This window comes from Amycolatopsis sp. EV170708-02-1, assembly GCF_022479115.1.
Lineage (GTDB): Bacteria > Actinomycetota > Actinomycetes > Mycobacteriales > Pseudonocardiaceae > Amycolatopsis.
On record NZ_CP092497.1, the window covers coordinates 6781060 to 6837585 of the forward strand.

The following is a 56526-nucleotide window of genomic DNA, read 5'->3' on the forward strand; positions in this document are numbered from 1 at the left end:
ATGACCGAGGTGCTGGACGTGCTCGCGACGTCGACGGTGTTCGGCGTGCTGGCGCTGGCCGGGCGGACCGTCGACAGTGGACCGTTCTACGTCGCCTTGCTGGCCAGTAGCGCGTTCTGTTCGCTGCTGTTCTATCAGCTCCGCGTGCACCAGCCGTCGATCTCGGCGCGGCTGCGCGGCGGCGGGGCGGCGGCGGGCCGGGCCCGTGCGGTCGAACTGCTGAAACTGGTCGAACGGGGCGCGCTCGCGTTCCTCGTCCTGGTGGGGATCGCGCTCGCCATCCCGGCGGCCCGCGCGGTGCTGACCGCCGAAGACACCGTCGGCGCGTACGTGGTCCTCGGCGTCTTCGTCCTGGTCGAAACGGTGCTGTTCGCCGTCCGGCTCTACGCGGGCTTCCTGATCGAAAACACCAACAGCAAGGTCCTCACGCTCACGGCGTCGGCCTCGATCGCCGGGCTGGTCGCCACCCCGCTGGCCGCCGCCGCGCTCGTCCCGGCGATGGGACCGGTCGGCGGATTCGCCGCCCTCGTCTTCGCCATCGGCACCCGGGCGATCGTCCTCCGGCGGCTGCTGCGCCGCCACCACCCCGAACTCTGAACGTCGCACTGGAGAAGGAAATGTACGTACTGGGAATCAGCAGGGTCCACGACTCGGCCGCCGCGCTCGTGCGCGACGGCGAGATCATCGCTTTCGCCGAAGAAGAACGCTTCACCCGGAAGAAGCACGACGGGGACTTCCCCGCGGAGGCGATCAAGTTCTGCCTGGAGCGCGGCGGGATCACCCTCGCCGACGTCGACCACGTCGCCTACTACTGGCAGCGCTGGCGCGAAGGCATCCACGCGGCGAAGGTGTTCGCGAAGTACTTCCCGGGAACGCTGGAGGTGTTCCGCAACCAGAACGGCGACGAGGGCGGCTCGTCGGCCGGCATGGTGGAGACGTTCAAGACCGGTGGTGGCAAAGGCGTCGACGACTACCATGTCGGCGGCGCGGTGCTCGCGCACATCAAGCGGTCCTTCACGCTCGAACGCGACGTGAAGGAGGCCGTGGGCTGGACCGGCCCGACGAAGTTCAAGACGCATCTGGTCGACCACCACAAGGCGCACGCCGCCAGCGGGTACTTCATCTCGCCGTGGGAAGAGTCGGCGGTGCTCACCTTCGACGGTATCGGCAGCGACGGCACCGCGACCTATCTGGGGCACGGCAAGGGAAACCGGATCATCGACATCCGGCGGATCAAGTTCCCGCACTCGCTCGGCGCGATGTACGCCGGCGTCACCGGCTATCTGGGCTTCTACCCCACCCGTGACGAAGGCAAGATCATGGGGCTGGCGCCGCTCGGCAACGACACCTACGTCGACGCGTTCAAGCAGCTGATCCACCTCGACGACGACGGCGGGTACGAGCTCGAACTGAGCTTCTTCGGCCACCACCGCACCGGCAAGCACGTGATGTCGGAGAAGTTCACCGACCTCTTCGGCCCGGCACGGCCCAAGACCCGGGTCACCGCGGAGAACCCGGTGCCGCAGCACTACTGCGACATCGCCTACGCGCTGCAGGTCACCTTGGAGGAGGCCGGGCTGCACATCGCGCGGTGGCTGCAGCGGGAGACGGGATCGCGGCGGCTGTCCGTCGCGGGCGGTGTCGCGCTGAACAGCGTGATGAACGGCCGGATCCTGCTGGAAACCCCGTTCGAGGACTTCTTCGCCCAGCCCGCGGCGGCCGACGACGGCTGCGCGCTCGGTTCGGCGCTGGAGGTGTCGGTCGGCAAGTACGGCAAGCCCCGTCCTCGCGACGGCTACACCTACACCGGCCCGGACTACACCGAGGCGGAGATGGAGCTGGCGCTGCAGGACGCCGGGGTCCGCTACACCAAGGTCGACGACATCGCCGCGCACACGGCGAAGAAGATCTCCGAGGGCAAGATCATCGGCTGGGTGCAGGGCCGGATGGAATGCGGGCCGCGCGCGCTCGGCAACCGTTCGCTGGTGGCCGACCCGCGCGACCCCGACTCGAAGACGCGGATGAACGAGAAGGTCAAGCACCGCGAGGCCTTCCGGCCGTTCGCGCCGTCGTGCCTGGCGGAACGCGCGGGCGACTGGTTCGTCAGCGACTACCCGTCGCCGGTCATGCTGCTGGTGTTCGACGTCCTGCCGGACAAACGCGACGAGGTGCCGGCCATCACCCACGTCGACGGGACCGCCCGCGTGCAGACGGTGACCGAAGCCGACAACCCGCTGTACTACCGGATGATCAGCGAGTTCGAGAAGCTCACCGGCGTGCCGATGGTGGTCAACACCTCGTTCAACGACAACAACGAACCGATCGTCGCCAGCCCGGCCGACGCGGTGGCCTGCTACCTCAAGACCGACGTCGACGCCCTCGCCCTCGGGCCGTTCTGGGCAGAGAAGGACGACCTGTGACCGCCACACTGCCCGACACGGACGGCTGGATCCCCGCGCTCTACCGGCGGCGCAAATGGCTGTGGCTGGTGGCCGCCGTCCCGGCCGTGGTGACGACGCTGCTGATCATGGTGATCCTGCCGCCGGACCAGACGCTGGACAACGTCGCGGACTGGGCGTTCAAACTGTGCCCGTTCGTCTTCGCGGTCGCCACGGTGGCGCTGTTCCCCCGCACCAAATGGGGTCCGGCGCTGATCGTGCTCGCGGTGTTCGTCTACATGTCCTATTTGGACACCGAGCTGATCATGCGGATCCAGGCGTTCGCCAGGAACGCCGCCACCGACGACGACGCGTTCCAGCCGGTGTACCAGTTCGAGCTGTTCATCGTGACGTTCATCGTCCTGTTCGGACTGATGGCGTACCGGCTGGGCGGCGGCCGGACGGCGAACGTGCTCAAGGCCGGTGTCGCGTCGATCCTCGTGGTGATCTCGGGCGCGAACGACCTGACGTTCTGGGCGCTCAACGACGTCTGGGCGGCCGGGACGAAACCGACCGAGCTCAAATGGGCGTCGCATATGATCGTGTTCCTCGGCGGGCCGCCGAGTGTCCCGGTCGCGGTGCTGTTCATGCTGGTGCACCTGGCGCTGGCGGCGGTCGTGGTGGCACTGCCGGTGGGCCGATGGGTCGACCGGGCGCTGGGGCTCAGGTGAGCCGTCGCACCAGGCCGTCGGCCAGCAACCGGCCCCGGTCGGTCAGCACCGCACGACCCTGACCGTCCAAAGCGGACTGTTCGAGCAACCCTTCGGCGGCGGCGGCACGGGCTTCGGCCCGGCCGTCGTCGTCGAGCGCGTCGAGCGGAAGCCCTTCGGACAGCCGGAGTTCCAGCATCACACGTTCGAGATTCCGGTCTTCGCCGGTCAGCAGTTCGCGGCCCGCGGCGGGCGACTCCCCGGCCGCGAGGGAAGCGGCGTAGCGCGCCGGATGTTTGACGTTCCACCACCGCACGCCGCCGACATGGCTGTGCGCGCCCGGCCCGGCGCCCCACCAGTCGCCGCCGCGCCAGTAGCCGATGTTGTGCCGGCAGCGGGCTTCCTCCGAGGCCGCCCAGTTGGACACCTCGTACCACCGCAGTCCCGCCGAGGCGAGGACGCGGTCGATCATCTCGTAGTCGGCGGCGAGCACGTCGTCGTCCGGCGCGGGCAGTTCGCCGCGGCGGATGCGGCGGGCGAGCGCGGTGCCCTCTTCGACGATCAGCGCGTACGCCGAGACGTGGTCGACACCGGCGGCCAGCACCGCGTCCAGCGAGGCCTGGAGATCTTCGGGCCGCTCCCCCGGCGTGCCGTAGATGACGTCGAGGTTGACGTGGTCGAACCCCGCGGCGCGGGCCTCCCCGGCGGCCGCGACCGGGCGGCCTGCGGTGTGCACACGGTCGAGGATCTTCAGCACGTGCTGTGCGGCCGACTGCATCCCGAGCGAGATCCGGTTGTACCCGGCGTCACGGATGCCCGCAAAGAACTCGGGCGAGGTGGACTCGGGATTGGACTCGGTCGTCACCTCCGCGCCCGGCGCGAGTCCGAAGGTGTCGCGAACGGCGTCGAGGACGCTTCGCAGCCCGTCGGCGCCGAGCAGGGACGGGGTCCCGCCGCCGACGAAGACGGTGTCGACCGCGGGCGGCTCCTTCAGCACGCGCGCGGCCAGGTCGAACTCGCGTTTGAGGCCTTCGAGCCACGACTGCGGCGACGAACCGCTGTCCAGCTCTCCGGCGGTGTAGGTGTTGAAATCGCAGTAGCCGCAGCGGGTCGCGCAGAAGGGGACGTGCACGTAGACGCCGAACGGTCGCGTGCCGAGCCCTTCCAGCGCGCTCTCGGGGAGCGCGGATTCGACGGGCGTGGTGGTTTCGGGCAGCAACGCGGGCACACCCCAGTGTCCCTCACGCGGTGAAGGCCTCCTTCCCGGGGGAAAGAGGCCTTCACCGGACGCGTCATCTGTCGGCGATGCGCACCTTGACCGAGGTCGAGCGGGTGCCGTCGTCGAACCGCACCCAGACGAGGGTCTCCATGTTCAGCGAGTAGTCGTTGACCACGTGGTCGACCGACCAGTCGCCCTGCTCGTCCGCGACGGCGTCGCGGCTCATGGCGACCTCGACCAGCACCATATGCGACAGATGTCCCCGGGCGCCCGGCGAGCAGCCGACCGCCTCGAACCGGTACGAGTCGCCCTTGTGCAGCACCGCCCCTTCCTCGGGCGAGACCAGCCTGCAGCCCTGCTGAGCCCCGGAAGCGGTACCCGGGATCAGCAGGGACGCCAGCACCATCGCGGCGACCACCCATCGGCGCATGCGCAACTCCTCCGTCCTCTGTGGATCGGAGACCGAAGCTAGCGGCGACGGCGGCTCCGCGCGGCCTCACTCACCCGAAGCGGTACTTAGGCCAACCCGTTAGCGGCCAGCCACTCCGCGGACGGCGGGATGGCCTCGATGATGTCGACCAGGAAGCCGTTCAGGTCCTCGATGTAGAAGTGCCGCTGGCCGAATTCCTCGTCCACGAGCTCCGTCACGATCTTGACCCCCTCCCCGCGCAGGCGCTCGTACTCGCCCGCGGCGTCGGCGACCATCAGCCCGACCATCGACCCGGCGGCTTCCTGCGCTCGCCAAGGCTCCGGCGTGGACTTGTGGCCGCGTTTCACGAAGCTCATCTCGTAACCCGGCACTCCGACGTTGAGGCTGGAGAACCAGTCCAGCTCGATCGTGACCTCCAACTGCAGGTGCCGCTTCCACCAGGCGGTGGTCTCGGCGATGTCCTCGACGACCACGCAGGCGCCGAAACCGTTGAGTTGCATCCGGTGTTCCTCCCAGTTCGAACCACTTGATGCGTAGTACTATAGCCATAGTGGTTTGACCGAGGCAAGGAGAATGTCCCGATGCGACAGAACCCGGAGCGCCGGACCGCGCTCACCGACGCCGCCATCACCGTCCTCGCCCGCGAGGGCGCGCGTGGCCTCACCTACCGCGCCGTGGACGTCGAAGCGGACGTGCCGCCGGGTACGACGTCCAACTACTTCCGCAACCGCGACCAGTTGCTCGGCGAGGTCGGCGTCCGTGTGCAGGAGCGGCTGTCGGCGCCGGCCGAGGTGATGGCGAACCCGGGGGCCGAGTCGCCGTCCCACGACCGGGTCGGCGTCCTGCTCGGCGAGCTGATGGGACGGCTGACCGGGCATCGGGAGCCTTATCTGGCCTTGCTCGAACTCCGCCTCGAAGCCACCCGGCGCCCGGATCTCTCGGCCGCGCTGACGAAGACCGTCCGCGAAGGCATCGACATGAGCGTCGACTGGCACATCGCGGCGGGCATGCCGGGCGGGCGCGCCGAAGTGCTGCTGATGTACCTCGCGCTGACCGGGCTCACCGTCGAACGGCTCACCCTGCCGGAGGTGCTCGCGGACGTCACCGACGAGGAGGTCATCCGGATCATCGTGGACCGCGTCCTGCCCTCTTGAGTCGTGCGCGTTCTGCGTCACAATGCCGGGCCGCGAACCCGGACTTGACCCGCGAAGCATGCCCTTGACCAGGGAAAACAGTCTTCTCCGGACACCGTTCCCAGTATTCGGACCGGCCTGGACCACATAGTGGGCGCGTGGCACGCTGAATCAATGACCCGCGCCGGAATCAGCCTCGTGGCACGCCGCCACGTGGACCTCCGTCGTGTGGCGAGCGCGCTCTGTGCGACGAACCGCTGACTCCCCGCCACCACCACGATCAGCCGGAGGATTCCCATGTCGTCGCCCACGCGCGAGACCCCTGCCCGTACGCCCCGGGTCAAACAGAAACGGGGCGAGGGACAGTGGGCACTGGGGTATCGCGAGCCGTTGAACCCCAACGAGCGGTCCAAGAAGGACGACAACCCGCTCAACGTCCGGGCGCGGATCGAGAACATCTACGCCCGCGGCGGCTTCGATTCGATCGACCCGGGCGACCTCCGCGGCCGGTTCCGCTGGTTCGGTCTCTACACCCAGCGCAAGCCGGGGATCGACGGCGGCCGCACCGCGACGCTGGAGCCCGAAGAGCTCGACGACCGCTACTTCATGCTGCGGGTGCGGCTCGACGGCGGCGCGCTGACCACCGAGCAGCTGGCCGTGCTCGCCGAGATCTCGCAGACCCACGCCCGCGACACCGCCGACATCACCGACCGGCAGAACATCCAGTACCACTGGATCCAGATCGAGGACGTCCCGACGATCTGGGCGAAGCTCGAAAAGGCCGGGATGACCACGCTGGAGGCGTGCGGCGACAGCCCGCGCGTCATCCTCGGCTCCCCCGTCGCCGGTATCGCCGCCGACGAGATCATCGACGGCACTCCCGCGATCGACGAGATCAAACGCCGCTACATCGGCGACCCGCGCTACTCGAACCTGCCGCGCAAGTTCAAGACCGCGGTCTCCGGGCAGCAGGACGTGGCACACGAGATCAACGACGTCGCCTTCGTCGGCGTGAACCACCCGGAACACGGCCCCGGATTCGACGTCTGGGTCGGCGGCGGCCTGTCCACCAACCCGATGATCGGGCAGCGCCTCGGCGCCTGGGTCTCGCTCGACGAGGTCCCGGACGTCTGGGAAGGCGTGATCAGTGTCTTCCGCGACTACGGCTACCGGCGGCTCCGTGCCCGCGCCCGGATCAAGTTCCTGGTGAAGGACTGGGGCGCCGCGAAGTTCCGCCAGGTGCTGGAAGACGAGTACCTCAAGCGCAAGCTGACCGACGGCCCGGCTCCCGAGGTGCCCGCCACCCAGATCGACCACGTCGGCGTGCACCCCCAGATCGACGGGAAGTTCTACGTGGGCGCCGCGCCGGTCGCGGGCCGCGTCTCCGGGGCCACCCTGCTGGCGGTCGCCAAGGCCGCCGAGCGGGCCGGGTCGAACCGCGTCCGCCTCACCCCGCACCAGAAGCTCGTGGTCCTCGACGTCCCCGAGGCCGAGGTGAACGGGCTGAAGACCGAACTGGCCGATCTCGGCCTGCAGACCGAGCCCTCGCCGTGGCGGCGCGGGATCATGGCCTGCACCGGCCTGGAGTTCTGCAAACTCGCGATCGTCGAGACGAAGGCCCGCGCGATCGAACTGGTCACCGACCTGGAGAAGCGCCTCGCCGACATCCAGGCCGAGATCGAGAACCCGGTGACCGTGCACCTCAACGGCTGCCCCAACTCCTGCGCCCGCGTGCAGACCGCCGACATCGGGCTCAAGGGCCAGATCGTCACCGACGAGGACGGCAAGCAGGTCGAAGGCTTCCAGGTGCACCTCGGCGGCGGGCTCGGCCTGGACGCCGGATTCGGCCGGAAACTGCGCGGGCACAAGGTGACCGCGGCGGAGCTGACCGCGTACGTCGAGCGGGTCGTGCGGGCGTACATCGCCGGCCGCGAACCCGGCGAGCGGTTCGCCCAATGGGTCCTGCGGGCCGACGAAAGCGTCTTGCAATGACCGAACGCGCGACCCCGTACCACTGCCCTTTCTGTGGCGATGAAGACCTGCGGCCGGAAGAGGGCGGCTCCTGGCTGTGCTCGGGCTGCCGCCGGGTCTTCACCGTGAAGTTCCTCGGACTGTCCTTTCCGGAGGTGTCGCAAGGATGACCGCCACTGCCGACTACAAGACGCTCGCCGAACGGGCCTCGAAGGAGCTCGCGGAGGCGACCGCGACCGAGGCCCTGCGCTGGACCGCGGAGACCTTCGGCGACGACTTCATCGTCGCGTCGAACATGCAGGACGCCGTTCTCATCGATCTGGCCACCCAGGTCAAACCCGACGTCGACGTGCTGTTCCTGCAGACCGGCTACCACTTCCCGGAGACCATCGGCACCCGTGACGCGGTGCAGGCGGTGTACCCCGGCGTGCGGATCGTCAACGCCGAAGCCGAGCAGAGCGTCGCCGAACAGGACGCGGAGTACGGCCCGAAACTGCACGAACGCGACCCGAACCAGTGCTGCCACCTGCGCAAGGTGGTGCCGCTGCGGAACACGCTCGCGAAGTACTCGGCGTGGGTGACCGGCGTCCGCCGCGTCGACGCGCCGACCCGCGCGAACACCCCGATCGTCACCTGGGACGACCGCAACGGCCTGGTGAAGATCAACCCGATCGCGCCGTGGTCCGACGACGAGTTCAGGGACTACATCGACGAGCACGGGATCCTCGAGAACCCGTTGGTGTCCATCGGTTATCTGTCGATCGGCTGCGCGCCGTGCACCGCCAAGGTCGCTCCGGGCCAGGACCCGCGCAGCGGCCGGTGGGCCGGACAGGGCAAGACCGAGTGCGGCCTGCACGGGTGAGAAGGGACGACATGACCACGCTCGAACCGGCCACAGACGCCGCACAGGACAACCTGGCGGCGCTGGAATCCGAGGCCATCCACATCTTCCGCGAGGTGGCGGGTGAGTTCGACCGGCCGGTGATCCTCTTCTCCGGCGGCAAGGACTCGACGCTCCTGCTGCACCTGGCGATCAAGGCCTTCTGGCCTGCCCCGGTGCCGTTCCCGTTGCTGCACGTGGACACCGGGCACAACTTCGACGAGGTCATCGACTTCCGCGACCGCGTGGTCGAGCAGCACGGGCTCCGGCTGGTGGTGGCGAAGGTCCAGGACTGGATCGACGACGGCAGGCTCGAAGAGCGCGCCGACGGGATGCGCAACCCGCTGCAGACCACGCCGCTGCTCGACACGATCGCCGAGAACAAGTTCGACGCGGTCTTCGGCGGCGGGCGCCGCGACGAGGAACGCGCCCGCGCCAAGGAGCGGATCTTCAGCCTGCGCAACGCTTTCGGCCAGTGGGAGCCGCGACGGCAGCGCCCGGAACTGTGGAACCTCTACAACGGCCGGCACCGTCCTGGCGAGCAGGTCCGCGTCTTCCCGCTGTCCAACTGGACCGAGGCGGACGTCTGGAACTACATCGCGCGGGAGAAGGTCGAGCTGCCGTCGATCTACTACGCGCACCGGCGCGAGGTCTACCAGCGCGACGGCATGTGGCTGGCCGAAGGCCCGTGGGGCGGGCCGCGGCCGGACGAGGTCGTCCGGGAACTGACCGTGCGCTACCGGACCGTCGGTGACGGTTCGTGCACGGGCGCCATCGAATCGACCGCCGCCACGGTGGACGAGGTCATCGCCGAGGTCTCGGCCTCCCGGCTCACCGAACGCGGCGCCACCCGCGCCGACGACCGGATGTCGGAGGCGGCGATGGAAGACCGCAAGCGGGAAGGGTACTTCTGATGTCCAGCCTCCTCAGGCTCGCGACCGCGGGCAGTGTGGACGACGGGAAGTCGACCCTGGTCGGGCGGCTCCTGTACGACACCAAATCCGTCCTCGCCGACCAGCTGGACGCGGTCACCCGCGCCAGTGTCGACAAAGGACTGTCCACTCCGGACCTCTCGCTGCTCGTGGACGGCCTGCGCTCGGAACGCGAGCAGGGCATCACGATCGACGTGGCGTACCGGTATTTCGCGACGCCACGGCGCAGTTTCGTGCTCGCGGACACGCCCGGCCACGTGCAGTACACGCGGAACACGGTGACCGGGGCGTCCACCGCGCAGCTGGCCGTGCTGCTGGTCGACGCGCGCAAGGGCGTCATCGAGCAGACCCGCCGCCACGCAGCGGTGCTCGCGCTGCTGGGCGTGCCGAACCTGGTGCTGGCGGTGAACAAGATCGACCTCGTCGGCTACGACGAAGCGACGTTCACCGTGATCGCCGAGGAGTTCGCCGAACACGCCGCGTCGCTGGGCTACGAACGGGGTTCCGTGCTCGCGGTGCCGGTTTCGGCGCTGGTGGGCGACAACGTGGCGGAGAAGTCGGACAAGACCCCGTGGTACTCCGGCCCGACCCTGCTGGAGCACCTGGAAACCGTGCCGGTGGCGCCGGATCCGCACGATTCGGCGTTCCGATTCCCGGTGCAGTACGTGATCCGGCCACGCACGGCCGACCATCCCGACTACCGCGGGTACGCCGGGCAGATCGCGGCGGGCACCGTCCGGCCGGGTGACGAGATCGTCGTGCTCCCGCAAGGAATCCGCAGCCGGGTGGAGGCCATCGACACCGCCGACGGCCCGCTCGCCGAAGCCGGCGCGGGCACCTCGGTGACCCTCTTGCTCGCCGACGACGTCGACATCTCGCGCGGCGACCTGATCGCCGCGGCCGACCGGCAGCCGACGGTGACCGACGAGATCACCGCGACCCTGTGCTGGCTCTCGGCGAAGGCGCTGAAGCCGGGCGCGCGGGTGCTGGTGAAGCATGGGACGCGGACGGTGCAGGCACTGGTCGGCGAGCTCCACGCCCGCTTCGACGAGCAGACACTGTCCAGTGTGGACGATCCGGCCACCTTGGAGCTCAACGACATCGGCCGGGTGACGCTGAGGCTGGCCGAAGAGATCGGCGTGGACGACTACGGAGTCAGCCCCCGGACGGGCGCGTTCCTGGTCATCGACCCGAAGGACGGCGACACGCTCGCCGCCGGACTCGTCGGCGAAAGGTTCGCATGACCCCACCGCTCCTCGCCGTCGCCCACGGCAGCCGCGATCCGCGGTCCGCCGCGACCATCCGCGCCCTGCTCGACGTCTCCCGCGGGCTGGCACCGGGCCTCGACATCCGCGAGTCCTTTCTGGACCTTTCGGAGCCGCTGCTCACCGACGCCCTGCGCGGCCTGTACGCCGAGGGGCACCGCGAGGTCGTCGTGGTGCCCCTGCTGCTCGGCGTCGCCTACCACGCCCGGGTGGACCTGCCCGCGCTCGTCGCCGAGGCGACCGCGGACTGCCCTGGCCTCGACGTGCGGGTTTCCGGCGTGCTGGGCATCGACCCGCTCATCGAGACGGTGGCGCTGGACCGGCTCACCGAGGCGGGCGCCGATCTGGACGACCCGGGGCTGGGTGTCCTGCTGGCCGGAGTCGGTTCGTCGAACGTCGCGGCGAACGACGCGGTCGCCGGGATCACCACCCGCTGGCAGCTGCGTCGCGGATTGCTCGCGACGCCCGCCTTCGCCAGCGCCGCGCAGCCGGACGTGCCGGCCGCCATCGCCCGGTTGCGGCTCAACGGCGCTCAGCGGCTCGCGGTCGCGGGCTGGTTCCTCGCGCCGGGGCTGCTGCCGGACCGGATCGCGCGTCTCGCCCGCGAAGCGGACCCGTCGGTGATCGTCGCCGGGCCGCTGGGGCCGGATCCGCGGATCGCCGGGCTCGTCCTGGACCGCTACGACGTCGCCGCCGCCCGGCTCGCCGCCTGATCGTTGATCGGCCCTGGTCGTTCATAGGCCCTGGTCGTTCATAGGCCCTGGTCGTTCATCGGCACAGTAGAGCGTTTCGTCCCGTTCGGACCCTTGATACCGATCTTCGGTGGGTCTCATTCCCATTTCCGTGACGCCCCGCGTATGGGAACGGAGATTTCTTGACGAGTTACTTAACTTGCCGGTAACTCTCTAAACGCTGCGCAGCTCCCTCTCTCCCCATCGAACCCCCAGGTAGGTGGAACATGAAGGCTGCCATCCGTGCCCTCGTCTGCGCTTCGGCCGTACTCGTCCCGATCGCCGGTCTGGCCGCGCCGGCTTCGGCGGCGACCACCGTCGTCTTCGACTGCGAAGCGAAGCCGCCGCTCGTCGGCAACAAGTACCTCAAGCTGAACCAGGACGCGGACGTCACCGCTCCGGCCACGGTCGCTCCCGGCGCCGCGCTCGACGTCGTCATCGACCCGGCGCCGAACACCGTCCCGGCCGAGGTCAGCGGCTACCAGGTCAAGAACATCAAGGACTTCTCCCTGAAGATCCCGATCCCGGCCAACTCGACCTGGGTGGGCGCCGACCTCGCCGGCGGCTCCGGCATCGGCTCGACCCCGCCGAAGATCACCGTCTCCGGCAGCGTCGCGACGCTGAGCTTCCCCGGTCCGATCGCGGGCGGCTCGACGTTCGAACTGCCGACCGTGACCGCGCACCTCACCGCGGGCTCGTCCGGCACCATCGAGACGAAACTGGGCGGCACCAGCTACAGCGACCCGGGCCTGACGTTCACCGCCGTGGTCAGCGCCGGTTTCGACGTCTCCGCCCCGACGGCGTGCTTCCCGAACCCGAGCCCGACGTTCACCACGACGACGATCGGCTGACCCGTGCCTGCGCCACCGTCGGAGGAGATGGTGGCGCAGGCCACTGCCCGGCCCGACTTCGCCCGTGCGAAGGTGGGGCATGGCTGACGAACTGGTGCACTACGACGTGGTGGGCGGCACCGCCACGATCACCCTGGACTCCCCGCACAACCGCAACGCGCTCTCCGCCCAGCTGCGGCGCGAGCTGAGCGAATCGCTGGACAAGGCACAGGCGGACGACACGGTGCGGGTCATCGTGCTCACCCACACCGGTCCGGTGTTCTGCGCGGGTATGGATCTCAAGGAGGCTCGCGGTGCCGGCGCGGGCGCCCAGGGCGTGAACGAGTTCCCGAAGATCCTCGAGCAGCTGTGGACCAGCCCCAAGCCCGTCGTGGCCAGGCTCGCGGGCCCCGCACGGGCCGGCGGGATCGGCATGGTGGCCGCGACCGACATCGCCGTCGCCGTGCCCGAAGCGACGTTCGCCTTCTCCGAGGTGCGGATCGGGGTCGTACCCGCCGTCATCTCGCTCACCGTGCTGCCGCGGCTCAACGCCCGCGCCGCGCACGAGCTCTTCCTGACCGGTGACACCTTCGACGCGAAGCGCGCCGTCGAGATCGGCCTGCTGAACTCGGCCGTCCCCGCCGACGAACTCGACGCCGAGGTCGCCCGCTACGTCAAGGCGCTCGCGCTCGGTGGCCCGAAGGCGCTCGCGGCGACGAAGGAACTGCTCAGCAAGCCCCGTCCCGCGACCCCCGCCGAAGGCTTCGAGGCCATGAACAAGCTGTCCGCCGGGTTCTTCGCGAGCGAAGAAGGCCAGGAGGGCATCACGGCCTTCGCACAGAAGCGCAAGCCGAACTGGGTCCCGGAGGCCTAATCCGGCAAGACGACGGTGAGGCGCCGGGAGTCCTTCCGGTCACCGGAGGGCCCCAGCGCCCGCTGCGCGTCGGAAAGCACGCTGCGGACGGCCAGGTACGCCTTGGGATCACGCTCGCGCAGTCCCGAGGATCCGGCCCAGATCAGTACGTGCTCGCCGGGCGGGAGCCAGGACAGGTCGGTCAGGCAGTCGTAGAGCGCGTCGAGGTTCTTCCCGAAGTAGTCCGGGAACGACAGCGCCTCGGCGATCACGTCGAGCGTCGAGTCCTTGTCGACCGTCCGCGCGCCGTCGATGAGATGCGGGTACGCGCCACGGGCGAACGCCTTGTCCGCCGCTTCCTTGCCCGCGCTCATCGGCTGGGATCCACTACGACGAAGGACTTGTAGTGGTCCTCGGTGTAGTACAGCTCCTTGCCGGTACCGGTCACCAGCCGCCTCGCCCCGCGATCCGGGCTGCCCGGCGTCTTCACCGTGTACTCCCGGTAGTAGCCGGACCCCTTGGCGGGCAGGACCTTCTCCCGGTTCTGGAAGGTGACGTCGTCGTTGCGCGGATACGGGTACGGGCCGCCCGCCTGGATGAGCTTCCAGGTGTCGGACGCCTGCGCGGGAAGCTTCGTCAGGGGCTTGACCGGGAGACCGGATTCCTCGCCCGCGACCTTGCCCTTCGCCCCGCTCGCCGCGGCGTCGCCCGACGGCGCGGCCGAACTCGCCGGAGCGCTCTTCGTGTCGTCACCGCTGATGCCGTCCTTGACGAACCAGCCTGCGAGCACCAGCACGATCAGGCCGATCAGGGCGGCGGTGATCCGCCTACGGTTGAACATGGTGTGCCAGCTTAGGAGGGCCGGTCGGAGTCGTTCGCATCGCGGGCCGTGCCGAAGCGCCGGGCGACCTTCCCGAAGACCGTGTCGAGCACCCAGGCCGCGACCAGGCACAGCGGCACCACGACCGCCATGACCAGCACGAACTGCACGGGGAACGGGGCCTGCGCGAGCCACAGCTCCACGCCGTCCCACCAGTCCGCAAGCCCATTGAACACAGTGTGAGCCTACGCTCGCAGGCACTGCCGCCGCCGGTCAGGCCCGGTAAGTTGCTGGCATGTTCGCCGTTTACGCTTCCGAACCCAACGCCGAAAAGCCGCTGGACTCGCTCGTGATCGGCGAGCGACCCGAACCCGAGGTACCTGAAGGCTGGGTGCGGGTCGACGTCAAGGCCGCCAGCCTCAACATGCACGACCTGTGGACCTTGCGCGGCGTCGGCATCAAACCCGAGCAGTTCCCGATGATCCTGGGCTGCGACGGCGCGGGCACCCTCGACGACGGCACCGAGGTCGTCGTCCACTCGGTGATCAACGCCCCGGGCTGGCAGGGCGACGACACCCTAGACCCGAAGCGCACGCTGCTCACCGAGAAGCACCAGGGCACCTTCGCCGAGCAGGTCGTGGTTCCGGCGCGCAACGTCGTGCCGAAGCCGTCGAGCCTGACCTTCGCGGAAGCCGCGACCATGGGCACGGCATGGCTGACGGCGTACCGCATGCTGTTCGTGAAGTCCGGGCTGCGACCGGGGCAGACGATGCTCGTGCAGGGCGCCTCCGGCGGCGTCTCGACCGCCCTCGTCCAGCTCGGGCGTGCGGCCGGGTTCCGGGTCTGGGTGACCGGGCGTAGCGAAGAGAAGCGTGCGCTCGCCGAGACCCTGGGCGCACATCAGACCTTTGAGTCCGGCGCGCGGCTGCCGGAGCGGGTCGACGCGGTCTTCGAAACCGTCGGCAAGGCGACCTGGTCCCACTCGGTGAAGTCGTTGAAGCCGGGCGGGATCATCGTCGTCTCGGGTTCGACCAGCGGCCCGGACGCTCACGCGGAGTTGCAGCGCGTGTTCTTCCTGCAACTGCGCATCGCCGGTTCGACCATGGGACCAGGGACGAACTGAACGATCTCCTCGCCTACCTGGAACTCACCGGGGTCCGTCCGCGGATCGGCGCCGAGCTGCCGTTCACCGAAGCCGAAACCGGGTTTAAGAACATGCTCGACGGGGAAACTTCCGGCAAGGTGGTCTTCACGCATTGATCGGAGGGGTGAGTTCGCCCCCTCGCCGTGATCAACGGCGCACACAAGCGCACGTCCGCGCGTTCCACGCAGGTCAAACAGCCATTTCGCGGTCTTGTCAAGTGTCAAGAACGTTATGACTTGGCGAGGTTCTTACGACCAAAGTTCGACCAAAATCCGACCTCTCGCGGTTAGCCTGGAACCATGACCGCATCGCAGCGGCCCGAACCGGCGGACCCGGGGGCCGGCCCACCACCGACACCGACCCGATCCGCGTCTCCTTCCGGCGCTACGCCGGTGTCCGCACCAGAGTGCTCGAAGTCGGGCCGCAGCCGGTGGAATCCACCGACCGGACCCCACGGCGAATGCTCGGCAAACGGGCCACTGGACGCGGACAGGTCAAGCCGACCGCGCCGAGGCTGGTGCTGCTGCATGGCTACTGCGACAGCGCCGACACCTGGCGCCCGGTTCTGGAGCTGCTCGCGGCCGCCGGTGTTCCGGCGGTCGCGGTCGATCTGCCCGGATTCGGTGACGCTCAGCCACTGCGGCCGGGCCCGATGCTGCCGCAGCTGGACGCGTTCACCGCGGCCGTGGTCAAGGAACAGGCCGTACTCGGCACGGTGGTACTCGCCGGCAACTCGCTCGGCGGCACGATGAGCCTGCGTGCCGCCGAGAACCACCGGCTGCCGGTCGCGGGCGTGGTGTCGATCGCCGCGCCCGGGTTCGTGGACAGCTGGCTCATCCGCACCGTGGCCAGGTACCCGCTGCCGCTGCGGATGTACTCGTCCCTGCCGCTGCCGATCCCCGGCTTCCTCGTGCGCGCCGTCGCCGAGCAGGTCGTCCCCCGGCTCCTGTACGCCGACTCCGCCGCCGCGGACGCCGCCCAGGTGCGCCGGTTCACCTCGCTGTTCCCGGACTACCGCTCCACCACGACCAGGCTCGAACAGGCGAGGCAGCTCGTCGAAGAGCTGGCGAACGCGTACCGGCTCGAAGAGATCCGTGTCCCGCTCCTGGTGGTCGTCTGCGGCAAGGACAAGCTGGTCAGCGCCGCCTCCGGACGGCAGCTGCACGCACTGGTCCCGCACAGCAGGCTGATGGTGCGCGAGGACTGGGGACACTGCCCGCAGCTGGACGACCCCGTCGAGATCTCGGAGCTGCTCACCTACTTCTCCGCCGGCGCGTCCAGGCCGTCGAAGATCGCCGCTCGCGTGGCCGCCGAAGTGAGCGAGGACACCGTCGCCGGATAGGTGCGATCGCCCGTCTGCCAGTACGGTGCCCTTCGGACTGTGACCCAGTCCGAAGGGCACAACCTGTTGGGAGACGACGATGTCCGCACCGCGCAGCCTGGGCTCGGGATCCGGGATATTCCGCCGCAAACCGATCGATCAGATCCAAGAACTCAGTGGAGGCGGAGGACTCCAACGCACGCTGGGCCTGCGGCAGCTGACCGCGATCGGCGTCGGCGGCATCATCGGCGCGGGGATCTTCTCCCTGGCGGGCGCGGTCGCGAACAAGACCGCCGGCCCCGCCGTGCTGATCTCGTTCCTCATCGCGGGTATCGCCAGCGCCGCCGCCGCGTTCTCCTACGCCGAGTTCGCCGGGCTGATCCCCCGCGCCGGGTCGGCCTACACCTACGGCTACACCGTGCTCGGCGAGATCGTCGGCTGGTTCATCGGCTGGGACCTGCTGCTGGAGTACACCGCGATCGTGGCGGTGGTCGCGATCGGCATCTCCGGCTACTTCAACGAGCTGCTGGGCTATCTCGACATCGAGCTGCCAACGTGGATGCTGGGCGCTCCGGGCACCGAAGCGGCCGGTGTCGCGCCGGGGTCCTACAAGATCAACCTGTTCGCCGTGCTCCTGTGCCTGCTGATCGCCTTCATCCTCAACCAGGGCATGAAGAACGCCGCCCGGTTCGAAACGCTGCTGGTCTACCTGAAGGTCGGCCTGGTCCTGCTGGTGATCGTCGTCGGTGTCTTCCACATCAACACCGACAACTACTCGAACTTCTTCCCGTTCGGCCTCAGCGGCGCGTTCACCGGAGCGGCGACGGTGTTCTTCGCGGTCTTCGGGTACGACGCCATGTCCACCGCGGCCGAGGAATCGACCGACTCCCAGAAGCACATGCCGAAGGCGATCATCTACTCGCTCGCGATCTCGATGGTGCTCTACGTGCTGGCCTGCCTGGTCCTGACCGGGATGGTCAACTACAAGGACATCGACAGCGAGGCCGCCTTCTCCAGCGCTTTCGCGGGCCTCGGCATGAAGTGGCTCGGCCTGATCATCGCGGTCGGCGCGATCATCGGGATCACCACGGTGCTGTTCACGTTCCTCATGGGCGCGAGCCGCGTCGGCTACTCGATGAGCCGCGACGGCCTGCTGCCCAAGTGGTTCAGCAAGACCCACCCGGTGCGCAAGGTGCCGAGCCGGATGACCTGGGTGCTCGGTATCGCGTCGGCGGTCATCGCCGGGCTGCTGCCCATCGGCGAGGCCGCGGAACTGACGAACATCGGCATCCTGCTCGCGTTCGTCGTGGTCTGCGTCGCGGTGATCGTGCTGCGGTACAAGCAGCCGGATCTGCCCCGGTCCTTCAAGACCCCCGGCATGCCGATCGTGCCGATCATCGGGATCGTCTTCTCGATCTGGCTGATCACGTTCCTGAACCCCGAGACCTGGCTGCGGTTCGCTGCCTGGTTCGGCGTCGGCCTGATCATCTACTTCGCCTACAGCCGCCGTCACTCCGCGATGAACGCGAACAACGGTGACGCGAAGCAGGTCAGCGAAGACGACTCAACCGCGTAGCGGCTTCGCGGGCTTCGGTCTGGAGGCGTTCGACGATCGACGCCGCCGGGCCGGAGCCCGCGAGTTCGTAGGTCTGTCCCGCGTAGAGGGACATGATCTCGGGGTCGCCCGCCTTGCCCGCCGCCGCGCGGATCGGCTTGGTCAGGTTGTTGACCTCCGGATACGCCGACGGAGCGGTGGCCGAGAAGTCCGCGACCGCGCGGTTGACCAGAGACCGGGCCGGACGTCCGCTGAAGGCCCGGGTGAACGCCGTCGGCCTTCCTCCGTCCGCCAGCGCCTGCCGGTGCGCGGGCTGCGTCCCGGCCTCGTCCGCCCGCAGGAACGCGGTGCCGAGCTGCGCCGCGACAGCCCCCGCCGCCAGCACCGCCGCGATGTCGGCGCCGTGCACGAGCCCGCCGGTCGCGACGAGCGGCAAGTCCGTCCGCGCCGAGACCAGCCGGAGCAGGCTCAGGACGCCGTACTGCGCACCTCCGCCTTCGGCTCCGGGCTCGTCGGCGAAAAGCCCTCGATGCGCTCCGGCCTCGAATCCCTGCACCACGAGCGCGTCCGCGCCGACGGCCACGGCCCGATCGGCTTCCGCCGGGCTGGTGACCGTGACGGCCACCTTGCTCCCGCCGGCGTGCAAGCGTTCGACGTCCTCGGCCGAAGGCGTGCCGAAGGTGAAGGAAACGACCGGCACCTTCCGGCCCAAGACGACCTCGAGCTTCGCGGCATAGGCATCGTCGTCCCAGCGCGGTTCCCCGGGCTCGACGCCGAGGCGCTCGGCCTCCGCGCGCCAGCGCTCGATGTGCGCACCGAGATCCGCTTCGGCGGCGGAGCCACCCGATACGAAGAGGTTCACACCGAACGGCTCACCGGTCAGCTCGGCCGTCTTGGCGATCCGGTCCGAGAGGGCGTCGGCGCTCAGATATCCCCGGCCAGGAAGCCGAATCCACCCGCCGCGGTCACCGCGGCGACGAGCTCGGGAGTGGTCGGCCCGCCCGCCATCGGGGCCGCGATCAGGGGGAAACGCAAGTCTTCGAACACGTTCCCGACGATAGTCCCCTCGTGGCGGCACGCATTGTGACGTTCGAGTCACTCCAAGGTTCCCTCGTGGTGGTCTAGACCTTTAACGGCGAAGATGCGACGATCGGACCGTCGTGACGCACGTCACGCCCAGTCCCGTCCCCCTTGGAGGCCCCGGTGAAGACCTTGAGAGCGCGGCTGGGTCGCGCCTTCGTCGGGGTGGCGCTGCTCGCCGGCGCCACCACCGCAGCCGCCCCCGTCGCCGACGCGGCCACCCCGCCACTGCAGGCGATCGTCCCGGTCCCGGTCTCGGTCCAAGCGGTCACCGGCTCCGACCACACCCTGACCGCGAACACCAAGATCTACACCCAGGCCGGGTCGGCGCAGGCCAAGGCCGTCGGCGAGTACCTCGCCGGGATCTTCCGTACGTCCACCGGCTTCCCCCTGCCCGTCGCCGACGCGCCGTCGGGCACGCCGGCCGACGGTATCTCGCTCCTCCTGTCCGGCGCCGACTCCCGCGTCGGCGACCAGGGCTATCAGCTGAACGCGACGTCCGCTTCGGTCATCCTGCGCGCGACGACGGCACAAGGTCTCTTCGGCGGCGTCCAGACGCTGCGCCAGATGCTGCCCGGCAAGATCGAAAGCCCCACGGTGCAGCAAGGCCCTTGGACGATCCCGGGCGCGAACATCCTGGACTACCCGCGCTTCGGCTACCGAGGCGCGATGCTCGACGTCGCCCGGCACTTCCACCCGGTTGCCACGGTCAAGCGGTACATCGACCAGCTGGCCCAGTACAAGATCAACAACCTGCATCTGCATCTCGCCGACGACCAGGGCTGGCGCATCCAGATCGACAGCTGGCCGCGGCTGACCACCTACGGCGGCAGCACCCAGGTCGGTGGCGGCCCCGGCGGCTACTACACCAAGGCGCAGTACACGGAGATCGTGAACTACGCGGCCTCGCGGTTCATCACGGTCATCCCGGAGATCGACATGCCGGGGCACACCAACGCCGCGTTGGCGTCGTACGCCGAGCTGAACTGCAACAACACCGCTCCTCCGCTGCGCACCGACACCGCCGTCGGCTACAGCTCGCTCTGCATCTCGAAGGAGATCACCTACACCTTCGTCAACGACGTCATCCGCGAGGTGGCCGCGCTGACGCCCGGACCGTACTTCCACCTCGGCGGCGACGAAGCCCAGGCCACCAGCGACGCGGACTACCGCACCTTCATGAACCGGGTGCTGCCGATGGTGGCCGCCGCGGGCAAGCAGGTCGTCGGCTGGCACGAGATCGGCAAGGCCACCCTGCCTGCCACGGCGACCCCGCAGTTCTGGGGCACGACGACGTCCAGCACGGAGGTCTCGAACGCCGTCGCCCGCGGCAGCAAGGTGATCCTTTCGCCGGCGAACAAGGCGTACCTGGACATGAAGTACAACTCCAGCACGCCGATCGGGCTCTCGTGGGCGGGCTACATCGAGGTCCAGGACGCCTACAACTGGAACCCGGGCGCCTACCTCTCCGGTGTGCCCGAATCCGCCGTCCGCGGCGTCGAATCCCCGCTGTGGACCGAAACCGTGGTGACCCCGGCGCACATCGACTACCTCGCCTTCCCCCGGCTCCCGGCGCACGCCGAACTCGGCTGGTCGCCGTGGTCGACCCACGATTGGAACACCTTCCGGGTGCGTCTCGGCGCACAAGCGCCACGCTGGCAGGCGCAGGGCCTCGACTACTACAAGTCGAGCCAGGTGCCTTGGGAGACCGGTTCCGGCAACCCGGGCACCTGCACGCTCCCCGCGTGGGATCGCGCGTCGGTCTACACCGGCGGAGCGACCGTCTCCCACAACGGGCACAAGTGGACGGCCCAGTGGTGGACGCAGGGCGAAGAGCCCGGAACGACCGGCCAATGGGGTGTCTGGCGCGACAACGGCACCTGCTGATCAGCCCCCGTAGCCCCGCTCGGCCCCTTCACCGGGCCGAGCGGGCTACGGTGGTCCCATGGCCGCAGACCTCGAACTCGTCCGCACTCTTTCGTTGCGCGAAAACGGACTCGCGACCGTCTCGACGGTCCGCGCGGACGGCACCGTCCACTCCTCGGTGGTCAACGCCGGTGTCTTCGAAGACCCGGTCACCAAGGCGCCGGGAGTCGCTTTCGTGGCGATGGGCGGCGTGAAGAAACTCGACTTGTTCCGCCGGGCGGGCCACGCCACGATCACCTTCCGGCGTGGCTGGGAATGGGCGGCGGTCCAGGGAAGCACCCACCTCATCGGTCCGGACGATCCGGACCCGGACTTCGATCCCGCCGGTCTCCCCCGGCTGCTACGCGAGGTCTTCATCGCGGCGACGGGGACCCACGACGACTGGGACGAGTACGACCGTGTGATGGCCGCCGAACGCCGAGTCGCCGTCTTCGTCACCGCGAACCGGGTCTCCGGGAACCGCTGACACGAAAAGGCCGCCCGGACGGTGATCCGGGCGGCCTTCGCGAGTATCGATTACTTCTTCTTGCTACCGGCGTCCTCAGTGGACAAAGCGGCGACGAAGGCCTCCTGCGGGACCTCGACCCGGCCGACGGTCTTCATCCGCTTCTTGCCTTCCTTCTGCTTTTCCAGCAGCTTGCGCTTACGCGAGATGTCACCGCCGTAACACTTCGCGAGCACGTCCTTACGGATCGCGCGGATGGTCTCGCGGGCGATGATCCGCGACCCGACCGCCGCCTGGATCGGCACCTCGAACTGCTGCCGCGGGATCAGCTCGCGCAGCCGGGTCGCCATCCGGTTTCCGTAACCGTACGCGGCGTCCTTGTGCACGATCGCCGAGAAGGCGTCGACGGTCTCCCCCTGCAGCAGGATGTCGACCTTGACCAGATCGGCGATCTGGTCGCCGCCCTCTTCGTAGTCGAGCGACGCGTAGCCGCGCGTACGCGACTTCAGCGTGTCGAAGAAGTCGAAGATGATCTCCGCGAGCGGGATGTTGTAGCGCAGCTCGACGCGGTCCTCGGAGAGGTAGTCCATCCCCAGCAGCGTGCCGCGCTTGGCCTGGCACAGCTCCATGATCGTGCCGACGAACTCCGACGGCGCCAGGATGCTCACCTTGGAAACCGGCTCGTGGACCTCGGAGATCTTCATCCCGGACGGCCAGTCCGAGGGGTTCGTCACCACGACCTCGCTCTTGTCCTCGAGCACGACGTTGTAGATGACGTTCGGCGCGGTGGAGATCAGGTCGAGGCCGAATTCGCGCTCGAGCCGGTCCCGCGTGATCTCCAGGTGCAGGAGGCCGAGGAAGCCGCAGCGGAACCCGAACCCGAGCGCCACCGAGGTTTCCGGCTCGTAGGCGAGCGCGGCGTCGTTGAGCTGGAGCTTGTCCAATGCCTCACGCAGTTCGGGATAGTCCGAACCGTCCACCGGGTACAGGCCGGAGTAGACCATCGGCTTCGGCTCGCGGTAACCCGCGAGCGGCTCCGACGCGCCCTTGCGCTCGGAGGTGACGGTGTCACCCACCTTCGACTGGCGGACGTCCTTCACCCCGGTGATGAGGTAGCCCACCTCGCCGACCCCGAGTCCCTTGCTGGCCTTGGGCTCCGGCGAGATGATCCCGACTTCGAGGAGTTCGTGGGTGGCACCGGTGGACATCATCTTGATCCGCTCACGCGGCGTGATCTTCCCGTCGACGACCCTGATGTAGGTGACGACGCCCCGGTAGGTGTCGTAGACCGAGTCGAAGATCATCGCGCGCGCGGGCGCGTCCGCGTCGCCGACCGGCGGCGGCACCTGCCGTACGCATTCGTCCAGCAGTTCGGTCACGCCCATGCCGGTCTTCGCCGACACGCGGAGCACGTCGGAGGGCTCGCAGCCGATGATGTGCGCCAGCTCGGCCGCGTACTTGTCCGGGTCGGCCGACGGCAGGTCGATCTTGTTCAGCACCGGGATGATGTGCAGGTTCTTCTCGAGCGCCAGGTAAAGGTTCGCCAGCGTCTGCGCCTCGATCCCCTGCGCGGCGTCGACCAGCAGGATCGCCCCTTCACAGGCCTCCAAGGCCCGGGAGACCTCGTAGGTGAAGTCCACGTGGCCGGGGGTGTCGATCAGGTGCAGGACATGGTCCTGGCCGTCGACCTTCCAGGGCAGGCGCACGTTCTGCGCCTTGATGGTGATCCCGCGTTCCCGTTCGATGTCCATGCGGTCGAGGTACTGAGCGCGCATGGCCCGCTCCTCGACCACGCCGGTGAGCTGCAGCATCCGGTCGGCCAGGGTCGACTTGCCGTGGTCGATGTGCGCGATGATGCAGAAGTTCCGGATGAGCTCCGGGGGCGTGAAGGTCGTGTCGGCGAACGTCGTCAACGGGTTTCCTCGCGAAGGTCGGGGTGTGCCACCTCTATGCTCCCATGCCGCTCCGGGTGCGAGTGGGGGTCATCCCCGATGCGGCCCGTGATGAGCTGTGGTGCCCTCGAAGTATGAGTACTTCACTGTCCCAGATGCTCGACCGGACGTTCGGTCATCCACGGGGGCTGCTCGGCCGGATCGGCGGGCGGGCGATGGCGCACGGCAACGCGGCCACCGAGCTTCGCGTCGTCGAGCTGGCCTCGATCGAGTCCGGCGAGACCGCCCTGGTCGTGGGCCCGGGCCCCGGAGTCGGCCTGCGGGCCACGGCCGAACGCGCGGGCCGGGCGATCGGTGTCGACCCCTCCCAGGAGATGCTTGCCCGCTCTCGCCGCCGCTGCGGCGACAAGGTGGAGTTGCGGCAGGGCACCGCGGACTCCACAGGTGAGCCCGACGACAGCGTCGACGTGGTCCTGAGCGTCAACAACGTGCAGCTGTGGGACGACCGGGCGGCCGGGTTCGCCGAACTGTTCCGGGTGTTGCGCCCCGGCGGCAGGCTGTTGCTTTCGTCGCACGAGAAGTGGCTGCCGGTGTCCCGGCACGAGCTGGCCGACGAGGCCGCCGCCGCCGGCTTCGTGGATCTGCAGACCTGGACCTGGGAACCGCCGGGTTTCGGCACCTCCCTCGCCGCTCAGCTGCGCGCGATCAAACCCTTCGGCTAGCGCGGATCAGTGCGCAACGGGTGCTCACGCGGCACTTCGACCAGCACGATCCTGGTGCCGTCCGGGTCGGCGATCCACGCTTCGTCCAGCCCCCACGGCTCACGCCGCGCGCCGCGAACCGGCTCCAAGCCCTTCCGCGCGAGCTCCTCGAGCACCGCGGGCAGATCCCGGACCTGGAGCCACAAGGCGACGTCAGGCGTCGGGCCGGTCTCTCCGGTACCGACGATCTCGATCGACCCGTTCCCGGCGAAGAACACCGTCCCGCCGGGGAACTCCTTGTCGATGGCCAGGCCCAGGGTGTCCCGATAGAACGCCGTCGACACGTCGAGGTCCTTCGGGTGGATCAGCACCCTGCTGCTCAGCACGTCCATGGCTCAATCCCTACCGGATGGGTTCAGGCCATCGCAATCGCGGCGATACCCGCCAGCACCACCACCGATCCGGCCAGCCGGCGGACGGCGTTCGCCTCGCCCAGGACCAGCCAGGCGGCGATGCCGCCCAAGACGATGCTCAGCTCCCTCGCGGGCGCGACGAGGCTCACCGGGGCGACCTGGAGGGCATAGAGCACCAGCAGGTAGGCGACCGGCGAGAGCACGCCGACGATGACGACCTCACGTTTGTGCTCGCGCCAGAGCCACGAGACCTCCTCGCGGTCCTTCAACGCATACGGCGCCATGAGCAGGCTCTGCACGATCGCGCCGGTTCCGAAGTACACGATCGGCGGGACACCGAGGCCCGTGACCGAATGCGCGTCCCACAGCGTGTAGGCGGCGATCGTGAGGCCGGTCAGCAGGCCGTAGACCAGGCCTTTTCGTCGAGCGACACGATCGGCGGCGCCGACGTGGGCCGGTGCTCGCCCGGTGCCGATCACCAGCACCCCGGCGACCACGAGGAACGCGCCCACCAGGCCGAGGATCCCGGCCGCTCGCCGAGCACCACGACGGCGGCGAGCACCGAGATCAGCGGCCCGGTCCCGCGGGCGACGGGGTAGACGACGGACAGATCTCCGACGGCGTACCCCCGCTGGAGAACGACCCCGTAGGTGACGTGGAACACCGCGGTGACGACTGCGGCGAACAGCCAGGTCCACTGTGGACGTTGTGGTTCCACGGCCAGGGAGACCGCCATGACGGGGACGAGCAGGATCGCGGAAAGGCTGTAGTACGCCCAGACGAACCGGGCTCCGCCACGGCGGATCCGCTTGGCGGCGAGGTTCCAGCCCGCGTGGATGACGGCGGCGATGACGACGAAGGACAGAGCGGTGGCGTTCACAACGGACCTTTCACGTTTTCCGCGCATGCGGAAAACCCGGTCCTCCAGGCTTTTGTCCCGTCAGATGAACGGCGGTGCGTCCGGCTCCGCCGATGGTGCCGCTCGGACCGGTCCCGTCTGCCCTGATTGTGTGTTTTCGCTGAACGGGCAGGCGGCGGAACCCTAGGCACTACGATCTTCACCGTACCGCAAGCACCCCTCCCGAGGCTGCCGCGAGCCGCGCCGGGACGGCTGTTAAGCTTGCCTTTCACCGTCGTGTGGCATTCCGTCATGGAGGAAACCCGCGCCGCTCCCACGAGCACGCAGGGCCGGTCACAGCGCGGCGGTGAAACCACCGAGAGATTCAAGAGGAGCGCCCCCGTGGCCAACATCAAGTCGCAGATCAAGCGCATCACCACCAACGAGAAGGCGCGTCAGCGCAACCAGGCGATCCGGTCCTCGGTGAAGACCGCGATCCGCAAGTTCCGCGAGGCGGCCGACGCCGGCGACAAGGCCAAGGCCCTGGAGCTGCAGAAGGACGCGGCGAAGAAGCTGGACAAGGCCGTGACCAAGGGCGTTCTCCACGCCAACCAGGCCGCCAACAAGAAGTCCGCGCTGGCGAAGCGCGCGAACTCTCTCTGATCGGCTTTCGAAGGGCCCGGCGACGCGAGTCGCCGGGCCCTTCGACGTTTCAGCGGCTTGTGCCGTGAGCGGCGACGACCTCCAGGACGGCACGCTCCAAGGCGTACTCCGGATTGGCCGCGACCCCTTTGACCTCGGCGTTGAGCCGGGCGACCACCCGCATCGCGGTGGCGAGCCCGTCCTGGCCCCAGCCGCGGGCCTGCCCCTGCGCCTTGCGCACCTTCCACGGCGGCATCCCCAGCTCACCCGCCATCTGGTTCGGGTTCCCGCGACCGGCGCCGGACACCCGCGCGATCGTGCGGACGGCGTCGGCGAGCGCGTCCGCGACCAGGACGTGCGGTACGCCCAGCTGCATCGCCCAGCGCAACGACTCCAGCGCCGCCGCCTTGTCACCGGCCACGGCCTTCTCGGCGACGGCGAAACCGTTCACATCCGCGCGGCCACGGTGGTAGCGCCGGACCGCCTGCTCGTCGACCGTTCCGCCGGCGTCCGCGACCAGCTGGGTCGCCGCCGACGACAGCTCCCGCAGATCCGACCCGACGGCGTCGATCAACGCGAGCACGGCCGCACCGTCGATCTTCCCGCCGACGCGGCGGACCTCGTTGCGGACAAAGGATTCCCGCTCGGCGGCCTTGGTCAGCTTCGGGCACTCGACGACCTCCGCGCCTGCCTTTTTCAAGGCGGCGGGGAGCCCTTTCGCGGCCTTGCTCCGGCCACCTCCGCTGTGCACGACGACGAGCACGATGCCGTCGGCGGGCGCCTTGACGTAGGCCATCACCCCGTCGGCGAGCTCCTGCGAGATGTCGTGCGCGGACTCGAGGACGATCACCCTGCCCTCGGCGAACAGCGAAGGGCTGACCATTTCCGCGAGCGCCGGGACTGTGAGGTCCGACACCCGGATCCGGGTGAGATCCGCCGTCGGATCGGCCGCTTTGGCCGCGTCCGAAGCGCTGCGGACCGCACGTTCGATCAGCAGCTCTTCCTCACCGAGAACCAGGACCAGCGGCGATGGGGCGGAAGCTTGCGTCGTCACGGTGACGATCCTGCCACTCCTCCTCTCGTGTGCTTTGTCCGGTGATGTGTTCCGGGCACGGTGGCCCCACCTGAGGCTCATGTCGTACGGTGTTGGCGAGGCGACGCGATGACACGCGTGCCGACAATCGAATACCGCTCATCCAGAGGGGCAGAGGGAACGGCCCGATGAAGCCCCGGCAACCGGCGTCAGCCTGTCATCCCGCGATCGCGGGGTAGCTGACGAACACGGTGCCAATTCCGGCCCGCCACGGCGGGGCAGATGAGGAAAGGAACCTCGCGATGACCGCAACCCTCGGCACGACCTCCACCACCAAGACCCCGGATCTCGGACCGGCCGTCGAACTGGTGTCGAAGGAAGAGGGACACCGGCAGCCGCTCGCCCCCGAATTCGTTTCCGCCGAGGACTTCTCGCCGCTCGAGGTCGCCTACGACTTCGGCCGTGTGCGCCGCGAGGACATCGAAGCCGGACCGAAGAACATCTGGCGCTACAAGAAGCTCCTTCCCGTTCCGTCGAACGTCGAAGAGATCCCCAACACCGAACCCGGCGCCACCCGCCTCATCCAGGCCGACAGGCTCGCGAAAGCCTTGGGCGTCAAGAAGGTCTGGGTCAAGGACGACACCGGGAACCCCACCCACTCGTTCAAGGACCGCGTGGTCGCCGTCGCACTGGCCGCCGCACGCGAGTTCGGGTTCGACGTGCTGGCCTGTCCGTCGACCGGCAACCTGGCCAACGCCGTCGCCGCCGCGGCGGCCCGCGCCGGCTGGCGGTCGGTCGTGCTGATCCCGAAGACCCTCGAGCGGGCCAAGATCCTCACCACCGCCGTGTACGACGGAGACCTGATCGCGGTCGACGGCAACTACGACGACGTGAACCGGCTCGCCACCCAGCTCGCCGCTGAGCAGGAAAGCTGGGCGTTCGTCAACGTGAACGTCCGGCCCTACTACTCGGAAGGCTCCAAGACGCTGGCCTTCGAGGTCGCCGAACAGCTCGGCTGGCGGCTTCCCTCCCAGATCGTGGTGCCGATCGCCTCCGGTTCCCAGCTCACCAAGGTGGACAAGGGTTTCCGTGAGTTCGGCCAGCTCGGGCTCGTCGACGAGACGCCGTACAAGGTGTTCGGCGCGCAGGCCACCGGCTGCTCCCCCGTCTCGGCGGCCTTCCGCGCCGGGCACGACGTCGTCCAGCCGGTCAAGCCGGACACGATCGCCCGGTCGCTGGCGATCGGCAACCCGGCCGACGGCCCCTACGTCCTCGACGTGGTCAACCGCACCGGCGGTGCGATCGAAGACGTCACCGACGAAGAGGTCGTCGAGGGCATCAGGCTGCTCGCCCGCACCGAGGGCATCTTCACCGAGACCGCGGGCGGGGTCACCGTCGCGACGGCCAAGAAGCTCATCGAGACCGGCAAGCTCAACCCGGACGAAGAGATCGTCCTGCTGATCACCGGGGACGGCCTCAAGACCCTTGACGCCGTCGAAGACAAGATCGGCCCGAAGGCCACCGTCAGCGCCTCGGCCGACGCGGTCCGCGAGGCTCTGGGGATCTGAGGGGCTCGGGGCATCCGAGTTCCCCGCCGGCCCGCCTCAGGAACGAGGCGGGCCGCGGGGCTCACCCCGGCGTACCAGGGCGAGGCCTCGCGCGTCGGCGACCACCGCGGTGTCGCCGTCCGTGTCCGTCCTGGCGACCGACGCACCGACGGCCACCAGGCTGTCCAAAGTGGACTTGTTCGGATGACCGTAGGTGTTTCCGGCGCCGACGCTCACCAATGCGGCACGTGGCGCGACGGCGTTGAGGAAATCCGGTGCCGTGTAACGACTTCCGTGGTGCGGGACCTTGAGGATCTCGGCGCGCAGATCGGCGCCCTCGGCCATCAGGTCCGCCTGCGCGGCGAGCTCGATGTCGCCTGTCAGGAGTAACCGGCCCGCCGGGGTTCCCGCGCGCAGGACGACGGAACCGTTGTTGATCACCGTGCCGTCCTGTTCCCGAATCGAGCGCCGGCTGACATAGCGCGGTCCCAGTACGTCTAGTGACAACGCCTGCCACTCCAGCCGCTGTCCGATCTCCAGCTCCAGCAAGGGAATCCCGCGGCGTGCCGTCTCGTCCGCGACCTGCTGCCACGCCCAGGCGGGAGCCCGGCCCGGGCCGACGGCGACCGCTCCGACCGACCGGCCGTCGAAGACGGATCCGAGACCGCCGATGTGGTCGGCGTGCAGATGACTCAGCACGATCAGCGGCACGCGGTCCACGCCGAGCCTGCTCAGGCATTCGTCCACCGGCCCCGGTTCCGGCCCGGTGTCGACCAGGATCGCCCTCCCCTGCTCGCCCGTGGCGAGGACGACGGCATCGCCTTGTCCGACGTCACAGGCAACGGCGTGCCAGGCCGACGGCGGCCATGCCGGTGCCAGCACCCGCACCGGTACGAAGACGACCAGCCCGGTGGCCAACGCGATGGCCAGCAGGATCCTGCCGTGCCGCAACCGGATGACGACGAGCAATACGGCGAGCAGCCCGGCCGCCAGAAGCCCGCCCCACCAGCCGTCCGGCCAGTCCACGACCGCTCCCGGCGCCCGGGCGCCGTGGCGGGCCACGGTGATGAGCCAGCTCGCCTCGGGTTCGGTCAGGCGGATCAGCAGTCTGCCCGCCGACGGCCACCACGGTCCGACGGCGGTGGCGAGCACGCCGAACACGGTGGCCGGCGCGACCACCGGCGCGGCGAGCACGTTGGTCAGCACCGAGACGAGGCTGACCGATCCCGCCATGCCCGCGATGACCGGCGCCGTCATCACGAACGCGGCCAGCGGGATGGCCAGCCCCTCGGCGTAGCCGGCCGGAACACCGCGTCCGACCAGCCACTCCGCCCACCTCGGCGCCAGCAGTACGAGCCCGGCGGTGGCGAGCACCGACAGCGCGAACCCGAAGTCGGCGGCCATCGCGGGATCGGCCACCACCAGCCCGGCCACCGCGAACGCCAGCGCGGGCAGCGCCGAACCCCGGCGCCCCAGTGCCAGCGCCAGCAGCCCGACCGCTCCCATCACCCCGGCGCGGAGCACGCTGGGCGCGGGCCCGGCGAGGACCACGAACCCGGCCAGCCCCACGGCGGCCGCGGCGGCGGAAGTCCGCGGCCCGACCCGGAGCACTCGCAGCAGGAGAAGGATCGAGCCGCAGACGATCGCCACGTTCCCACCGCTCACGGCCATCAGGTGGGACATGCCGGAGTCCGTGAACTCGTGTTCCACCCTCGGGGAGAGGGTGCTCGTGTCCCCCACGACCAGTCCGGGCACGAGACCGGCCTCTTCCTCCGGGAGGACGGCGCACAGACCCCGGAGCCCGGTGCGCAGCAATTCCGCGGCTCGCTGCCACCAGGGCGCCGGTCCGGCGGCCGACGGCGGGCCTCGCACCGAGAGGACCGCGACCGTCAGTTCGGCCCCCTTCGCCGGTGCGAGCCGCCCGGAGGCGGTGACCTGCTGCCCGGGCAGCAGGTCCGTCCACCCCTCGGCGGGAGCGAGCAGGAGGATCCGGCCGGCCGAATCCACCACCCGCTCACCCGTCACCGCGGTGTCCACCGTCGCGGCGACGACCACCAGGCGGGTGCCTGCCCGGCGATCGGCGTATCCGGCACCGCGGACCGGACGTGGCCGCTCGGTGACCACCACCCTCGTGGTGACGTCACTCCCCCGTGCGGCGGCGGCACGGAGGTCGTCGTGCTCGGCGGCCCGGATCCGCAGCGCCACCGGACCGGCGGTGAGCACGCCGAGGACGGCCAGGACACCCAGGCCAGCCACCCACCGGGACGCCGTCCGGCGGGCGCGGACACCGGCGGCGATCGCGAGCACCACGGCGGCCGCACCGCAGAGCATCGTGATCCACCAGCCGACCAACAACCCGGAAAGAGTGCCGAGCCAGGCCGTCACCGCGGCCGGTATCAGCCGCAGGTCCTGCCCTCGCCACGACGCGGTGTCCACTTCGGACGGATCGGCGGACGGGTTCATCCGACGGACACCAATTCCCGGAGTTTTCGATACTTAGATTCGCCGATCCCTTCTACGTCACGGAGTTGCTCGACGCTGGTGAACCCGCCATGCCCGGACCGCCAGTCGACGATGCGTTTCGCCATCACTTCGCCGACCCCGGGCAGGGTGTCGAGTTGCTCGGCCGTGGCCGAATTCAGGTCGAGCTTCCCCGGCGGTGCCGCCGTTCCCGCCGCGGCGGGAGCGGGGACGCCGACGGCCACCTGCTCGCCGTCGGTGAGCCGCCGGGCCAGATTCACTCCGGTCAGATCCGTTCCGGGCTGTGCCCCACCGGCCGCCGTGAGGGCATCGGCGACCCGTGCGCCCGGAGGGACCGTGACCAGGCCGGGTTTGAGGACCCGGCCGACGACGCTGATCACCAGAGGCGCCTTGCCCGCCGCGGCGGGGACGTCTCCGGCGGCCTTCGCCGACGGCAGGGGCGGCGGGGTCTCCGCCCCCGGCCGGTGTCCGAACAAGGCGATCGCGCCGGTCACGATCACGGCCACCGCGATCAGCACGGCCGCCACGACGAACCACCGCCGGTTCACCGGGATCCCGTCCGCCGTGAACCGGGCGGGCACCCAGCGGCGGACGAGCCTGCCCGCGGGCGGGCCCTGGGTGGGCGGCGACAGCTGCGCTGCCAGCCACGCCAGCCTGGCGTTGACGGAGGGACCCGGCGACCGGGCGGTTTGGTCGAACACGTGAACGACGCTACGGAGCGTGGGCGGCGGGCGGCAGTGGTGATTGCCGAGGCTGTGGACAAGTGGGGTGTTGTGGACAACTCGACCGCGACCGGCACCGGATCACCGTTTCCGTCGGGGCCGTATGGGACGCTGGCGGGTTTCCCTAACCCGCTCGCTGGACGACGACACCGAGCACGCCGGGCCCGGTGTGGGCCCCGATGACAGCGCCGATCTCCGAGACCACGCACCCGTCCGGGCAGTCGATCGATTCCTCGAGCCGGTTGGCCAGTTCGACGGCCCGCTCGGGGGAAGCCAGGTGGTGGACGGCGATGTCGGCGAGCCCGCCTTCGGCCGCTTTCACGGCGAGTTCGACCAGGCGCGCCACCGCGCGATTCATCGTCCGCACCTTTTCCAGAGGCTGGATCCGACCTTCGGACATGTGGAGCACCGGTTTCACCGCGAGCGCCGTACCGAGCAGGGCGGCCGCCGGGCCGATCCGTCCGCCGCGGCGCAGGTATTCGAGGGTCTCGACGGCGAACAGGGTCTCCGAGCGGCTCACCGCGTCGACTGCGGCGGCCTCCACCTCGGCGGGTTCCGCCCCGTCAGCGGCGGCACTCGCCGCGCGCAGGGCGGCGAAGCCGAGTCCCATCGCGGTACTGCGCGAATCGACCACACGCACCTTGTCCGGCCCGACCTCCTGGGCCGCGAGCACCGCCGCCTCCCAGGTCCCCGACAGCTCCCGGGACAGATGGACCGACACGACCGCGTCCGCGCCCTCGGCCAGCGCCGCCCGGAACTCCTTGACGAATTCGGCGGGTGTCGGCCGGGAAGTCGTCACCAGGCTGCGTTTGCCGAGCGCCTCGGCCAAGGCCGCGGGCCCCATCTCGACACCGTCGAGGAACACGACGCCGTCCACGAGGACATGCAACGGGACCACCCGGATCCCGTTCCGTTCGGCGAAGCCTTCCGGCAGGTGGGCGGTGGAATCCGTGACTACGGCGACCGACACGGCAGTCAGCCTACGTTGCCGCGGGACGGAGCACCGGGGCCATCAGGCGGGCCATTTCCGCACCGACGGCGGCATGTCCTTCCCACCCCCAGTGCATCCCGTCCGGATTGCCCCGCCCGCTCAGCACGTGGTCGCCGACGACGGCTTCGAGATCCAGCAGTGGGACGTCCGCGCGACGGCCCCAGTCGGCGAGGGCGGCGGCGGCACCTGCGCGGGCGGTGTGGACGCGGGCGTACGAGTCGGATCGATGCACGGAGGGCAGCATGCCGAAGATCGGCAGCTCCGGTCGCAGCGCCCGTAGGGCACCGACAGCGGTGTCGAGGTACTGGACCGTGAGTCTCGACGGCAAGACCACCGGACGTCCTCGGAGAGCGATCGACAGCCGCGGCTGGGCGGCGAGGTAGGCCTTGCGCGCCACTCGCCGCAGCGGGTCGGGCCGCAGGTACCGCAGGCCGATACGCAGGTAGGTGGGCAGCGGCGAAGGCAGCGTGTCCATGCTCCCGACGGCCAGCACGACGGCGTCGACGTGATGGAGATCGGCCCAGACGCGCGGATCGCCGATCAACGACCACCAGGCGTCGCGGGCGTTCCAGCCGAACCCGGCGACGAGATCCGCTTCGCCACCGAGCGCTTCGGCGGCGATGTTAGGCCACAGACGCGCGTCGTCGGCGGCGTGCGGGCCGTCCGGGCCGTGAAAGCTGAGGGAATCGCCGAACACCAGCAGGCGCGGGGCCATGGATCAGCCGGTGATTCCCGCGTTGTACGCGGCCAAGCGCCAGTTGCCGTCGCGCCTGGTCAGCTCCACCCAGTGACAGTTCGCGATCCCGCCCAGCGACGGCCAGGAGGCGACCGGCAGGCCGAGCAGTTTCGCGGTCAGCGCGATGATCAGACCGCCGTGCGTCGCCAGCAGCACGGCGTCGCCGGCGTCGGCATTGGGCTGGTCGAGGTCCGCGACGACCTCCATCGCCCGTTCGGCGACGTCGACCCGGGACTCGCCGCCGGGCGGTGCCCAGGTCGCGTCGACCCGCCAACGGGCACGTTCGCCGGGATACGCCTCGTCGACCTGCTGGCCGGTGAAGCCCTGCCATTCACCCAGATGGGTTTCCCGGAGGCGCTTGTCGATGCGCAGCGGGACACCGATGGCCTCGGTGAGCACCGTGGCCGTGTCAGTCGCGCGGCGCAGATCCGAGGCGATCACCAGATCCGGTGAGAACCGGGCGAGCGCCGGCACGGCGAACCTGGCCTGGTTCCAGCCGACCTGGGTGAGCGCGGAGTCCAGATGCCCCTGCATCCGGCCCGCCGCGTTGTAATCGGTCTCGCCGTGGCGCCAGAGCACCAGCCGCCGCGGGCTCACGAGGCGCCTTGCGCGTCGGCGGAGTCCTCCTCGGCGGGTGTCTCCAGTCCGGCGACCTCGATCCTCGGGCAGTCCTTCCAGAGCCGCTCGAGACCGTAGAAGGAGCGTTCCTCCTGGTGCTGGACGTGGATGACGACGTCGACGTAGTCCAGAAGGACCCAACGGCCCTCGCGGGCGCCTTCACGGCGGACGGGCTTGTGCCCGCCGAGCCGCAGCTGCTCCTCGACGTTGTCGACGATGGCGCCGACCTGGCGCTCGTTCGGCGCGGACGCGATGACGAAGGCGTCGGTGATGACCAGCTGGTCGGACACGTCCAGCACGACCACGTCGCTCGCCTTCTTGTCCGCCGCCGCATGGGCGGCCGCTACGGCCAGCTCTCGTGCCTCGGACGTGGCTGTCACAGTTCTCCTCAAACAGATGGCTTTACTCGCGGGTGCGCCCGACGAGGGTACCCGGTGGGGAACCCCGGTCTTTGCGATAGAGGTCCTTTTTGGCGATGTAGCGCACCACACCGTCGGGGACGAGGTACCAGACGGGCTCCCCGCCTTCGACGCGCTCGCGGCACGCGGTGGACGAGATCGCCATCGCGGTCACCTCGACCAGGCTCACCTTCCCGCTCGGCAGATGCTGCGAGTTGAGCCGGTAACCCGGCCTGGTGACACCGATGAAATGCGCGAGGTCGAACAGCTCGTCGGCGTTGCGCCAGGTGAGGATCTGTTCCAGCGCGTCCGCGCCGGTGATGAAGAACAGCTGGTCGTCCGGGTACTCCGCGCGCAGGTCGCGCAGGGTGTCGACGGTGTAGGTCTGCCCGACGCGGTCGATGTCGACGCGGCTGACCGAGAAGACAGGGTTGGACGCCGTCGCGATCACCGTCATCAGATAGCGGTCTTCGGCGCGGGTGACCACCCGGTCGGACTTCTGCCACGGCTGACCGGTGGGCACGAAGATGACCTCGTCGAGCGCGAACCGCGACTGGACCTCACTGGCCGCGACGAGGTGCCCGTGGTGAATGGGGTCGAACGTGCCGCCCATGACCCCGATCCTGCGTGGTGACATGGGTCGTGAGCCTATACAGCGCGCGAGGCTTCACGCTCGGGTCGCCGAACCCACCAACCAGGCGTGATCTGGATCACATTACCGTCGGTTCCATGGATGAACGGTCCGTTCACGACATGCCGATCGCGACTTCGTCGGTGGCATGGGGTAGAGGTGGGGACGTGGACACATCGACTCTCCGGGATCGCGCCGAGACCCTCCTCCAGTCGTTGGCGGGCGAGGGCGCCCGGCTGCGTGACGACCAGTGGACGGCCATCGAGGCGCTGGTCGCGCATCGCCGTCGCGCGCTCGTCGTGCAGCGCACCGGCTGGGGGAAGTCCGCCGTGTACTTCCTGGCCACCGCGTTGCTGCGGGAGCGGGGCAACGGCCCGACCGTGATCATCTCGCCGCTGCTCGCGCTGATGCGCAACCAGATCTCCGCGGCGGCGAGGGCGGGCATCCACGCGGCGACGATGAACTCCGCGAACCCGCAGGAGTGGGATCAGGTCCAGGCCGCGATCGCGGCCGGCGAGGTCGACGTCCTCCTGGTCAGTCCGGAACGGCTCAACAACCCCGACTTCCGGGACACCGTCCTGCCGAAGCTGACCGCGAGCGCCGGCCTGCTCGTGGTCGACGAGGCGCACTGCATCTCGGACTGGGGCCACGACTTCCGGCCGGACTACCGGCGGCTGCGGACGCTGCTGAAGGACCTGCCCGACGGTGTCCCGGTGCTCGCCACCACGGCGACCGCGAACGACCGTGTGGCGACCGACGTGGCCGAGCAGCTCGGCATCGGCAACGGGGGCGACACCCTCGTCCTGCGCGGCAGCCTGGACCGCGAAAGTCTCCACCTCTCGGTGGCCAAGCTGCCGACGTCGCAGGCCCGGCTCGCCTGGCTGGCCGAGCATCTGGAGGAACTGCCGGGCTCCGGGATCATCTACACGCTCACCGTCGCCGCCGCCCACGACGTGGCCGGTCTGCTGACCGAACGCGGCTATCCGGTGGCCCCCTACACCGGGAAGACCGACCCCGCGGACCGTCAAGCAGCCGAAGACGATCTGCTGAACAACAACGTCAAGGCCCTGGTGGCCACCTCGGCGCTGGGCATGGGGTTCGACAAGCCGGATCTGGGCTTCGTCGTCCATCTCGGGGCTCCGTCCTCCCCCATCGCGTACTACCAGCAGGTCGGCCGTGCCGGGCGTGGTGTCGATCGCGCCGAGGTGATCCTGTTGCCGGGCCACGAGGACAAGGACATCTGGGCGTACTTCGGCTCGCTCGCGTTCCCGGACGAACTTCGGGTGACCCAGGTGCTCAACGCGCTGGCGTACGCGGACCGTCCACTGTCGACACCCGCGCTCGAACCGTTCGTCGAGCTGTCCCGTTCCCGGCTGGAGATGGTCCTCAAGGTGCTGGACGTCGACGGTGCCGTCCGCCGGGTGAAGGGCGGCTGGGAAGGCACCGGCGAGGAGTGGCGCTACGACAAGGAACGCTACGCGCGGGTGAGCGCGGCACGCACGAACGAACAGAACGCCATGCTGGCCTACCTCGAAACCGGCGGCTGCCGGATGGAGTACCTGCGCAAGCAGCTGGACGATCCCGAGGCGACTCCCTGCGGACGGTGCGACAACTGCACCGGAAAGCATTGGGACACCACGATCTCCGACGACGTCGTCGACGCCACCCGGCAGCGGCTGCGCCGTCCGGGGGTCGAGGTCGCGCCGAGGAAGATGTGGCCGACCGGGATGGCCGGGCTGGAGGTCCCGCTCTCCGGGCGGCTGCCGGCGGGCGAGCAGGCCGAAACCGGCCAGGTGGTCGGACGGGTGACCGACGTCGGCTGGGGCACGCGGCTGCGCGAACTCGTCGGCCCGTCCGCGGCGGACACCGAACTCCCCGATCCGGTCTTCCAAGCCTGCATCGAGGTGCTGAAGGGCTGGCAGTGGGCGGAGCGTCCGGTCGCGGTCGTGGAAGTGCCCTCCGCCACCCGCCCCCAGCTGGTCCACAGTCTGGCGACGAAGCTGGCGTCCATCGGAAGGCTGAGCTATCTGGGCGCCATGACGTCGACGGGGCCGCCCCCGCGTCAGGCGAACAGCGCGCAGCGGCTGGCCGACCTGTGGAATCGCCTGGGCCTTTCCGAAGGCCTCGCCGCCGAAGTCGCCTCGTCCGAGGGGCCGATCCTGCTGGTCGACGACCTGATCGACACCGGATGGACGATGACACTGTCCGCGCGCTTGCTCCGCCAGGCCGGGGCTCGCGCCGTGCTGCCGTTCGCTCTCGCGAGCACTTCGTGAGCGAGCGACCGTAGGCCGGAGAGCGTTACGATCCCGACATTCGACAGGTTCTTTCCCGCGCGGGAACTTTCTGGCAAGGTTCCGTCCACGCGCGAGTACGGAGGTGCCGATGGCGGACGCAACGACGGAGCGGCTGGGGCACCGGCTCCCGGTGAAGAAGTTGTTCGCCGCCAGTGTCGGGAACGCGCTGGAATGGTTCGACTGGACCATCTACGCGACCTTCAGCATCTACTTCGCCAGTGAGTTCTTCCCGAAGGGCAACGAAGCCCTGGCGTTGATCAACACCTTCGCCACGTACGCGCTGGCGTTCTTCTTCCGCCCGCTCGGCGGGATGTTGCTCGGCCGCTTCGCCGACATCAAAGGCCGGAAGCCCGCGATGATCCTGACCATCGTGCTGATGGCGGGCGGGTCGGTGGCCATCGGTCTCCTGCCGACGTTCGACCAGGTCGGCTGGCTGGCTCCGATCCTGTTGCTGCTGGCGAGGGTGGCGCAAGGACTGTCGCTCGGTGGCGAGGTCTCCAACGCCTCGGCGTACCTCGGCGAGATCGCGCCGCCCGCTCGCCGCGGGCGGTACTCCGCCTTCTTCTACATCTCGACCGGTTCCGCGGTCCTGATCGCCTCGATCCTCGGGTTCGTGCTCGCGCGAACGATGTCCAAGGCGGATCTGACGGCGTACGGCTGGCGGATCCCGTTCCTGCTCGGTGGTGTTCTGGGCATCATCGGCCTGTGGCTGCGGCGCAGTCTCGCCGAGACCGAGATCTTCGAAGAGAAGAAGTCGACGGCGCGCCGGGTCGAGCGACCGCTGCGCACCACCCTTCGCGAGCACCCCCGTGCCGTCGTGCAGCTCGTGGGTTTCTCGATGCTGTCGACCCTTTGCTACTACACGTTCTTCAGTGCCCTGACCTCGTTCGCGGTCAAGACCCGCAAGGCGGACGACGTCGACGTGTTCCTCGCGTTGTCGATCGCGACGGCGTTGTTCGTCGCGCTTCAATACCCGATGGGCGCCCTGTCGGATCGCTTCGGCCGCAAGCCGCAGCTGCTCGTCTGGGCGGCGGCGACCGCGATCCTCATCGTCCCGCTGTCCACTTTGGTCCGGCCGGGACTGCCGGGTCTGCTGGTCGTGTTCTGCGTCGGGCTTTGCCTGTACACGGCGATGACGTCGATCGCGCCCGCGATCATGAGCGAGCTGTTCCCCACCGAACTACGCGGCTTGGGCATCGGCGCCTGGTACAACCTGACCGTCGCGTTGTTCGGCGGCACCGCTCCCCTGGTGCTCACGGCGCTGTCCGACGCCGGGCTCTCGACGCTGTTCTTCTGGTACGTGGCCGCCGGAGCGGTGATCGCGTTCTTCGTCATCCGGACCCTGCCGGAGACCAAGGGCAGCGACCTGCGCTGAAACTCCGTCGCCGAAGACGCGGGTAGGTGGCTACCCTCGCGCTCCTACGACGAGCGCGAAGGAGGGACACCGTGTTGTTCGGCGATGTAAGCGAGGAACTGTCGCGACGCGTGGTGAAAGCCCTTCGCGACATCACCGACTTCGAACCTCCGGCCGCCCTGGTGCGGGTCTCCGCGCAGAGCGGCGTCGACTATCAGTGCGACCTCGCGATGAGCTTGGGCAAACGGCTCGGCAAACCGCCGAGGGAGATCGCCGCCGACATCGCGGCGCGGCTCGACGTCACCGATCTCGCCGAGCCACCGGAGGTCGCGGGGCCGGGTTTCCTCAACTTCACGCTGCGCTCGTCCTGGCTCGCGGAGCGGACGACCGCGCTCAACGGCGACCCACGGCTGGGTGTCGCGGCGGCGCCGCGGCCTCGGCGGATCGCCGTCGACTACAGCAGCCCGAACGTGGCGAAGGAAATGCACGTCGGGCACCTGCGGTCGACGGTCATCGGCGACGCGATCGTCCGACTGTCACGGTTCGCCGGGCATGAGGTCATCCCACACAACCATCTCGGCGATTGGGGTACTCCGTTCGGCATGCTGATCGAGCATCTGCTCGACGAACGCCCGTCCGGCCCGTACGCGATCGGGGATCTCAACGGCTTTTACCGGGCCGCCCGGGCGAAGTTCGACACCGACGACGGCTTCGCCACCCGCTCGCGCGAGCGGGTGGTGCTCCTGCAAAGCGGTGAAGAAGCGACCTTGGCGCTGTGGCGGCGTCTGGTCGACGAGTCGACACGGCACTTCACTCAGGTCTACGAACTTCTCGGGATCGGCCTGACCGGTGAAGACGTCTACGGCGAGAGCTTCTACAACCCGGTTCTCGCCGCAGTCGTGGACGACCTGGACACCGCCGGGCTGACCGAGATCAGCGACGGCGCGGTCTGCATCTTTCCCGACGGTTTCCGCAACCGGGAAGGCGATCCGCTGCCGCTCATCGTGCGGAAACGGGACGGCGGTTACGGGTACGCCGCCACCGATCTCGCGACCCTGCGGTACTGGACCGAGCAACGCGAGGTCACCGATCTGCTCTACGTCGTCGGCACGCCGCAAGCGCAGCACTTCGCGATGGTGTTCGCCGTGTGCCGGGCCGCCGGCTGGCTCCGCGAGGAACATCGGGCCGAGCACATCGGGTTCGGCTCGGTGCTCGGCGAGGACGGCCGCGCCATGAAGACCCGGGCGGGTGAGTCGGTCCGGCTGTCCGACCTGCTCGCCGAGGCGATCTCCCACGCCGCCGAAGTCATCGACGACCGGGCCGACCTCTCCCCGAAGTCAGGGAAGAGGTCGCCAAGGCGATCGGGATCGGCGCGATCAAGTACGCCGACCTTGCCGGCGATCGCGAACGTGATTACGTCTTCTCCTGGGACCGGATGCTCGCCAAGAGCGGCAACACGTCGGTCTATCTGCAGTACGCCAACGCGCGGATCCGTTCCGTGCTGGCGAAAGCGGATCAGGACCTCACCGGCGCGCGGGTAGTGCTCGGCCACCCCGCGGAGCGCGCGTTGGCACTCGCGCTGACCCGCTTCCCCGAGGCGATCGGCGCGGCGACCACCGGACATCTCCCCCACAAGCTGTGCACGTATCTGTACGAGACCGCCGTCGTCTTCTCGCGGTTCTACGAACAGTGCCCGGTGCTGGACGCGGAAGGCACCGGCGTCCGCGACTCACGGCTGTTGCTGGCCGAACTCACCTCGAAGACCCTGACGCTGGGCCTGTCGCTGCTGGGCATCTCGGCTCCCGCCCGGCTATGAGTCGCCGTGGTCGCTGAAGACCTTGCGCTTCAGCGGAGGGACCGCCTGGAAGAAGCGGAACATCCCCCGTGCCATCGTGCGGCCCGCCCGGTTCTCCGACACGAACTGGCGGGCACTGCGTTCCGAGTCGCGCACCGCCGCGAAGCCGTAGTCACGCATCCGCTGCTCGTAGTCGGCGATCGCGGAGCGCACCGCACCGGTCTTGCGTGCTTCGACGAGGTTGCGGCACAACAGTTGTGCGTCCCGGAGCGCCGTGTTCGCGCCGATGCCGCGGAACGGGGTCATGCTGTGGATCGCGTCGCCGAGCAACGTGACGTTGCCCGTCGGCCACGGCCGCACAGGCTTCGAGGTGAAGATCGGCAGCCGGGACACCGCCTCCACAGGTGAGCCGGCGACGAGTTCCTTGAACGCGGGATCCCAGCCGTCGATCAGGTCCAGCACCAGGTCCCGCAGCGCAGCACCGTCCAATGAGGACAGATTGGCCGGGTAACGCCGGTCGTCCGCCGCGAACGCCCACATGACGTAGCTCGAGGTGTTGTCGAACAGGATGGGATCGTGGTCCGCGGTCTCGTCGTTGACCGACGGGACACCGGCCAGCTCGTGCGGCGCGGTGAACAGGCCAGCCCCGGTACGCGGCATCACCATGCTCGGGCCGCCGGTGAGCCGGGCGGGCAAACGCTTGCGGGTCTCCTCGGTCAGCGGGTGCTTGCCCGCGATCGCGATGATGCCGGTGTCCACCCGCTCGGCCTCGGGAAGAAACTGTTTGCGCACACGGGAATTGGCCCCGTCGGCGCCGATGACCAAGTCGGCTTCGACGGTGCTGCCGTCGGCGAACTCGCAGACGACCACCTCGCCTTCACGGCGGTAGCCGACGAACTCCTTGCCATGGTGCAGAACTCCTTCGAGCCCGTCGGACAGCACCTGGTGCAGGCTGATCCGGCTGACCGAATGATGGTCCGACGCGGGATCGGGACTCGACGTGAGCTCGGCGTCGATCACCATCAGGTCCCGAAGCTGCTCGGTCACGAAGGTGAACGGGCCGCTCGTGGTGCCCGTGGTGTCCAGGAACCGCTGCCAGAGCTCGGGCGGCAGGCATTCGTTCAGGGCGGCGGAGCCGTGCGGGTTGATGTGCACGCGATAGCCCTGAAGGCGTTCGGTCCGGGTGCGGCTGCGTTCGTGAACGGACACGTCGATTCCCGCCTTGCGCAGCCCCTGCGCCAAGCAGAGACCGCCCGTTCCGCCGCCGATGATCGCGATTCTCGTGGTCATGGGTTTCTCCTCTCTCCGCCGACAACTATCAACCAGACGGATGATAAAGTCAACCGCATGTTTGAGAGAGTCAGCGGCTAAGCTGAACGGCATGCCCGAAGCCGCCCCGCGCAGCCCTCGCCGCGCCCCCGTCGAACGCCAGCGCGATCCCGAGCGCACGAAGGCACAGCTCCTGGAGGCGGCGAAGGCCGAGTTCGGCGCGAAGGGCTACGCCGCGGCACGCGTCAGCGAGATCGCCGCGAAAGCGGGCGTGAACAAGCAGCTGATCTCGTACTACTTCGGCGGCAAGGAAGGGCTCTACAACGCGCTGACCGCGACGATGTACGACGACTACGTCGCGGTCGCCGACCACGGGAAACCGTTCGCGGAGGTCGTCCGGTTCTTCGCCCAGTCCGGCGTCCGGGATCACGACCTCGCCAAGCTGTTCCTCTGGGAGAACCTGACCGACGGCGCCCCCGACGCGATCGGTGTCGAAGGGCAGCGCGGATTCCTTCAGCGGCAGGTGGAGTACGTGCGAGCGCGTCAGGCCGCGGGCGACTTCCCCGCCGACCTCGACCCGGCGTTCCTGCTGGTGATCTTCATGGCCGCGTCCAGTGCCGCGCTGGCGCTGCCTCGCGTCGTCCGGGCGGTCTCGGGCCAGGACCCCCAGTCGGCCGAGTTCGCCGAGGCCTACGGCGAACAGCTGGCTCGTCTGGTCGGCCATCTCGCCGACCCGGGAAAGCGGTAGCAAAGGTCCCCTGCTGTCGCTTGAACCTTTCGGGCCTCCTCCGGACTAGAGAGGGCAGACGAAGAGGGGGTGGCCGATGGGACAAGCGAGAGACACCGACTTCAGCGAGTACTTCGCGGCCCGCGTGCAGCGGTTCCGGCGGCTGGCGTTCGGCATGTGCGGTGACTGGCACGGCGCCGAGGACCTGGTGCAGGCCACGTTCGTCCAGTTGTACCGGCGTTGGCGGCGCGTCCGGCCCGACACCGTCGACGCCTACGCGCGCCGGATCCTGCTCAACCTCTTCCTCAGCGGAAAACGCAAGCACCGCGGGGAACTGGTGACCTCGGCGCCGCCGGACCGGGCCGCACCGGCGACCCACGACAGCCACGACCGGATCGATCTCGAGCGGGTGCTCGGCGACCTGACGCCACGCCAGCGCGCGATGGTCGTCCTTCGCTTCCTCGAAGACCTCTCGGTCGCCGAAGTCGCTTCGCTGCTCGGCGTCGCTGAAGGCACCGTCAAGAGCCAGACCGCCCGCGGGGTCGAAGCACTGCGCGCCGTCCTGGCCTCCCCGACGAGCAAGGAGTAGTCATGGAAGACCAGGACGTCCGCTCCGCGCTGAAGGAGTACGTGACCGAAGCCGAGCCGCCGATCGGGCTCAACGGTGACGTCGTGCTCGCCGCGGGCCGCCGTGCACGACGGCGACGGCTGACGACCGTGATCGCGGTGGTCGCGTTGGCCGCGGCGGGATTCCCCGCGGGAACGGCACTCGTCGCGCTTCCGGACAGGCAAGAGCCGGCCGCGGCCTCACCTTGCGGCGAGAAGCCGCCCGAGGAAACGACCGAAGCGGCGAAGGCCCGGCTTTCCTGTGTGATCGAGACGGCGGTCCGGGCCAGGGTCGCGCTCGGCTCGGACACGCCCTTCGAGCTGAAGGCCGTTCCGATCGGCAAAGGGAGCGGCTACCTCCTCGACCACCCGGTTCGCGACGGTTCGCTCTCCGTGTCCGTGATGCCCAACGACGGGACAATGCTCTCGACCGGGCTGGCCTGCCGAAGGCTGGATCCGGCCCCGGCCACGTGCTCGGCGAGCCTGATCGACGGCGGGACCCTGGTGGAGACGACGACCAAGGAAAAGGACGGCCACCTCGCCTACGGGGCCGCCTATCAAACCGGGGCGGCGATCGTGGAGGTCTCCACGGACGGCGGCGAGAACGCGCAGCCGCCCTTGAGCGAGGCGCAGCTCCGCGAAATCGCCCTGACCCCGGGCCTGGTGCCCTAGCGCCGCAGAGGAACGAGATCGTCCGCGTGGACGACCTCGCGCCGCTGCTCGGCGGGGAGGTCGTGACTGGAGCGGCCGATGAGGTCGGGCAGTTCGCCGGCGTCGAAGGCCACGACGCCGCGCGCCACGGTCCGCTGCCGGAGATCGACCAGGTCGACGACGTCGCCCGCCTGGAAGTCGCCGTCGACGCCGGTGATCCCGGCGGCCAGCAGTGAACGACGGCGGCGGACGACGGCGGCGACCGCGCCGTCGTCGAGGTGCAGTTTCCCGGACGCGCCCGCGGCGTAGCCCAGCCAGAACCGGCGTGCCGACAGCCGGGAGTCCGCGGCGGCGAACGCCGTGCCGACCTCGGCGGTGGTCAGGGCGCGTGCGGCCTCGGAAGCGGCGGCGAGCAGGACCGGGATCCCGGCACCGGCGGCGGTGCGGGCGGCGGCGAGCTTCGACACCATGCCGCCGGTGCCGAGCCCGGAGCTCGACATGCCGACGGTGATTCCGTCCACATCGGACTCCCCGGCGACCTCGGCGATCTTGCGGGTCGCGCCGTCACGGGGGTCCCCGTCGTATAGACCGTCCACATCGGACAGGAGGACGAGCGCGTCGGCGCCGATCAGGTGCGCCACCAGCGCGGCCAGCCGGTCGTTGTCGCCGAAACGGATCTCTTCGGTGGCCACGGTGTCGTTCTCGTTGACCACCGGAACGGCGCCGAGGGCCAGCAGCCGGGTGAACGTGTTCTGCGCGTTGCGATAATGCGAACGGCGCACGACGTCGTCCGAGGTCAGCAGCACTTGGCCCACGGTCAGGGAAAACCGGCCGAACGACTCGGCGTAGGCGTGGGCCAGCGCGAGCTGGCCGACGCTGGCCGCGGCCTGCTGAGTGGCGAGGTCACGGGGACGTTTGCCGAGAGCGAGCGGCGCGAGTCCCGCGCCGATCGCCCCCGAGGACACCAGCACGATCTGCGTGCCGCGGGAGACCCGGCCGGCGATGGCGTCCACCAACGCGTCCAGCCTGGCCACGTCGAGACCGTCGCCGGCGGTGGTCAGTGCGGAGGAACCGACCTTGACGACCACACGCTTCGCGTCGGCGATCGCCACCCGGGTTGAGCTCACTCGTCGTCCATCTCGTCTTCGTCTTCGACGCCGTCCGGACCGTCACGGCGGATCCGGCGGGCTTCCTTGCGCTCGGCGGCACCGACGCGGCTGGTGTTCTCCAGCCGCACGTCCGTGCCCCGGCCCGACAGGTGCACCGCGACCCCGGCCGGGGTCGACGGCTCCCATTCGAACTGGACGTCGCCGATGGTGACGGGGCTGCCGGGTACGGCGCCCTTGCGTGCCAGTACTTCCTCGACACCCAGCCGGTTGAGCCGGTCCGCGAGGTAACCCACGGCCTCGTCGTTGCCGAAGTTGGTCTGCCGGATCCACCGCTCCGGGCGGGAGCCGCGGATGATGAACGCGCCTTCCTCGTCCGGGTCGTGCTCGACGGTGAAGCCCGCGTCGTCGACGGCCATCGGCCGAAGCACGACCTTCGCCGGCTCCGGGGCGGGCTGGTCGGCGCGGTACTTCTCGACGACGGCGGCGAGCGCGTAGGTCAGTTCCTTCAGCCCCTGCCTCGAAGCCGTCGAGATCTCGAACACGCTGAGCCCGCGGGCCTCCAGTTCCGGGCGCACGAACTCGGCGAGTTCGGCGGCGTCCGGGATGTCGATCTTGTTCAGCACCACCACACGCGGCCGGTCGGCGAGGTCACCGCCGAGGCTCGGGGTGTAGCGGGCCAGCTCTTCTTCGAGCGCGTCGATGTCGGACAGCGGGTCTCGACCGGGCTCGAAGGTGGCGCAGTCGACGACGTGCACGAGCACCGCGCAGCGTTCGATGTGGCGCAGGAAGTCGAGGCCGAGGCCCTTGCCCTCGCTCGCGCCGGGGATCAGCCCGGGCACGTCGGCCATGGTGAACACGGTCGATCCGGCGGTGATCACGCCCAGGTTCGGCACCAGGGTGGTGAACGGGTAGTCGGCGATCTTCGGCTTGGCCGCGGACAGCACCGAGATCAGCGACGACTTGCCCGCGGACGGGAAGCCCAGCAGCCCGACATCGGCGACGGAACGCAGCTCCAGAACGAGGTCGCGGGTCTCCCCCGGCTCGCCCAGCAGCGCGAATCCGGGTGCCCGGCGGGCCTTGGAGGCCAGCGCCGCGTTACCGAGGCCGCCACGGCCGCCCTGGGCGGCGACGAAGGTGGTGCCCGGCCCGACCAGGTCGGCCAGGATCTCGCCGTCCTCGGTCATCACGACGGTGCCGGACGGGACGCGCATCTCCAGCGTCTCCCCGGCCGCGCCGGCGCGGTTGCCGCCTTGGCCGAGCTTGCCGTTGCCGGCGCGGGCGTGCGGCCGGAAGTGGAAGTCGAGGAGCGTGTGGACGTTCGGGTCGACGATCAGCAGCACGTCGCCGCCGTTGCCGCCGTTGCCGCCGTCCGGGCCGCCGAGGGGTTTGAACTTCTCGCGGTGCACCGAGGCGCAGCCGTTCCCACCGTCACCGGCGGCCAGATGGATCACCGCTCGGTCCACGAACCGGGACGCCATGACTTGCCTCTATTCACTGTCGAGAAAAAGGGGATACACAAAACAAACGAGGGGTGGGCCCGGATATTCCGGCCCCACCCCTCGTCAGAGGTTCTAACTCGAAGCCGAAACTCAGGCTTCGGTCGGCACGATGTTGACCGTCTTGCGGCCACGCTTCTCGCCGAACTGGACCGCACCGGCGGCCAGCGCGAACAGCGTGTCGTCGCCGCCACGACCGACGTTCACGCCGGGGTGGAACTTGGTGCCACGCTGGCGGATCAGGATCTCGCCCGCGTTGACTTCCTGGCCGCCGTAGCGCTTGACGCCCAGCCGCTGCGCGTTCGAATCGCGACCGTTGCGGGAGCTGGACGCACCCTTCTTGTGAGCCATGGCTCAATCCTCTTTCTGACGAAGATCCGGAGAAAGTCCTACTTGGAGATGCCGGTGACCTCGACGCGGGTCAGCTTCTGCCGGTGACCCTGGCGCTTGTGGTAGCCGGTCTTGTTCTTGAACTTGTGGATCCGGATCTTCGGACCCTTGGTCTGCTCGACGACCTTGCCGGTGACCGAGACCTTCGCCAGCGCGTCGGCGTCCGTGGTGACGTCGCCACCGTCCACGAAAAGGACTGCGGGGAAGGTGTGCTCTGTACCCGGCTCGCCTTCGAGCTTCTCGACCTCGACGACGTCGCCGACGGCCACCTTGTACTGCTTGCCGCCAGTCTTGACGATCGCGTACGCCGACACGGAAGTCTCCTGCTTACTCGACAACGGGTGGGGGCTTGCGTGATCGGCCCACCTGGAAGTTCTCGGTGGTCCGGATGCTGCGCAAGGTGCCCGCTCTAGGTGGCGGGCCGTTCTACAGGTTACGTGGGGCTCCCCGGTGCGATCACACCGGGGTGCCCCTAGGTGTTCACTAGCTCTTTTCCGACGCCTTGACCGGCGGACCGGCCGGCCGTGAGGCCGCCCGTCGCGGACGACGGCGGGTGGTGGAGCGCACTGCCGGGGCCGGGACGTCCACCTCGGGCTCGGTCTCCTCCTGGGCCGCGGGAGCCGCCGGCTCGGAAACCTCTTCCGTCACGACAACCTCAGGAGTCACCGGGATCTCGGGCGCTTCGGGCGCCGGGCCCGATTCCGCGACGACGGCGATCTCTTCCTCGCGCGCGGCCGGGGCCTCGTCGTCCGGAGTCGTCACCGGTTCACCGGCGAGTTCCGTCGCGGGCGCCTCGGCGACCGGCTCCGAGACCGGCTCAGCGGCCGCCTCGGCCGCCTGTTCGACGGTCGCTTCGGCAACGGGCTCCGCGGGCTGCTCGGCCGGCTCAGCGGGCTGCTCGGCCGCCTGCGGGGCGTGCCCGTTCAGCGCGGCACCCTCGACGTTCTCGGTGACCTCGGGCGAGTGCTCGCCCTTGGCCGCCTTCGTGGCGTTGGCCACGGCCTGGACCGCCGAAACCACCGACTCGCGCTGGGCGGGCGGAGGCGTTTCGGCCTTGGCCGCGGCGGGCTCGTTCTGCCCCTGGTCCTCGCCCTTGCCCCGGCCGCGGGACCGGCGGGAGCCCTGCTCCTTGGCGCCGCCACCGCCACCACCGCCGTGGTTGTGGCCGTTGCCGCCGCCACCGGTGCGCTGCGGCTCGGTCGAGACGACCACGCCGCGGCCCTTGCAGTGCTCGCACGGCGTGGAGAACGCCTCGAGCAGCCCGGTGCCGATCTTCTTGCGGGTCATCTGCACCAGGCCGAGCGAGGTGACCTCGGCGACCTGGTGACGCGTGCGGTCGCGGCCGAGGCATTCGGTCAGCCGTCGCAGCACGAGCTCACGGTTGGACTCGAGCACCATGTCGATGAAGTCGATGACGATGATGCCGCCGATGTCCCGGAGCCGGAGCTGGCGGACGATCTCCTCCGCCGACTCCAGGTTGTTCCTGGTCACCGTCTCTTCGAGGTTGCCACCCGATCCGGTGAACTTGCCGGTGTTGACGTCGATGACCGTCATCGCTTCGGTGCGGTCGATGACCAGGTACCCACCCGAGGGCAGCCAGACCTTGCGGTCCAGCGCCTTGGTGATCTGCTCATCGATGCGGTGATCGGCGAAGGCCGAACCGGTTCCCGTGTACCGCTTGACGCGATCCGCCAGGTCCGGCGCCACGTGCTGCACGTAGTTGTAGATGGTGTCCCAGGCCTTGTCGCCCTGGATCTCCAGCTTGGCGAAGTCCTCGGTGAACAGGTCGCGGACGACCTTGACCAGCAGGTCCGGCTCTTCGTAGAGCATGACCGGGGCGCTGTTCTTCTTGCCGCCGTTGCCGGCTTCGGCCTTCTCCTTGATGACGTCCCACTGCGCCTTGAGGCGGCGGACGTCGCGGTCCAGCTCCTCCTCGCTGATGCCCTCGGACGCGGTGCGGATGATCACACCGGCGTCCTCGGGGACGATGCGCTTGAGGATGTCCTTCAGGCGGCGGCGCTCGTTCTCCGGGAGCTTCCGGGAGATCCCGGTGGCGCCGCCCGCGGGCACGTAGACCAGGAAACGGCCCGGCAGTGAGATCTGCGTGGTCAGCCGGGCGCCCTTGTGCCCGACCGGGTCCTTGGTGACCTGGACCAGCACGGAATCGCCGGTGGAGAGCGCCTGCTCGATCTTGCGGGCCTTGCCCTCGAGACCGGCGGCGTCCCAGTCGACCTCGCCGGCGTAGAGCACGGCGTTGCGGCCGCGGCCGATGTCGATGAAGGCGGCCTCCATCGACGGCAGCACGTTCTGCACGCGGCCGAGGTACACGTTGCCGACGATCGAGCCGGTGCCCGACGACGTCACGAAGTGCTCGCACAGGACGCCGTCCTCGAGCACGCCGATCTGCGTGGACTCGCCCTTCTCGGCGACGACCATGGTGCGCTCGACCGACTCGCGGCGGGCGAGGAACTCGGCCTCGGACAGGATCGGCGCACGACGGCGGCCGGCCTCGCGGCCGTCCCGGCGGCGCTGGCGCTTGGCTTCGAGCCGGGTCGAGCCGCGCACGCTGCGCACCTCGTCGCGCGCGGGGCGCTCGGTCTCGGCGGCCTTGGCCTGGCGCACGTGGACGACCGTGTTGGGCGGGTCGTCGCTGGTGGACTCGGCGTTGTCGTCGTCCCCGCCCTTGCGACGGCGGCGGCGACGGCGACGCTTGCTGCCGCCGTCCGAATCGCCGTCGTTGTCCGAATCGGACTCGGTGGACGCTTCTTCGGCGCTCTCGGTGCCGGCCTCTTCGGTGTCGGCGTCCTTCGCGCGCTGCTGACGACCTCGCGGGGCTTCGGCAGGCTGCTCGTCCTCGTTCTCGGACTCGGCCGAGCTCTCGTCGCCGCCCTTGCCCCGGCCGCGACCACGACGTCCGCGACGACGGCGGCGACGGCCGTTGGCGTCGTCACCGTCCTCGTCGGTGCCCTGGCCCTCGGCCTGCTCCGTCTGCGTCTCGTCCTCGTCGGAAGCGGGCTCCTCGGACGGGGCGAAGGCGGGCTCCGGCTTGCGGGCGGGCTTCGCCGCGACCGGCTCCGGCGGCAGGAACACCGGCGAAGGCGCGGCGAACACCGGGACGTGCACGGCGGCCTTCGCGGGCCTGGTCGTCGGCTGCGGCGGCTCCGGGGTCACCGGGGCGGCCAGCGCGGGCGGAACACGCCGCGAAGGGGCCTCCACCTGCGGAGCGGCGGGCTCCGGCTCTGCCTTGACCTCTGCCTTGACCTCGGGCTCAGGCTTGGCTTCGGGTTCGGGAGCCGCGGGGGTCTCGGCGACGGGCTCCTCGGCGGTTTCGGGCTCGTCTCCGCCGGAGAGGGCTTCGGCGAGCTTGAGTGCCACGTCGCGGGTGACGCTGGACTGCGCGCTGCGTACGGTCTCGCCGAGCTCACCGAGCTTGGCCATCAGTTCACGGCTGTTCGATCCGAGCAGCTTCGCCAACGCGTGCACCCGGATCCGGGGCGGCAGTTCGGCCAGCTGACCTGCGATGGGTGTGGCGGTATTCCCGCCGGTGACGGCGGGTGTGTCCGCGTTCGACATATATCTCCTCCGCCCCCGGGCGCGTCGGCTGGCTCACACCGGCTCGACGCGGCCGCGCAGGGGCCCCTTTCTGTTCGTTCCGCCGTGGTGGTCACCAGCAGCGGGAATCCTTGCCCGGCACCGCGACGGCGCCGGGGTTGTCCGGGCGCCGCGTACGGCTGAAGGTCTGCTCGGCGGAGCGCTGGCCACGTTCGCGACATCGGGCCGCCCGCCACGTCGTCGAGCCGCATACAGCGGCGACGCGTGTGGAGGATGTGCAGCACACCACCGGGCCACGAGACCGCGAGCGCCACCTCTCACGTGTGCCCGTCGGCCAGCGGCCACCGCGAGTATCCCACACCCCGGCCCCACTCCGGTGTACTCGGTGCCACAGACCTGGCTCCCGGGCGCGCCGCGGCCACCGGCCGAGCGAACTTCGCGGGAGAGCTTGTCGACCCGGCCGAGGGTGGCTAGCGTGCCGCTCGGGGTACTGAAGCGTAGGCGGCGGTGCCCCCGTTGCCCGATGTTCTCCGGTGGGAGGTCCGGTGTCCCTGCTGGGGCGGTCCCTGCGAGCGGCCGTATGCGCCGTGGTGGTGCTCTGCGGTTCGGTCGCCGCTGTCGCGACGGCCGAGGCCGAGCCCTCGTGTCATCCCCAGGGACGGGCCCTGCGTTACGTCGTCGCCTTCGACAAGGGCACTTCCGAGGCCGAGGCCAGGGCGGCCGTCACCGGTGGCTGCGGCAGCACGACCGTCTACTACCCGCAGATCGCCGTGGCCGTGGCGACCTCGGCCGACCGGGACTTCGCCGAACTGGTCCGGCCCGCCGCCGCGTTCAGCGCGCAGGCCGAACGGCTGGCCGTGCAGCGGGCCAACGGCACGTCACCGGCCAGGTCCGCGCCCGCCCGCGCCGAACTCGAACCCACGGATCCGGCGAAGGTGTCCTCCGCCGACCGCACCGGCGAGCAGTGGGACATGCGCGCGATCGGCGCCGACAAGGCCCACGCGATCGAACCGGGCAGCCCGGACGTCGTCGTCGGCGTCCTCGACTCCGGCATCGACCCCACCCATCCCGACCTGGCGAACGCCCTCGACCCCGGCAAATCCGCGGGCTGCCTGACCGGCGCGCCCGACCGGAACTGGACCGCGACGACGTCGGTGCACGGCACCCACGTCGCGGGGATCATCGCCGCCGCCGACGACGGCAAAGGGGTCACCGGGGTGGCGCCCGGCGTGCGGATCGCCTCGGTGAAGGTGATCGACGACCGTGGGTACGCCGACCCCGAAGCCGCCGTCTGCGGGCTGATGTGGGCCGCCTCACAGGGCATGACGGTGACGAACAGCAGCTACTTCGTCGATCCGTGGTCACTCTCGTGCGCCCACGCCGACGAACAGGGTGTGGTGAACGAGGTCATGGCCCGCGCCGTCGAGTACGCGACCTCGGCGGGCACCCTCAACGTCGCGGCGGCGACCAACGAAGCCGCCGAGCTGGTGCCGTCACCGCGCTCGGGTGCGCGGCGCCAGTCCGAAGGCTGTCAGGCGCTGCCCGCCGGCCTGCGGGACGTCGTCGCGGTGTCGTCTGTGAGCGAGGAGCGGGTCAAGGCCGGCTACAGCTCGTACGGGCTGGGCGTGATCGATGTCACCGCTCCGGGTGGCGAGGCCGGGCAGTGCGTGCTTTCGACCGTTCCCGGCGGGTACGCGCCGCTGTGCGGGACGTCGATGGCGGCGCCGCACGTCGCCGGTGTCGCGGCGTTGCTCGCTTCGAAGCATCCCGGCTACAGCGCCCGTCAGCTGAGGCGGACGCTGGACGCCCAGGCCACCCCGATCGCGTGCCCCGCTGACTACGACCTGACCGGTGACGGCTCGCAGGACGCGTACTGCACCGGCTACGCGGGGTTCAACGGCTTCTACGGGCACGGCATGGTCGACGCGCTGGCCGCGGTGGCGCCCCGGCGGACGGGCTCGAACCCGGCGCGATGACGGTTCAGCGCAGCAGGAGCTTCCCGAACCGCTTCGACGACGCGTAGATCCCGACCGCCGCCAGCGCCACCAGATACGCCACGTTGCCGACCATGCCCCAGGACAGAACGCCCACCGAGAGCCCGCGCATCAGCTCGATGCCGTGGTACAGCGGGAAGATCTGCACGATCCACTGGATCCCGGCCGGGTACACCGAAAGCGGGTAGAAGGTCGTGGAGAACAGGAACAGCGGCATCAGCACGAGGTTGATGTAGTCGAACTGCGACACCGACCGCAGGAAGGTCACCAGCACGATGCCGATGGCCGAGAACGCCATCGCGATCAGCAGCGCCGCCGGGATCATCAGCAGGGCCCACCACGAGCCGGGCAGCCCCATCACGGTCATCACGCCGAGGAAGGTCGCCGAGTAGATCCCGCCGCGCAGCACCGACCAGCCGACCTCGCCGAGCGCGATGTCCAGCGGGCCGATGGGGGTGGCGAGCATGGCGTCGTAGAGCTTGGCGTACTTCAGCTTGAAGAACAGGTTGTACGTCGAGTCGAGGATCGCGCCGTTCATCGCCGACGCCGCGAGCAGGCCGGGCGCGACGAAGGCGACGTAGCTCATCGCCTGGCCGCCGGGCCCGACGACCTCGCCGACGAGCTTGCCGAAGCCGAGCTGGAAGGCCATCAGGTAGAACAGCGGCTCGAAGACGCCGGACACGAACAGCATCCAGGCGTGCGAGTAGGTCAGGAAGGTGCGCTCCAGCACCGCCGTCGACCGGCCGCTGTACAGCGCGGACGGCAGGATGCGCAGCAGCACCCCACGCCGCGGGGCTTCGGTGAGCACCGCCATTTCAGACCACCAGCCGTCGGTAGAAGTACTTGTGCGCCAACGCCCAGCCCGCCCCGGCCAGCACGACCAGGAAGGCGAGGTGGCCCAGCGTGGCGAGCGGACCGACGGTGCCGAGGCTGACCGCCCTGGCGGCCTCGTTGCCGTGCCACAGCGGGGAGATCCAGGCGATCCACATCAGCGGGGCAGGCAGTTCGGAGATGGGGAAGAACGTGCCGGAGAACAACGTCATCGGGATCAGGATGAACCGGAACACCAGGCCGAACCGGGTGCCCTCGTCGTACGTGGTCGCGGCCAGCGCCATCACCGGCGTGCCGCACGCGATGCCGGTCAGCGTGCCGATCAGGATCACGGCGAGCACGCCGAAACTCGTCCAGGAACCGAAGAGCGCCGCGATGACGGCGTAGATCGTGCCCGCCAGCGTCAACCGCAGGCTCACCCACATGATCTGGCTGCCGAGCACCTGCCCGGGCGTGATCGGGGTGGCGGTGACGGCGATGTAGTCCTGCTGCCACTTGAAACCCGACAGCACCGGGTAACTCGACTCCCCCACCGCCAGTTGCGCCGCGCCGGCGACGAGCAGCGCGGGCGCGACGTACTCCAGGTACGAGAACCCACCCGTCGCCGCGCCCGCCTGGACCTGCGAGCCGAAGCCGAGGCCCATCGCGGCCAGGAACAGCACCGGCTGCAGGCCCGTCGAGTACAAAGTAGACACCCAGTACCGGCGGTACCACATCCAATGGCCCTCGACCCGCAGCCAGGCTCCCGCCCAGCGCGAGACCACGCGGCCCGTCGACGCCTTCGTCTGCGCTGTGGTCATCAGTCCACCAGCGTCCGGCCGGTGAGGCGGAGGAAGACGTCCTCCAGCGAACTACGGCGCACCAGGCTCGACAGCGGACGCAGCCCGCGCGCGTGCGCCTGTTCGAGGGTGGCCTCGCCGGTCATCGTGTAGAGCAGCACGCGGTCCGGCAGCACCTCGACGCGTTCGGCGAGGCCTTCGATCCGCTTCGCGGCAGCCTCCTGCTCACCGTTCGGGAAGCGCAGCTCCACGACCTCGCGGGTGGAGTACCGGCTGATCAGGTCCGCGGGCGAGCCCTCGGCGGCGATCCGGCCGTTGTCCATCACGACCAGCCTGTCGCAGAGCTGCTCCGCCTCGTCCATGTAGTGCGTGGTGATGATCAGCGTGGTCCCGCCGGCCTTGAGCCGGAACAGCCTGTCCCACAACAGGTGCCGGGCCTGCGGATCCAGCCCCGTGGTCGGCTCGTCGAGCAGGAGCAGCTCCGGGTCGTTGACCAGGGATCGCGCGATGGTCAGCCGCCGTTTCATCCCGCCGGAGAGCGAATCGACCTCCGCGTTCGCCCGGTCGGTGAGCTGGGCGAACTCCATCAGCTCCTCGGCCTTGCTCCGCACGTGCGAGCGGGAAAGCCCGAAGTAGCGGCCGTAGATCTGCAGGTTCTGCCGGACGGTGAGCTCGGTGTCGAGATTGTCCTGCTGCGGCACCACGCCGAGCCGGGCGCGGATCTTCGGCCCCTCGACGTCCGGATCCATACTGAGGACCCGCAGGTCGCCGTCGGTGCGCGGGGAGACGCTCGCGATCATCCGCATGGTGGAGGACTTGCCCGCGCCGTTGGGCCCGAGGAAGCCGAAGGCCTCGCCCGGGCGGACCTCGACGTCGATCCCGCGTACGGCCTCGAAATCGCCGAAACGCTTGACCAACGCCTTCGCCTGCACCATCGCCGGTTCGTGCTCCGAGTCACCCACGGTAGGCACCCTAGGACCTGCCACCGACAAAATTCGACCCGTTTATCCCGGCCCTTGTCGGCCGTTGCCCGCTCGTCGATACTCACCGACCATGAGTCTCAAGCCGAAAATCGCCCTATTGTCCGTTTTTGTCAGCGCCGGGCTCCTGGTGGCGCCCGCCGCGCAGGCGGCCGAGACCACCGCGGCCACTGTGGACCCACGTCCGTCCACCGCCAAGCTGGCCTTCGAACTGCACAAGCTGGCGGTGCTCAGCCACGGGAAGATCCGCGTGGACGAGATCGGCCGCAGCAACGAGGGCCGTCCGGTGTGGGCGGCCAGGGTCGGCCACGGCAAGACCCGGATCCAGTACGTCACCCAGCAGCACGGCGACGAGCCGCTCGGCACCCCCGCCGCGCTCGGGTTCCTGCGCGAGGTCGGCGTCGGGAACAGCGCGTGGGCGCGGAAGCTGCTCGCGAAGGTGACCGTCGACATCGTCGTGCGCGCGAACCCCGACGGGCACGAGCGCGACTGGCGCTTCAACTACGACCCCGACGCCACTCCCGAATACGGTGAGAAGGGCAAGGGGTACGACATCAACCGCTACCACGACCCGGCGGTCGCGCCGAAGGACAACCCGGCCACCGAGGCGGGCCTGATCCAGCGGCGGAACGCGGCGTTCAAGCCGGACATCATGGTCGACTACCACATGCAGGGCCGTTACCAGGACGCGAACGGCCGGGAGATCACGGCTTCCACGATGTGGCCGACGCATCCGGGCGTGAAACCGTCCGATGTGGACTTCGCGAAGCAGATCGCGGTCGTGGTGCAGCGGTCGATCGACGGTAACGGCGGCTACGTCTCGCAGTATCCGGGCGGTTCGTACCAAGGCATCGCGCGCAACGGGTACGGGCTGCTCGGCAACGGCAGCGTGCTGATCGAGCTGAGCCTCATCCCGGAGCGGGAACAGCAGCAGATCCAGGACGCGCGGGCTTCGATGCTCGCGATCGCGCGCGCCGCGGCCGACGGTTCGGTGCGGACGGTGGATCCGGCCGACGCCGACGCGATCCCGCTGCGGGGTCCGGCGCTGCCGGGGTCGGTCGAAGAGGCGCACGAAGCCGCCTGACGCTCGTGGGCTGAAGGGGCCCTTCACCGCGTGCGACGCGGTGAAGGGCCCCTTCATAGCGTGTAATGCGGTGAAGGACGCTTTCAGCCCACGGTGACCGAGAGGCTCTTCGTCACCCCATTGACGGTGACCGAGAGGTTCGCCGTCCCCGGCCGCAGCGCGGTCAGCACCCCGCTCGCCGGGTCGAACGACGCGACGTCCCACGGCATCGCGGGCAGGAACCCGCCGGCGACATGCGTGCCCCAGCCGCCCTTCCAGTCCGCGCTCACCGGATACGACACCGGCACCTGACGCGCTCCCTGCGTCACCACGGCCCGGATGTCCGCCTTCTCGCCGCGCGCCAGCGACG

52 protein-coding genes, 5 pseudogenes and 1 riboswitch (2 of these 58 cut by a window edge) are annotated in these 56526 nt (G+C 69.5%); of the genes and pseudogenes, 29 read left to right on the forward strand and 28 right to left on the reverse strand.

Annotated features, from left to right (window positions below):
* The 3 genes in view from MJQ72_RS30820 to MJQ72_RS30830 are tightly spaced (at most 20 nt apart) and all read left to right on the forward strand, a layout consistent with a single transcriptional unit that may run on beyond the window.
* Positions 1–597, forward strand: the 3' portion of a protein-coding gene (locus MJQ72_RS30820; RefSeq protein WP_240594545.1) for a hypothetical protein. 681 nt of this gene lie to the left of the window's left edge; only the last 597 of its 1278 coding nucleotides appear in the window; the start codon falls outside the window, past its left edge; it ends in the stop codon at positions 595–597.
* A 20-nt stretch (positions 598–617) separates the two neighbouring features.
* Positions 618–2420 carry a carbamoyltransferase C-terminal domain-containing protein gene (locus MJQ72_RS30825; RefSeq protein ID WP_240594546.1) on the forward strand — a complete coding sequence of 601 codons (1803 nt, stop codon included), beginning with the start codon at positions 618–620 and terminating at the stop codon, positions 2418–2420.
* Positions 2417–3109, forward strand: a complete 693-nt coding sequence (locus tag MJQ72_RS30830) for a hypothetical protein (RefSeq protein WP_240594547.1) — start codon at positions 2417–2419, stop codon at positions 3107–3109. Before MJQ72_RS30825 ends, MJQ72_RS30830 begins: the two co-directional genes overlap by 4 nt.
* Here MJQ72_RS30830 and hemW read toward each other — a convergent pair.
* The 3 genes from hemW to MJQ72_RS30845 all read right to left on the reverse strand — a co-directional run bounded on the left by hemW (position 3102) and on the right by MJQ72_RS30845 (position 5237).
* A complete protein-coding gene (gene hemW, locus MJQ72_RS30835; RefSeq protein ID WP_240594548.1) occupies positions 3102–4316 on the reverse strand; it encodes a radical SAM family heme chaperone HemW in 1215 nt (404 codons plus the stop codon). The genes MJQ72_RS30830 and hemW overlap by 8 nt on opposite strands.
* Positions 4317–4380: 64 nt before the next feature.
* Positions 4381–4737: a hypothetical protein gene (locus tag MJQ72_RS30840; protein ID WP_240594549.1), complete on the reverse strand. Its 357-nt coding sequence runs from the start codon at positions 4735–4737 to the stop codon at positions 4381–4383.
* Between the two features lie 86 nt (positions 4738–4823).
* Positions 4824–5237: a VOC family protein gene (locus MJQ72_RS30845; protein WP_240594550.1), complete on the reverse strand. Its 414-nt coding sequence runs from the start codon at positions 5235–5237 to the stop codon at positions 4824–4826.
* Between the two features lie 81 nt (positions 5238–5318).
* Here MJQ72_RS30845 and MJQ72_RS30850 point away from each other — a divergent pair, with 81 nt between their 5' ends.
* The 10 genes from MJQ72_RS30850 to MJQ72_RS30890 all read left to right on the forward strand — a co-directional run bounded on the left by MJQ72_RS30850 (position 5319) and on the right by MJQ72_RS30890 (position 13353).
* Positions 5319–5891 (forward strand): TetR/AcrR family transcriptional regulator, encoded by a 573-nt coding sequence (locus MJQ72_RS30850; RefSeq protein ID WP_240594551.1) that lies wholly within the window; start codon positions 5319–5321, stop codon positions 5889–5891.
* A 153-nt stretch (positions 5892–6044) separates the two neighbouring features.
* The gene (locus MJQ72_RS45230) at positions 6045–6131 is read left to right on the forward strand and encodes a putative leader peptide (protein WP_350573702.1); all 87 of its coding nucleotides are present in this window, start codon (positions 6045–6047) and stop codon (positions 6129–6131) included.
* 36 nt (positions 6132–6167) lie between these two features.
* A complete protein-coding gene (locus tag MJQ72_RS30855; protein ID WP_240594552.1) occupies positions 6168–7862 on the forward strand; it encodes a nitrite/sulfite reductase in 1695 nt (564 codons plus the stop codon).
* A complete protein-coding gene (locus tag MJQ72_RS30860) occupies positions 7859–8011 on the forward strand; it encodes a hypothetical protein (protein WP_007034818.1) in 153 nt (50 codons plus the stop codon). The genes MJQ72_RS30855 and MJQ72_RS30860 overlap by 4 nt, the downstream gene beginning before the upstream one ends.
* The gene (locus tag MJQ72_RS30865; RefSeq protein WP_192745816.1) at positions 8008–8703 is read left to right on the forward strand and encodes a phosphoadenylyl-sulfate reductase; all 696 of its coding nucleotides are present in this window, start codon (positions 8008–8010) and stop codon (positions 8701–8703) included. The genes MJQ72_RS30860 and MJQ72_RS30865 overlap by 4 nt, the downstream gene beginning before the upstream one ends.
* An 11-nt stretch (positions 8704–8714) precedes the next feature.
* Positions 8715–9635: a sulfate adenylyltransferase subunit CysD gene (gene cysD / locus MJQ72_RS30870; RefSeq protein ID WP_016332422.1), complete on the forward strand. Its 921-nt coding sequence runs from the start codon at positions 8715–8717 to the stop codon at positions 9633–9635.
* On the forward strand, positions 9635–10897 hold the full coding sequence (locus MJQ72_RS30875) for a sulfate adenylyltransferase subunit 1 (protein WP_240594553.1): 1263 nt from the start codon (positions 9635–9637) through the stop codon (positions 10895–10897). The genes cysD and MJQ72_RS30875 overlap by 1 nt, the downstream gene beginning before the upstream one ends.
* Complete coding sequence (locus tag MJQ72_RS30880; RefSeq protein ID WP_240594554.1) at positions 10894–11631, forward strand: sirohydrochlorin chelatase; 738 nt, start codon at positions 10894–10896, stop codon at positions 11629–11631. The genes MJQ72_RS30875 and MJQ72_RS30880 overlap by 4 nt, the downstream gene beginning before the upstream one ends.
* A 245-nt stretch (positions 11632–11876) precedes the next feature.
* Complete coding sequence (locus MJQ72_RS30885) at positions 11877–12500, forward strand: cyclase (RefSeq protein ID WP_240594555.1); 624 nt, start codon at positions 11877–11879, stop codon at positions 12498–12500.
* Positions 12501–12579: 79 nt separating this feature from the next.
* Complete coding sequence (locus tag MJQ72_RS30890; protein ID WP_240594556.1) at positions 12580–13353, forward strand: enoyl-CoA hydratase family protein; 774 nt, start codon at positions 12580–12582, stop codon at positions 13351–13353.
* Here the strand turns inward: MJQ72_RS30890 and MJQ72_RS30895 are convergent.
* The 3 genes from MJQ72_RS30895 to MJQ72_RS30905 are packed head-to-tail and all read right to left on the reverse strand — an operon-like array spanning position 13350 to position 14388.
* Positions 13350–13706 (reverse strand): barstar family protein, encoded by a 357-nt coding sequence (locus MJQ72_RS30895; protein ID WP_240594557.1) that lies wholly within the window; start codon positions 13704–13706, stop codon positions 13350–13352. The genes MJQ72_RS30890 and MJQ72_RS30895 overlap by 4 nt on opposite strands.
* A complete protein-coding gene (locus tag MJQ72_RS30900) occupies positions 13703–14173 on the reverse strand; it encodes a ribonuclease domain-containing protein (RefSeq protein WP_240594558.1) in 471 nt (156 codons plus the stop codon). The genes MJQ72_RS30895 and MJQ72_RS30900 overlap by 4 nt, the downstream gene beginning before the upstream one ends.
* A gap of 11 nt (positions 14174–14184) precedes the next feature.
* Positions 14185–14388 (reverse strand): CDP-alcohol phosphatidyltransferase family protein, encoded by a 204-nt coding sequence (locus tag MJQ72_RS30905; protein ID WP_038517165.1) that lies wholly within the window; start codon positions 14386–14388, stop codon positions 14185–14187.
* Between the two features lie 59 nt (positions 14389–14447).
* Here MJQ72_RS30905 and MJQ72_RS30910 point away from each other — a divergent pair.
* The 3 genes and pseudogenes from MJQ72_RS30910 (at position 14448) to MJQ72_RS30920 (ending at position 18193) form a co-directional block, all read left to right on the forward strand.
* A pseudogene (locus MJQ72_RS30910) lies at positions 14448–15412 on the forward strand (zinc-binding alcohol dehydrogenase family protein).
* Positions 15413–15595: 183 nt separating this feature from the next.
* Positions 15596–16638, forward strand: a pseudogene (locus tag MJQ72_RS30915) (alpha/beta hydrolase).
* 79 nt (positions 16639–16717) lie between these two features.
* On the forward strand, positions 16718–18193 hold the full coding sequence (locus MJQ72_RS30920) for an amino acid permease (protein ID WP_240594560.1): 1476 nt from the start codon (positions 16718–16720) through the stop codon (positions 18191–18193).
* Here MJQ72_RS30920 and MJQ72_RS30925 read toward each other — a convergent pair.
* Positions 18168–19219 (reverse strand): annotated as a pseudogene (locus tag MJQ72_RS30925) (NAD(P)H-dependent flavin oxidoreductase). The gene MJQ72_RS30920 and the pseudogene MJQ72_RS30925 overlap by 26 nt on opposite strands.
* A gap of 156 nt (positions 19220–19375) precedes the next feature.
* Between MJQ72_RS30925 and MJQ72_RS30930 the strand changes: the two are divergent.
* Positions 19376–21139 (forward strand): family 20 glycosylhydrolase, encoded by a 1764-nt coding sequence (locus MJQ72_RS30930; RefSeq protein ID WP_240594561.1) that lies wholly within the window; start codon positions 19376–19378, stop codon positions 21137–21139.
* A gap of 58 nt (positions 21140–21197) precedes the next feature.
* Positions 21198–21644 (forward strand): pyridoxamine 5'-phosphate oxidase, encoded by a 447-nt coding sequence (locus MJQ72_RS30935; protein WP_240594562.1) that lies wholly within the window; start codon positions 21198–21200, stop codon positions 21642–21644.
* A 50-nt stretch (positions 21645–21694) separates the two neighbouring features.
* Here the strand turns inward: MJQ72_RS30935 and lepA are convergent, their stop codons facing one another.
* Positions 21695–23536 carry a translation elongation factor 4 gene (gene lepA / locus MJQ72_RS30940; RefSeq protein ID WP_240594563.1) on the reverse strand — a complete coding sequence of 614 codons (1842 nt, stop codon included), beginning with the start codon at positions 23534–23536 and terminating at the stop codon, positions 21695–21697.
* Positions 23537–23649: 113 nt separating this feature from the next.
* Between lepA and MJQ72_RS30945 the strand changes: the two genes are divergently transcribed.
* On the forward strand, positions 23650–24237 hold the full coding sequence (locus MJQ72_RS30945) for a class I SAM-dependent methyltransferase (RefSeq protein ID WP_240594564.1): 588 nt from the start codon (positions 23650–23652) through the stop codon (positions 24235–24237).
* Here the strand turns inward: MJQ72_RS30945 and MJQ72_RS30950 are convergent.
* Both MJQ72_RS30950 and MJQ72_RS30955 read right to left on the reverse strand, forming a co-directional pair.
* The gene (locus MJQ72_RS30950) at positions 24234–24608 is read right to left on the reverse strand and encodes a VOC family protein (RefSeq protein WP_240594565.1); all 375 of its coding nucleotides are present in this window, start codon (positions 24606–24608) and stop codon (positions 24234–24236) included. The two genes, MJQ72_RS30945 and MJQ72_RS30950, sit on opposite strands and share 4 nt — an antisense overlap.
* Positions 24609–24631: 23 nt before the next feature.
* A pseudogene (locus MJQ72_RS30955) lies at positions 24632–25536 on the reverse strand (EamA family transporter).
* Positions 25537–25869: 333 nt separating this feature from the next.
* On the opposite strand from MJQ72_RS30955, the gene rpsT reads away from it, so the two are divergent.
* Complete coding sequence (gene rpsT / locus MJQ72_RS30960) at positions 25870–26130, forward strand: 30S ribosomal protein S20 (protein WP_007034798.1); 261 nt, start codon at positions 25870–25872, stop codon at positions 26128–26130.
* Between the two features lie 49 nt (positions 26131–26179).
* On the opposite strand, the gene holA is transcribed toward rpsT, so the two are convergent.
* Positions 26180–27163: a DNA polymerase III subunit delta gene (gene holA, locus MJQ72_RS30965; protein ID WP_240594566.1), complete on the reverse strand. Its 984-nt coding sequence runs from the start codon at positions 27161–27163 to the stop codon at positions 26180–26182.
* A gap of 135 nt (positions 27164–27298) precedes the next feature.
* Positions 27299–27431: riboswitch (SAM riboswitch) on the forward strand.
* Between the two features lie 13 nt (positions 27432–27444).
* On the opposite strand from holA, the gene thrC reads away from it, so the two are divergent.
* Complete coding sequence (gene thrC / locus MJQ72_RS30970) at positions 27445–28710, forward strand: threonine synthase (RefSeq protein ID WP_005158594.1); 1266 nt, start codon at positions 27445–27447, stop codon at positions 28708–28710.
* 36 nt (positions 28711–28746) lie between these two features.
* Here the strand turns inward: thrC and MJQ72_RS30975 are convergent, their stop codons facing one another.
* From MJQ72_RS30975 to nadD, 7 genes are all read right to left on the reverse strand, one after another.
* The gene (locus MJQ72_RS30975) at positions 28747–31152 is read right to left on the reverse strand and encodes a ComEC/Rec2 family competence protein (protein WP_240594567.1); all 2406 of its coding nucleotides are present in this window, start codon (positions 31150–31152) and stop codon (positions 28747–28749) included.
* Positions 31149–31871, reverse strand: a complete 723-nt coding sequence (locus tag MJQ72_RS30980) for a ComEA family DNA-binding protein (protein ID WP_240594568.1) — start codon at positions 31869–31871, stop codon at positions 31149–31151. The genes MJQ72_RS30975 and MJQ72_RS30980 overlap by 4 nt, the downstream gene beginning before the upstream one ends.
* Positions 31872–32016: 145 nt before the next feature.
* Positions 32017–32862: a DegV family protein gene (locus MJQ72_RS30985; protein WP_240594569.1), complete on the reverse strand. Its 846-nt coding sequence runs from the start codon at positions 32860–32862 to the stop codon at positions 32017–32019.
* 10 nt (positions 32863–32872) lie between these two features.
* Complete coding sequence (gene octT / locus MJQ72_RS30990; RefSeq protein WP_240594570.1) at positions 32873–33598, reverse strand: diglucosylglycerate octanoyltransferase; 726 nt, start codon at positions 33596–33598, stop codon at positions 32873–32875.
* Positions 33599–33601: 3 nt separating this feature from the next.
* A complete protein-coding gene (locus MJQ72_RS30995; protein WP_240594571.1) occupies positions 33602–34216 on the reverse strand; it encodes a histidine phosphatase family protein in 615 nt (204 codons plus the stop codon).
* On the reverse strand, positions 34213–34617 hold the full coding sequence (gene rsfS, locus MJQ72_RS31000; RefSeq protein WP_240594572.1) for a ribosome silencing factor: 405 nt from the start codon (positions 34615–34617) through the stop codon (positions 34213–34215). The genes MJQ72_RS30995 and rsfS overlap by 4 nt, the downstream gene beginning before the upstream one ends.
* A 22-nt stretch (positions 34618–34639) precedes the next feature.
* Positions 34640–35272, reverse strand: coding sequence for a nicotinate-nucleotide adenylyltransferase (nadD, locus tag MJQ72_RS31005; protein WP_073846459.1), 633 nt, complete (start codon positions 35270–35272; stop codon positions 34640–34642).
* A 161-nt stretch (positions 35273–35433) separates the two neighbouring features.
* Between nadD and MJQ72_RS31010 the strand changes: the two genes are divergently transcribed.
* The 3 genes and pseudogenes from MJQ72_RS31010 to argS all read left to right on the forward strand — a co-directional run bounded on the left by MJQ72_RS31010 (position 35434) and on the right by argS (position 40730).
* Positions 35434–37539, forward strand: coding sequence for a RecQ family ATP-dependent DNA helicase (locus tag MJQ72_RS31010; RefSeq protein WP_240594573.1), 2106 nt, complete (start codon positions 35434–35436; stop codon positions 37537–37539).
* Between the two features lie 109 nt (positions 37540–37648).
* Complete coding sequence (locus MJQ72_RS31015) at positions 37649–38935, forward strand: MFS transporter (protein WP_240594574.1); 1287 nt, start codon at positions 37649–37651, stop codon at positions 38933–38935.
* A 71-nt stretch (positions 38936–39006) separates the two neighbouring features.
* A pseudogene (gene argS, locus MJQ72_RS31020) lies at positions 39007–40730 on the forward strand (arginine--tRNA ligase).
* Here the strand turns inward: argS and MJQ72_RS31025 are convergent.
* Positions 40725–41999: an NAD(P)/FAD-dependent oxidoreductase gene (locus MJQ72_RS31025; RefSeq protein WP_240594575.1), complete on the reverse strand. Its 1275-nt coding sequence runs from the start codon at positions 41997–41999 to the stop codon at positions 40725–40727. The pseudogene argS and the gene MJQ72_RS31025 overlap by 6 nt on opposite strands.
* Before the next feature lie 91 nt (positions 42000–42090).
* Here MJQ72_RS31025 and MJQ72_RS31030 point away from each other — a divergent pair, with 91 nt between their 5' ends.
* The 3 genes from MJQ72_RS31030 to MJQ72_RS31040 all read left to right on the forward strand — a co-directional run bounded on the left by MJQ72_RS31030 (position 42091) and on the right by MJQ72_RS31040 (position 43983).
* Positions 42091–42726 carry a TetR/AcrR family transcriptional regulator gene (locus MJQ72_RS31030; protein ID WP_240594576.1) on the forward strand — a complete coding sequence of 212 codons (636 nt, stop codon included), beginning with the start codon at positions 42091–42093 and terminating at the stop codon, positions 42724–42726.
* 76 nt (positions 42727–42802) lie between these two features.
* Positions 42803–43294, forward strand: a complete 492-nt coding sequence (locus tag MJQ72_RS31035; RefSeq protein WP_240594577.1) for a SigE family RNA polymerase sigma factor — start codon at positions 42803–42805, stop codon at positions 43292–43294.
* Between the two features lie 2 nt (positions 43295–43296).
* Positions 43297–43983, forward strand: a complete 687-nt coding sequence (locus MJQ72_RS31040; protein ID WP_240594578.1) for a hypothetical protein — start codon at positions 43297–43299, stop codon at positions 43981–43983.
* On the opposite strand, the gene proB is transcribed toward MJQ72_RS31040, so the two are convergent.
* From proB to MJQ72_RS31065, 5 genes are all read right to left on the reverse strand, one after another.
* The gene (proB, locus tag MJQ72_RS31045; protein WP_240594579.1) at positions 43980–45089 is read right to left on the reverse strand and encodes a glutamate 5-kinase; all 1110 of its coding nucleotides are present in this window, start codon (positions 45087–45089) and stop codon (positions 43980–43982) included. The two genes, MJQ72_RS31040 and proB, sit on opposite strands and share 4 nt — an antisense overlap.
* Positions 45086–46549, reverse strand: a complete 1464-nt coding sequence (gene obgE / locus MJQ72_RS31050; protein WP_240594580.1) for a GTPase ObgE — start codon at positions 46547–46549, stop codon at positions 45086–45088. Before obgE ends, proB begins: the two co-directional genes overlap by 4 nt.
* Before the next feature lie 111 nt (positions 46550–46660).
* The gene (rpmA, locus tag MJQ72_RS31055) at positions 46661–46918 is read right to left on the reverse strand and encodes a 50S ribosomal protein L27 (RefSeq protein ID WP_007034782.1); all 258 of its coding nucleotides are present in this window, start codon (positions 46916–46918) and stop codon (positions 46661–46663) included.
* A 38-nt stretch (positions 46919–46956) separates the two neighbouring features.
* Positions 46957–47271 (reverse strand): 50S ribosomal protein L21, encoded by a 315-nt coding sequence (gene rplU, locus MJQ72_RS31060; protein WP_005158538.1) that lies wholly within the window; start codon positions 47269–47271, stop codon positions 46957–46959.
* A gap of 169 nt (positions 47272–47440) precedes the next feature.
* Positions 47441–50530 carry a translation initiation factor IF-2 N-terminal domain-containing protein gene (locus tag MJQ72_RS31065; RefSeq protein ID WP_240594581.1) on the reverse strand — a complete coding sequence of 1030 codons (3090 nt, stop codon included), beginning with the start codon at positions 50528–50530 and terminating at the stop codon, positions 47441–47443.
* Positions 50531–51054: 524 nt separating this feature from the next.
* On the opposite strand from MJQ72_RS31065, the gene MJQ72_RS31070 reads away from it, so the two are divergent.
* The gene (locus tag MJQ72_RS31070; protein WP_240594582.1) at positions 51055–52485 is read left to right on the forward strand and encodes a S8 family serine peptidase; all 1431 of its coding nucleotides are present in this window, start codon (positions 51055–51057) and stop codon (positions 52483–52485) included.
* Between the two features lie 4 nt (positions 52486–52489).
* On the opposite strand, the gene MJQ72_RS31075 is transcribed toward MJQ72_RS31070, so the two are convergent.
* From MJQ72_RS31075 to MJQ72_RS31085, 3 genes are read right to left on the reverse strand one after another with little or no spacing between them, the layout of a single operon-like run.
* Positions 52490–53317 carry an ABC transporter permease gene (locus MJQ72_RS31075; RefSeq protein ID WP_072028256.1) on the reverse strand — a complete coding sequence of 276 codons (828 nt, stop codon included), beginning with the start codon at positions 53315–53317 and terminating at the stop codon, positions 52490–52492.
* Between the two features lies 1 nt (position 53318).
* Positions 53319–54134 carry an ABC transporter permease gene (locus MJQ72_RS31080; RefSeq protein WP_240594583.1) on the reverse strand — a complete coding sequence of 272 codons (816 nt, stop codon included), beginning with the start codon at positions 54132–54134 and terminating at the stop codon, positions 53319–53321.
* Positions 54134–55048: an ABC transporter ATP-binding protein gene (locus MJQ72_RS31085; RefSeq protein WP_240601458.1), complete on the reverse strand. Its 915-nt coding sequence runs from the start codon at positions 55046–55048 to the stop codon at positions 54134–54136. Before MJQ72_RS31085 ends, MJQ72_RS31080 begins: the two co-directional genes overlap by 1 nt.
* Before the next feature lie 118 nt (positions 55049–55166).
* Between MJQ72_RS31085 and MJQ72_RS31090 the strand changes: the two genes are divergently transcribed.
* Positions 55167–56177, forward strand: coding sequence for a M14 family zinc carboxypeptidase (locus tag MJQ72_RS31090; protein WP_240594584.1), 1011 nt, complete (start codon positions 55167–55169; stop codon positions 56175–56177).
* Positions 56178–56260: 83 nt separating this feature from the next.
* Here the strand turns inward: MJQ72_RS31090 and MJQ72_RS31095 are convergent, their stop codons facing one another.
* Positions 56261–56526 carry the 3' portion of a phosphodiester glycosidase family protein gene (locus tag MJQ72_RS31095; RefSeq protein ID WP_240601459.1) on the reverse strand. The gene runs 3079 nt beyond the window's last position, so 266 of the gene's 3345 nt are visible here — the last part of the coding sequence; its start codon lies off the right edge, out of view; it ends in the stop codon at positions 56261–56263.

Bases quoted from the DNA above. Each gene is read 5' to 3' on its own strand.
- MJQ72_RS30825 (WP_240594546.1), top strand. From the start codon at position 618: ATGTACGTACTGGGAATCAGCAGGGTCCACGACTCGGCCGCCGCGCTC.
- MJQ72_RS30840 (WP_240594549.1), bottom strand. From the start codon at position 4,737: ATGCGCCGATGGGTGGTCGCCGCGATGGTGCTGGCGTCCCTGCTGATC.
- MJQ72_RS30845 (WP_240594550.1), bottom strand. From the start codon at position 5,237: ATGCAACTCAACGGTTTCGGCGCCTGCGTGGTCGTCGAGGACATCGCC.
- MJQ72_RS30850 (WP_240594551.1), top strand. From the start codon at position 5,319: ATGCGACAGAACCCGGAGCGCCGGACCGCGCTCACCGACGCCGCCATC.
- MJQ72_RS45230 (WP_350573702.1), top strand. From the start codon at position 6,045: ATGACCCGCGCCGGAATCAGCCTCGTGGCACGCCGCCACGTGGACCTC.
- MJQ72_RS30855 (WP_240594552.1), top strand. From the start codon at position 6,168: ATGTCGTCGCCCACGCGCGAGACCCCTGCCCGTACGCCCCGGGTCAAA.
- MJQ72_RS30860 (WP_007034818.1), top strand. From the start codon at position 7,859: ATGACCGAACGCGCGACCCCGTACCACTGCCCTTTCTGTGGCGATGAA.
- MJQ72_RS30865 (WP_192745816.1), top strand. From the start codon at position 8,008: ATGACCGCCACTGCCGACTACAAGACGCTCGCCGAACGGGCCTCGAAG.
- cysD (WP_016332422.1), top strand. From the start codon at position 8,715: ATGACCACGCTCGAACCGGCCACAGACGCCGCACAGGACAACCTGGCG.
- MJQ72_RS30875 (WP_240594553.1), top strand. From the start codon at position 9,635: ATGTCCAGCCTCCTCAGGCTCGCGACCGCGGGCAGTGTGGACGACGGG.
- MJQ72_RS30880 (WP_240594554.1), top strand. From the start codon at position 10,894: ATGACCCCACCGCTCCTCGCCGTCGCCCACGGCAGCCGCGATCCGCGG.
- MJQ72_RS30885 (WP_240594555.1), top strand. From the start codon at position 11,877: ATGAAGGCTGCCATCCGTGCCCTCGTCTGCGCTTCGGCCGTACTCGTC.
- MJQ72_RS30890 (WP_240594556.1), top strand. From the start codon at position 12,580: ATGGCTGACGAACTGGTGCACTACGACGTGGTGGGCGGCACCGCCACG.
- MJQ72_RS30895 (WP_240594557.1), bottom strand. From the start codon at position 13,706: ATGAGCGCGGGCAAGGAAGCGGCGGACAAGGCGTTCGCCCGTGGCGCG.
- MJQ72_RS30900 (WP_240594558.1), bottom strand. From the start codon at position 14,173: ATGTTCAACCGTAGGCGGATCACCGCCGCCCTGATCGGCCTGATCGTG.
- MJQ72_RS30920 (WP_240594560.1), top strand. From the start codon at position 16,718: ATGTCCGCACCGCGCAGCCTGGGCTCGGGATCCGGGATATTCCGCCGC.
- MJQ72_RS30935 (WP_240594562.1), top strand. From the start codon at position 21,198: ATGGCCGCAGACCTCGAACTCGTCCGCACTCTTTCGTTGCGCGAAAAC.
- MJQ72_RS30945 (WP_240594564.1), top strand. From the start codon at position 23,650: ATGAGTACTTCACTGTCCCAGATGCTCGACCGGACGTTCGGTCATCCA.
- MJQ72_RS30950 (WP_240594565.1), bottom strand. From the start codon at position 24,608: ATGGACGTGCTGAGCAGCAGGGTGCTGATCCACCCGAAGGACCTCGAC.
- thrC (WP_005158594.1), top strand. From the start codon at position 27,445: ATGACCGCAACCCTCGGCACGACCTCCACCACCAAGACCCCGGATCTC.
- MJQ72_RS30975 (WP_240594567.1), bottom strand. From the start codon at position 31,152: ATGAACCCGTCCGCCGATCCGTCCGAAGTGGACACCGCGTCGTGGCGA.
- octT (WP_240594570.1), bottom strand. From the start codon at position 33,598: ATGGCCCCGCGCCTGCTGGTGTTCGGCGATTCCCTCAGCTTTCACGGC.
- nadD (WP_073846459.1), bottom strand. From the start codon at position 35,272: ATGTCACCACGCAGGATCGGGGTCATGGGCGGCACGTTCGACCCCATT.
- MJQ72_RS31015 (WP_240594574.1), top strand. From the start codon at position 37,649: ATGGCGGACGCAACGACGGAGCGGCTGGGGCACCGGCTCCCGGTGAAG.
- MJQ72_RS31025 (WP_240594575.1), bottom strand. From the start codon at position 41,999: ATGACCACGAGAATCGCGATCATCGGCGGCGGAACGGGCGGTCTCTGC.
- MJQ72_RS31030 (WP_240594576.1), top strand. From the start codon at position 42,091: ATGCCCGAAGCCGCCCCGCGCAGCCCTCGCCGCGCCCCCGTCGAACGC.
- MJQ72_RS31035 (WP_240594577.1), top strand. From the start codon at position 42,803: ATGGGACAAGCGAGAGACACCGACTTCAGCGAGTACTTCGCGGCCCGC.
- MJQ72_RS31040 (WP_240594578.1), top strand. From the start codon at position 43,297: ATGGAAGACCAGGACGTCCGCTCCGCGCTGAAGGAGTACGTGACCGAA.
- obgE (WP_240594580.1), bottom strand. From the start codon at position 46,549: ATGGCGTCCCGGTTCGTGGACCGAGCGGTGATCCATCTGGCCGCCGGT.
- rpmA (WP_007034782.1), bottom strand. From the start codon at position 46,918: ATGGCTCACAAGAAGGGTGCGTCCAGCTCCCGCAACGGTCGCGATTCG.
- MJQ72_RS31065 (WP_240594581.1), bottom strand. From the start codon at position 50,530: ATGTCGAACGCGGACACACCCGCCGTCACCGGCGGGAATACCGCCACA.
- MJQ72_RS31075 (WP_072028256.1), bottom strand. From the start codon at position 53,317: ATGGCGGTGCTCACCGAAGCCCCGCGGCGTGGGGTGCTGCTGCGCATC.
- MJQ72_RS31080 (WP_240594583.1), bottom strand. From the start codon at position 54,134: ATGACCACAGCGCAGACGAAGGCGTCGACGGGCCGCGTGGTCTCGCGC.
- MJQ72_RS31085 (WP_240601458.1), bottom strand. From the start codon at position 55,048: ATGGTGCAGGCGAAGGCGTTGGTCAAGCGTTTCGGCGATTTCGAGGCC.
- MJQ72_RS31090 (WP_240594584.1), top strand. From the start codon at position 55,167: ATGAGTCTCAAGCCGAAAATCGCCCTATTGTCCGTTTTTGTCAGCGCC.